This window comes from Mesorhizobium sp. P2_A12 (assembly GCF_056405075.1).
On the sequence record NZ_JBFUCU010000029.1, the window covers coordinates 1 to 45,367 of the forward strand.

Annotated in this window: 51 protein-coding genes and 1 pseudogene; 19 read left to right on the forward strand and 33 right to left on the reverse strand. The window is 58.6% G+C overall.

Annotated elements, in window-relative coordinates; all coding sequences use genetic code 11:
* The 3 genes from AC1DZU_RS32565 to AC1DZU_RS32575 all read left to right on the forward strand — a co-directional run.
* A partial coding sequence (locus tag AC1DZU_RS32565; protein WP_477291146.1) for an ABC transporter permease occupies positions 1-1,701 on the forward strand: 1,701 nt, incomplete at its 5' end.
* On the forward strand, positions 1,685-2,908 hold the full coding sequence (locus tag AC1DZU_RS32570; RefSeq protein WP_477291147.1) for a PAN domain-containing protein: 1,224 nt from the start codon (positions 1,685-1,687) through the stop codon (positions 2,906-2,908). The genes AC1DZU_RS32565 and AC1DZU_RS32570, both read left to right, overlap by 17 nt.
* 47 nt (positions 2,909-2,955) lie before the next feature.
* A complete protein-coding gene (locus AC1DZU_RS32575) occupies positions 2,956-3,531 on the forward strand; it encodes a thermonuclease family protein (protein ID WP_477291149.1) in 576 nt (191 codons plus the stop codon).
* A 1-nt stretch (position 3,532) separates the two neighbouring features.
* On the opposite strand, the gene AC1DZU_RS32580 is transcribed toward AC1DZU_RS32575, so the two are convergent.
* The gene (locus AC1DZU_RS32580) at positions 3,533-3,886 is read right to left on the reverse strand and encodes a YdcA family protein (protein WP_477291151.1); all 354 of its coding nucleotides are present in this window, start codon (positions 3,884-3,886) and stop codon (positions 3,533-3,535) included.
* 123 nt (positions 3,887-4,009) lie between these two features.
* Between AC1DZU_RS32580 and AC1DZU_RS32585 the strand changes: the two genes are divergently transcribed.
* The 4 genes from AC1DZU_RS32585 to AC1DZU_RS32600 all read left to right on the forward strand — a co-directional run bounded on the left by AC1DZU_RS32585 (position 4,010) and on the right by AC1DZU_RS32600 (position 6,029).
* On the forward strand, positions 4,010-4,453 hold the full coding sequence (locus AC1DZU_RS32585; protein WP_287302488.1) for a hypothetical protein: 444 nt from the start codon (positions 4,010-4,012) through the stop codon (positions 4,451-4,453).
* Positions 4,454-4,502: 49 nt separating this feature from the next.
* The gene (locus AC1DZU_RS32590; RefSeq protein WP_477291154.1) at positions 4,503-4,709 is read left to right on the forward strand and encodes a hypothetical protein; all 207 of its coding nucleotides are present in this window, start codon (positions 4,503-4,505) and stop codon (positions 4,707-4,709) included.
* A gap of 48 nt (positions 4,710-4,757) precedes the next feature.
* On the forward strand, positions 4,758-5,048 hold the full coding sequence (locus tag AC1DZU_RS32595; RefSeq protein ID WP_477291240.1) for a hypothetical protein: 291 nt from the start codon (positions 4,758-4,760) through the stop codon (positions 5,046-5,048).
* Positions 5,049-5,384: 336 nt separating this feature from the next.
* On the forward strand, positions 5,385-6,029 hold the full coding sequence (locus AC1DZU_RS32600; protein WP_477291156.1) for a peroxiredoxin-like family protein: 645 nt from the start codon (positions 5,385-5,387) through the stop codon (positions 6,027-6,029).
* 504 nt (positions 6,030-6,533) lie between these two features.
* Here AC1DZU_RS32600 and AC1DZU_RS32605 read toward each other — a convergent pair.
* Positions 6,534-6,755, reverse strand: a complete 222-nt coding sequence (locus AC1DZU_RS32605) for a hypothetical protein (protein WP_477291158.1) — start codon at positions 6,753-6,755, stop codon at positions 6,534-6,536.
* 514 nt (positions 6,756-7,269) lie between these two features.
* Here AC1DZU_RS32605 and AC1DZU_RS32610 point away from each other — a divergent pair.
* The gene (locus AC1DZU_RS32610; RefSeq protein ID WP_477291160.1) at positions 7,270-7,473 is read left to right on the forward strand and encodes a hypothetical protein; all 204 of its coding nucleotides are present in this window, start codon (positions 7,270-7,272) and stop codon (positions 7,471-7,473) included.
* A gap of 434 nt (positions 7,474-7,907) precedes the next feature.
* On the opposite strand, the gene AC1DZU_RS32615 is transcribed toward AC1DZU_RS32610, so the two are convergent.
* The 3 genes and pseudogenes from AC1DZU_RS32615 to AC1DZU_RS32625 all read right to left on the reverse strand — a co-directional run bounded on the left by AC1DZU_RS32615 (position 7,908) and on the right by AC1DZU_RS32625 (position 10,523).
* Positions 7,908-8,129: a hypothetical protein gene (locus AC1DZU_RS32615; protein ID WP_477291162.1), complete on the reverse strand. Its 222-nt coding sequence runs from the start codon at positions 8,127-8,129 to the stop codon at positions 7,908-7,910.
* A 1,127-nt stretch (positions 8,130-9,256) separates the two neighbouring features.
* Positions 9,257-9,478 carry a DUF768 domain-containing protein gene (locus AC1DZU_RS32620; protein ID WP_477291164.1) on the reverse strand — a complete coding sequence of 74 codons (222 nt, stop codon included), beginning with the start codon at positions 9,476-9,478 and terminating at the stop codon, positions 9,257-9,259.
* Positions 9,479-9,666: 188 nt separating this feature from the next.
* Positions 9,667-10,523 (reverse strand): annotated as a pseudogene (locus AC1DZU_RS32625) (ATP-dependent DNA ligase).
* Positions 10,524-10,600: 77 nt separating this feature from the next.
* Between AC1DZU_RS32625 and AC1DZU_RS32630 the strand changes: the two are divergent.
* The 4 genes from AC1DZU_RS32630 (at position 10,601) to AC1DZU_RS32645 (ending at position 13,334) form a co-directional block, all read left to right on the forward strand.
* Positions 10,601-10,876 carry a hypothetical protein gene (locus AC1DZU_RS32630; protein ID WP_477291166.1) on the forward strand — a complete coding sequence of 92 codons (276 nt, stop codon included), beginning with the start codon at positions 10,601-10,603 and terminating at the stop codon, positions 10,874-10,876.
* A gap of 41 nt (positions 10,877-10,917) precedes the next feature.
* A complete protein-coding gene (locus AC1DZU_RS32635; RefSeq protein WP_477291168.1) occupies positions 10,918-11,856 on the forward strand; it encodes a hypothetical protein in 939 nt (312 codons plus the stop codon).
* A 102-nt stretch (positions 11,857-11,958) separates the two neighbouring features.
* Complete coding sequence (locus AC1DZU_RS32640; RefSeq protein ID WP_477291170.1) at positions 11,959-12,816, forward strand: thermonuclease family protein; 858 nt, start codon at positions 11,959-11,961, stop codon at positions 12,814-12,816.
* Positions 12,817-13,034: 218 nt separating this feature from the next.
* Complete coding sequence (locus AC1DZU_RS32645; protein ID WP_477291172.1) at positions 13,035-13,334, forward strand: XRE family transcriptional regulator; 300 nt, start codon at positions 13,035-13,037, stop codon at positions 13,332-13,334.
* Between the two features lie 236 nt (positions 13,335-13,570).
* Here the strand turns inward: AC1DZU_RS32645 and AC1DZU_RS32650 are convergent, their stop codons facing one another.
* Positions 13,571-14,530 (reverse strand): universal stress protein, encoded by a 960-nt coding sequence (locus AC1DZU_RS32650; RefSeq protein WP_477291174.1) that lies wholly within the window; start codon positions 14,528-14,530, stop codon positions 13,571-13,573.
* A 345-nt stretch (positions 14,531-14,875) separates the two neighbouring features.
* Between AC1DZU_RS32650 and rnk the strand changes: the two genes are divergently transcribed.
* The 4 genes from rnk (at position 14,876) to AC1DZU_RS32670 (ending at position 18,877) form a co-directional block, all read left to right on the forward strand.
* On the forward strand, positions 14,876-15,340 hold the full coding sequence (gene rnk, locus AC1DZU_RS32655) for a nucleoside diphosphate kinase regulator (RefSeq protein WP_477291176.1): 465 nt from the start codon (positions 14,876-14,878) through the stop codon (positions 15,338-15,340).
* 162 nt (positions 15,341-15,502) lie between these two features.
* Complete coding sequence (locus AC1DZU_RS32660; RefSeq protein WP_477291178.1) at positions 15,503-16,066, forward strand: GreA/GreB family elongation factor; 564 nt, start codon at positions 15,503-15,505, stop codon at positions 16,064-16,066.
* Between the two features lie 535 nt (positions 16,067-16,601).
* Entirely contained in the window at positions 16,602-18,197 is a 1,596-nt protein-coding gene (gene ctaD, locus AC1DZU_RS32665) for a cytochrome c oxidase subunit I (protein WP_477291180.1), read from the forward strand.
* A gap of 59 nt (positions 18,198-18,256) precedes the next feature.
* The gene (locus AC1DZU_RS32670; protein ID WP_477291182.1) at positions 18,257-18,877 is read left to right on the forward strand and encodes a Tim44/TimA family putative adaptor protein; all 621 of its coding nucleotides are present in this window, start codon (positions 18,257-18,259) and stop codon (positions 18,875-18,877) included.
* Positions 18,878-18,998: 121 nt separating this feature from the next.
* Here the strand turns inward: AC1DZU_RS32670 and AC1DZU_RS32675 are convergent, their stop codons facing one another.
* The 10 genes from AC1DZU_RS32675 to AC1DZU_RS32720 all read right to left on the reverse strand — a co-directional run bounded on the left by AC1DZU_RS32675 (position 18,999) and on the right by AC1DZU_RS32720 (position 26,716).
* On the reverse strand, positions 18,999-19,820 hold the full coding sequence (locus AC1DZU_RS32675; protein ID WP_477291184.1) for a universal stress protein: 822 nt from the start codon (positions 19,818-19,820) through the stop codon (positions 18,999-19,001).
* A gap of 193 nt (positions 19,821-20,013) precedes the next feature.
* Positions 20,014-20,310, reverse strand: coding sequence for a hypothetical protein (locus AC1DZU_RS32680; RefSeq protein ID WP_477291186.1), 297 nt, complete (start codon positions 20,308-20,310; stop codon positions 20,014-20,016).
* Between the two features lie 88 nt (positions 20,311-20,398).
* The gene (locus tag AC1DZU_RS32685) at positions 20,399-21,934 is read right to left on the reverse strand and encodes an FAD-dependent oxidoreductase (RefSeq protein ID WP_477291188.1); all 1,536 of its coding nucleotides are present in this window, start codon (positions 21,932-21,934) and stop codon (positions 20,399-20,401) included.
* Positions 21,935-22,197: 263 nt separating this feature from the next.
* A complete protein-coding gene (fsa, locus tag AC1DZU_RS32690) occupies positions 22,198-22,854 on the reverse strand; it encodes a fructose-6-phosphate aldolase (RefSeq protein WP_477291190.1) in 657 nt (218 codons plus the stop codon).
* A 147-nt stretch (positions 22,855-23,001) separates the two neighbouring features.
* Complete coding sequence (locus AC1DZU_RS32695; protein WP_477291192.1) at positions 23,002-23,373, reverse strand: DUF488 domain-containing protein; 372 nt, start codon at positions 23,371-23,373, stop codon at positions 23,002-23,004.
* Entirely contained in the window at positions 23,370-23,591 is a 222-nt protein-coding gene (locus AC1DZU_RS32700) for a hypothetical protein (protein WP_477291194.1), read from the reverse strand. Before AC1DZU_RS32700 ends, AC1DZU_RS32695 begins: the two co-directional genes overlap by 4 nt.
* 53 nt (positions 23,592-23,644) lie before the next feature.
* Positions 23,645-24,040, reverse strand: a complete 396-nt coding sequence (locus AC1DZU_RS32705; protein ID WP_477291196.1) for a c-type cytochrome — start codon at positions 24,038-24,040, stop codon at positions 23,645-23,647.
* Positions 24,041-24,158: 118 nt separating this feature from the next.
* Positions 24,159-25,928 carry a GMC family oxidoreductase gene (locus AC1DZU_RS32710; RefSeq protein WP_477291198.1) on the reverse strand — a complete coding sequence of 590 codons (1,770 nt, stop codon included), beginning with the start codon at positions 25,926-25,928 and terminating at the stop codon, positions 24,159-24,161.
* A 27-nt stretch (positions 25,929-25,955) separates the two neighbouring features.
* Entirely contained in the window at positions 25,956-26,594 is a 639-nt protein-coding gene (locus AC1DZU_RS32715; protein ID WP_477291200.1) for a gluconate 2-dehydrogenase subunit 3 family protein, read from the reverse strand.
* The gene (locus AC1DZU_RS32720; protein WP_477291202.1) at positions 26,558-26,716 is read right to left on the reverse strand and encodes a twin-arginine translocation signal domain-containing protein; all 159 of its coding nucleotides are present in this window, start codon (positions 26,714-26,716) and stop codon (positions 26,558-26,560) included. The genes AC1DZU_RS32715 and AC1DZU_RS32720 overlap by 37 nt, the downstream gene beginning before the upstream one ends.
* 187 nt (positions 26,717-26,903) lie before the next feature.
* On the opposite strand from AC1DZU_RS32720, the gene AC1DZU_RS32725 reads away from it, so the two are divergent.
* Complete coding sequence (locus tag AC1DZU_RS32725) at positions 26,904-27,755, forward strand: LysR family transcriptional regulator (protein ID WP_477291204.1); 852 nt, start codon at positions 26,904-26,906, stop codon at positions 27,753-27,755.
* Between the two features lie 17 nt (positions 27,756-27,772).
* Here AC1DZU_RS32725 and AC1DZU_RS32730 read toward each other — a convergent pair whose 3' ends face one another.
* The 3 genes from AC1DZU_RS32730 to AC1DZU_RS32740 form a co-directional block, all read right to left on the reverse strand.
* Positions 27,773-28,597 (reverse strand): two-component system sensor histidine kinase NtrB, encoded by an 825-nt coding sequence (locus AC1DZU_RS32730; protein WP_477291206.1) that lies wholly within the window; start codon positions 28,595-28,597, stop codon positions 27,773-27,775.
* 111 nt (positions 28,598-28,708) lie between these two features.
* Entirely contained in the window at positions 28,709-29,233 is a 525-nt protein-coding gene (locus AC1DZU_RS32735; protein WP_477291208.1) for a plastocyanin/azurin family copper-binding protein, read from the reverse strand.
* The gene (locus AC1DZU_RS32740) at positions 29,230-29,643 is read right to left on the reverse strand and encodes a DUF5602 domain-containing protein (RefSeq protein ID WP_477291210.1); all 414 of its coding nucleotides are present in this window, start codon (positions 29,641-29,643) and stop codon (positions 29,230-29,232) included. The genes AC1DZU_RS32735 and AC1DZU_RS32740 overlap by 4 nt, the downstream gene beginning before the upstream one ends.
* 430 nt (positions 29,644-30,073) lie before the next feature.
* On the opposite strand from AC1DZU_RS32740, the gene AC1DZU_RS32745 reads away from it, so the two are divergent.
* Positions 30,074-30,595, forward strand: coding sequence for a PTS sugar transporter subunit IIA (locus tag AC1DZU_RS32745; RefSeq protein WP_477291212.1), 522 nt, complete (start codon positions 30,074-30,076; stop codon positions 30,593-30,595).
* 640 nt (positions 30,596-31,235) lie between these two features.
* On the opposite strand, the gene eutC is transcribed toward AC1DZU_RS32745, so the two are convergent.
* The 12 genes from eutC to AC1DZU_RS32805 form a co-directional block, all read right to left on the reverse strand.
* Complete coding sequence (gene eutC, locus AC1DZU_RS32750) at positions 31,236-32,228, reverse strand: ectoine utilization protein EutC (RefSeq protein WP_477291242.1); 993 nt, start codon at positions 32,226-32,228, stop codon at positions 31,236-31,238.
* A 2-nt stretch (positions 32,229-32,230) separates the two neighbouring features.
* Positions 32,231-33,205 carry a hydroxyectoine utilization dehydratase EutB gene (gene eutB, locus AC1DZU_RS32755; protein WP_477291214.1) on the reverse strand — a complete coding sequence of 325 codons (975 nt, stop codon included), beginning with the start codon at positions 33,203-33,205 and terminating at the stop codon, positions 32,231-32,233.
* 147 nt (positions 33,206-33,352) lie between these two features.
* Positions 33,353-34,825 carry an NAD-dependent succinate-semialdehyde dehydrogenase gene (locus tag AC1DZU_RS32760; protein WP_477291244.1) on the reverse strand — a complete coding sequence of 491 codons (1,473 nt, stop codon included), beginning with the start codon at positions 34,823-34,825 and terminating at the stop codon, positions 33,353-33,355.
* A 16-nt stretch (positions 34,826-34,841) separates the two neighbouring features.
* A complete protein-coding gene (locus tag AC1DZU_RS32765) occupies positions 34,842-35,792 on the reverse strand; it encodes a 2-hydroxyacid dehydrogenase (RefSeq protein WP_477291216.1) in 951 nt (316 codons plus the stop codon).
* A gap of 6 nt (positions 35,793-35,798) precedes the next feature.
* On the reverse strand, positions 35,799-37,016 hold the full coding sequence (locus tag AC1DZU_RS32770) for an NAD(P)/FAD-dependent oxidoreductase (protein ID WP_477291218.1): 1,218 nt from the start codon (positions 37,014-37,016) through the stop codon (positions 35,799-35,801).
* A gap of 148 nt (positions 37,017-37,164) precedes the next feature.
* Positions 37,165-37,518: a cupin domain-containing protein gene (locus AC1DZU_RS32775; RefSeq protein WP_477291220.1), complete on the reverse strand. Its 354-nt coding sequence runs from the start codon at positions 37,516-37,518 to the stop codon at positions 37,165-37,167.
* A gap of 11 nt (positions 37,519-37,529) precedes the next feature.
* The gene (locus tag AC1DZU_RS32780; protein WP_477291222.1) at positions 37,530-38,222 is read right to left on the reverse strand and encodes an ABC transporter permease; all 693 of its coding nucleotides are present in this window, start codon (positions 38,220-38,222) and stop codon (positions 37,530-37,532) included.
* A gap of 1 nt (position 38,223) precedes the next feature.
* On the reverse strand, positions 38,224-38,934 hold the full coding sequence (locus AC1DZU_RS32785) for an ABC transporter permease subunit (protein ID WP_477291224.1): 711 nt from the start codon (positions 38,932-38,934) through the stop codon (positions 38,224-38,226).
* A gap of 58 nt (positions 38,935-38,992) precedes the next feature.
* The gene (locus tag AC1DZU_RS32790; RefSeq protein ID WP_477291226.1) at positions 38,993-39,811 is read right to left on the reverse strand and encodes a transporter substrate-binding domain-containing protein; all 819 of its coding nucleotides are present in this window, start codon (positions 39,809-39,811) and stop codon (positions 38,993-38,995) included.
* Positions 39,812-39,855: 44 nt separating this feature from the next.
* The gene (locus tag AC1DZU_RS32795; protein ID WP_477291228.1) at positions 39,856-40,656 is read right to left on the reverse strand and encodes an amino acid ABC transporter ATP-binding protein; all 801 of its coding nucleotides are present in this window, start codon (positions 40,654-40,656) and stop codon (positions 39,856-39,858) included.
* A 1-nt stretch (position 40,657) separates the two neighbouring features.
* Complete coding sequence (locus AC1DZU_RS32800; RefSeq protein WP_477291230.1) at positions 40,658-42,058, reverse strand: aminotransferase; 1,401 nt, start codon at positions 42,056-42,058, stop codon at positions 40,658-40,660.
* A gap of 12 nt (positions 42,059-42,070) precedes the next feature.
* Entirely contained in the window at positions 42,071-43,558 is a 1,488-nt protein-coding gene (locus tag AC1DZU_RS32805) for an NAD-dependent succinate-semialdehyde dehydrogenase (RefSeq protein WP_477291232.1), read from the reverse strand.
* 133 nt (positions 43,559-43,691) lie between these two features.
* Between AC1DZU_RS32805 and AC1DZU_RS32810 the strand changes: the two genes are divergently transcribed.
* Positions 43,692-44,168, forward strand: coding sequence for an Lrp/AsnC family transcriptional regulator (locus AC1DZU_RS32810; RefSeq protein ID WP_477291234.1), 477 nt, complete (start codon positions 43,692-43,694; stop codon positions 44,166-44,168).
* 321 nt (positions 44,169-44,489) lie between these two features.
* Here AC1DZU_RS32810 and AC1DZU_RS32815 read toward each other — a convergent pair whose 3' ends face one another.
* Both AC1DZU_RS32815 and AC1DZU_RS32820 read right to left on the reverse strand, forming a co-directional pair.
* Positions 44,490-44,894, reverse strand: a complete 405-nt coding sequence (locus AC1DZU_RS32815) for a hypothetical protein (protein WP_477291236.1) — start codon at positions 44,892-44,894, stop codon at positions 44,490-44,492.
* On the reverse strand, positions 44,891-45,367 hold a 477-nt coding region (locus AC1DZU_RS32820; protein WP_477291238.1), incomplete at its 5' end, for a recombinase zinc ribbon domain-containing protein. The genes AC1DZU_RS32815 and AC1DZU_RS32820, both read right to left, overlap by 4 nt.

The window sequence follows — 45,367 nt, forward strand, 5'->3', positions numbered from 1 at the left end:
CAAGATGGGCTGGGCAAAGGGTGGGGATTGTACATGCACACGGCAATGAGCCAGAAACTGGCGAGCTATGGCCAGTGGACGTATCGCGGTGCGTGGGCACTTGAAATCGTTGCGGCGATCATCGGTCTAACAACCGGCGTCGCTCTGAGCTACCGCGGCTTTGTTGCCAATGAAGCGGCGGACTCAATGGACCTTGTCCTTGCAAGTGCCCCGTTCTTTATGATCGCGATTGCTGAGCTGACGAAAATCCCAATCGCCACGCTTCTGTTCGGCGCCTCGTGGATTTGGAAACCTGTTATCCTGACGTTTCTGCTCGTATTGGCCGGCATCACTTTTGAGACAGTCCTACTCGGATTGGAGCGTGCCAGCACAATGCGCGAAGTGCAGTATGCCAACTTCGCTAACCAAACTAAAGGACTTCAGCAAGAGCTCGAGAATCTCAAGGCTGCAGCCGAAAGCTTGCGAAACACTGACGACGAGGCAAAAGCCCGAAGCGATCTGGAGCAGCTCGGTGGGTTGGCTGACACCGAGCGCGACAAATTGCGTGCACGGATAACAGAGGTTGACGAAGAGCTGCAGGCCGCAACCACCCTTTCACCAGCGGCAGCGCGAGCCAAAGAATATCTCGAAGAGAAACTAGCAGCGCTAAGCGCACTGGTGGAACGGCGCGATCGAGAGATCAAGGACGCCGTGGAGCAGTTCGAGCGACAGCGGGATAGCTACGTTGAGCGCATAAAGAGCGCACGCGAAACAGGCGACCTTGCATCAGTGCAGCGCAACGAAGAAGGGCTGAACAAACTGACTAACCCGCGGCCCAAAAAAGAGGCCGAATTCGCGCCGAAACTGGCTGAATTGGAGCCCGCAGTCGCCGCGGCCCGCGCTGAATATGAGAGGCTGCGAAAAGATAGTCCTCCGATGACCCCCGAAGACAAACAGCGCCTTGAGGCTAGGCGTAACGATCTGGAGAAACTCTACGACGGTACCGCTGCCGATTGGGATCGTAAACTTGACGAGGCACGTACTGGGCTAGCGGCCGCTCAAGAAGCCGCCACTCGCAAGTCAGAGACGCTCGCGAAGAACCAGCAGCGGCAAGAGGCCATCGCGACGGAACTGAGCCGCCTGGAAACAGAGCGCCTCCCGGTTGCTCGCAACGATCAGATCCGTAGGCTGGCAGCTCGCTGGTATGGGGTGAAGCCAGAAGACGTTACAGAACCCCAGGCCGGCACGGTTTCGACGATCTGGTTCGCCTCGCTAGCATTCATCGCCGCACTAGCGGGGCCGATCACGGCGATGGTCGCGCTGGCCCTACAACGCATCGGCGCACAGGCCGAGGTTCAGAGTGATAGCAAACTCTCGCGTTTGCTACGCCGAATGCTCCTACGCTGGCGATGGCGCCGTGTCCGGAAAGTACCCGTGCAGGTGCCGTTCGACAGAGAAGTCGAAAAGCGTATCGAGGTTCCCGTCGAAGTCGAGAAGGTCGTCAAAGAAATCCTCTATGTCCCCATCCTTACTGACGACCCGGAAGCGTTGCGCCGGGCATTGGATCAGGAACTGCCCCCCGAAGTAGTCGATCTAGTGAGGGTTTCTGCAAAAGGGCAACACGACCGCATAGAGAAAGCCCTGGAAGGTGACCTGCAATTAGATTTTGACGAGCCGGCAACGGGGGCGAAGCGGGGTAGTAGACGTGCTCGTACGACATAACACCAAGCTGCTCGAACAAGCGATCGATCTGCAGATCAAACGGTCGGCCATTCCAACTTTGCAGGCAGAAGCAGCTGCGCACGACAAGATCGCTCGTGCCAATGCGTTTCGGCGGATGGCTACCGGCGCTGCCATCGCCGTGGCCGCAGTTGGGATCGGTCTAGGTGTGTGGCTGGTCTTTGATCGCGACCCAACAATGATCCAACCGGAGCCGCCGGTCGCCCAAAACCAACCGTCAAACCCGAACGAGAACCAGCCAAAAGAGACGAAGAAATCAGAGGATAGAATTCAGGGTGGCGAGACAGTCGCCGAGGAGGGAAAGACAGACAAGCAGAAGTCGCCGCCAATCGAGCAGCAGACGCCGCCGCCCACAGACCCAGCCAATCCAGATACGTTCGATTTCGTAAAGTTCGCCAATCGCCAAGTGACTTACGCTGGCAGCACTTGGCGGCTCGAGTCCGGTCATCATTTTGAGAGTGAGAAAAATCCAACCTGGGACACAGCTTGGTGCTACACGCGGAAGCTGGCAAACACCGGGGTCGAGGTTCAGGTAAGCCTTGTCAGCAGACCCTCACCTACATCGACGCCGCAGGCACCGGTGTCGTCGAGTGAGACACTCGCATCGGTGGGCCTTGACGACAAGTCGGCGCTTGAACTCGCCAGCCGTTGTCTCTGGCTCGACGAGGCCAGTTTCGCGCCAGGCGATTTCGACATGGGCCCTGAGCGGAAGGAAGCAGCGGCCGCGGCCGAAGAACTCTCCGTGCAGGACGGATGGGACGCGATCGGAAACGATCTGCCGGGTATGCCTGCTTGGAATGTCTCGCTTGAACAGTGTCAGGCCCAATGCGAAGCAGATCGCCGCTGCTTAGCACTCACCTACGATAAGAAGCACTCCGCCTGTTTCATGAAAAATAATGGATCGATTCTGGTTAGGAGTCCTGATGCAGTGATGGCGGCGAAGGGAGCCATCAAGGCTAATCTCCAGTACTCTAGCCTCGTTTTCGCCAAGGACACAGTCGTCGTTGGGGGCGCTTACGCGAATGTACGGAGCAACTATGCCGACTGCGTATTGGCCTGCGCCGCTGATCAGAGATGTCTAGGCTTCAATTTTGACGGTCCGAACAAGATGTGCGCCGTGCTCGACACCGTGACATCATCGTCTCCCTTCAAGGGCGTGGTGTCGGGCGTTAAAGCCACCCGCAGTTGAATGGCATCGGCCCGAAAACTGTGCAGAGAACGGAGCCATGACCGACAGTGACTCGAACACCCGTCACCGAAGACCTTGAAAGTGCCGCCAATCGCATTGCGGACATGTCGTGTGGGGACCTACAGATTATCCTTCGACACGCGGCATTGATGCTCTTGTCCGCCTCCCTGCTCGTTGTCGCCCAGCCAGCCACGGCTAAACCGATGGTTGGCGTTCCGTCTGTGGTTGATGGTGACACGATCGAAATCCATGGGCAGCGAATTCGCCTCAACGGTATCGACGCGCCCGAAAGCGCTCAACTCTGCCTGGACGCGGGCAGAAGGAACTACCGCTGCGGGCAAAAGGCGTCCCTCGCCCTTGCGGATTTTCTAAAAGCTCATCATCCGACTTCGTGCATTGAGGTCGACCGCGATCAGTTTAGGCGCATGGTGGCCGTCTGCACGGCCGGAGGTGTCGATATTGGCGAGTGGATGGTTCGGAAGGGCTACGCGGTTGACTGGCCGAAATACAGCGACGGGTTCTATGTCCGGGCTCAAAATGAAGCTAGGGCAGCAAAACGCGGCATGTGGGCCGGGTCGTTCGAAAGGCCTTGGGAATGGCGAAAGCAGATGACGGTCCAATAGGCTACTTGCGCAAATAGCTCTTGGCCCCACCATCGGTGATGCAAAAGTGCCCGCCACGAGGTCCGGTACAGTAGTGCCCCGCCCGGCAGGAGCATTCGGCCTGATTGTCTGTCGGCGTCATGTCTGCGTCTTCGTTGTCCATCAAGCCAAGCGGCTGGCTGGAGCCGCCATTGTCGGCAGAGCAATTCCTTTTGCTGGCACTCACCGAGCCATCATTGCAAACGAACGTGCGGCCTTGGCAGTGTGCGATACCACCCTTGTGGCCGCTGCAAGGGGTATTCGACGCTTGAGACGGTTGAACCGGCAATACCGAAAGGCTCGCGCCGAAGAGCAGCAATGCAAGGAATTTCCCCATTTTTTCCAACCCTTCATTCTCGGCGAAAATATTGGACTATTAGATTTTATCGGTTGCTGCCGAAGCGCGCCCTTGCGAGGGCGAACCTTTTGCAGTTCACTGCGCGCTGGGGGAACAAATTCTATGCGCAAGCGATATATATTCGCAGCTCTCGCTATTGCTGGCTGCCAGTCCACTCCGGCTTATATCGTCTTCAAGCCTGGCGTCGATCTCAATACAACGCAGACAGCGAAAGACGAGTGCAAGATTGCGTCTTTCAAAGAGATTCCCCAGTCGATAGCGACCGACTACCATCCAGGCTACAACAACCCTGGGACAGTCCAGTGCAATACCATCGGGACAATCGTCTCCTGCAACACGATCGGCGCGGTAAACATCCCAGGATCAACGACGACATATGACGTCAACCAAGACCTCAGGGACCGCTACATGGTCCGGTGCCTGGAAAGCAAAGGCTTTGGCGTCAAGCTTGCAAAGACGTGCTCCACCAAATCGGAGGAAGCGAAAGCTCTTGCTGACCGAGCGGCCGGGCAGTTCCCGACATGCGCTGTTGCTTCCGGGCAGTAGGCTAAACGCCTGGTAGCGGTTGGCAAGGCCTAAAAATGGGGCATTCGTTATGAGCGCACGCTGGATCTACACCCAAGAGGGTCAAGCTGCCTTTTATCAAGAGGGCGACAGCGTTTACACCGTAAACGGGGCATACGCCTACTGGGTCGATAGTGGTTGGTGGTATCGAGTTCCAGACGGACAGGCGTCCTACTACGTCGCCGATACTTGGGTTTACACGCCGAACGGCAAGGCCTCATTCTACTACGACAGCTGAGCGGTGCTCTACATCAGCCCGCACCGCTTCGATGGGGGCGCTTCGATCATGACCCGAATATCAATCGCAGAAGAGCTTGAGAGCGCCGCTGACCGTATCGCGGATGTCTCGCGGGCGGATTTGCAGATCATCCTTCGCCGCGCTGCATTGATGCTCCGGAACGTCGCTGGAGTGCCGCTAGAGCCGGCAACAGACGATGCACTGAAATCCATAGCCGCCGAGATGAATATCGGCCAGTCGGATCTCATTCAGATCGTACTGCGGGAGTGGCTGGAAACGAATGCGTATCTGCCGGTCAGAATGATCGATGAGGAAAGCCAGACGGACGGGAGCGCTTAAGCCAAGGCTTCCCCGATCACACGATAGGTTCTGGCGGGCCGCCTGCTAGATTGTTCGGGCGGCTGAAGCCCGGCCTCTTCGCACGGATGAGACGACCCACTGTTTACCCGCGGCGCTCGTGGCGGTCTCGCGAAACGAGCGACCCGCAGATGCTCTTTTCGTGTTATGATGGCGTTTTATGATGGCGTTGCAACGCGTAATCTCGACCTTGGCAATGTGGCAGAGGCCGAACGGTATTTTGCCCTGGCGCAGGAAGTTCTGCGCCCCCAGCACGGCTCAACTACGAGCGCTGGGTGCGCTGCCTTTTCTTGATTGGTCCGGGCGAGGAGGTTGTCCATGTCCACGAGTAGTGTCGACCGCCCGCTGCAGCCGGGCGACCGGGCGCCGAATATCGTGCTCGATGCGATCTCCCGCGACGGCAAGATCGCGCTCACTGATTTTCGCGGTCGAAGCCCGTTGTTGATCGGTTTGTTTCGAGGCCTGCACTGTGCGTTCTGTCGGCGCAATGTCGCGGCAATGGCGCAACTCGAGCCGGCCCTGCGTGAGAGAGGCGTCGAATGCCTGGCGGTGGTTAATACGCCGGTCGAGAGGGCGCGGCTCTATTTCCGTTACCACCCGGCACCCGATCTTCTCGCCGCGTCGGACCCCGAGCGGGCCTCACACCGTGCTTTCGGCTTGCGCGAGGTCGGGATGGACGAGGTCATGGGGATCCGGATCCATCTCCCGGGCGAGTTGCCCGAGCCTATGGACCCCATGGCAATGGACGAGTTCCTCAACAAGAAGGAGGGATATGAAATTACGGAAGCCGATCAGCGGATGATGACTTCCGCTAAGGAGTTGCTTGTCGGTCAGTTCCTCATCGACCGAGGGGGCATTGTACGCTGGAGCTTCACCGAAGGTCTGGAGGATGGCCCCGATATTACGTTCAAGACACCGAACCCCGAGGAACTGATGTCGGCAGCTTCACAAGTTGCACATTAATCGGCGGCGGAAATAGGCTGCTGGAACTGACCCTCACCCCGGCTTTTTTGTCTGGGGAGGGGCCGTGGCCGCTGACGAAAGCGCGGCCGCTCCCCCGACGCTCCCCGCGACCGGTCCAGCGTCGGCAAGACGCCAGCATTAAACAGGGTTTGCGGCCGATCACCCTAACCTTAGCTGGGGTATGTTGCCCCTAAATAGCCGTCCAGGCGAGACGTCGCGCGATCGGAGTTGCCAAGCTCGGTCCGCTGGCTCGAGCGGCCTCGCGTAACTTCGGCGGCACGTCATGCAGTCGACCGATAGCCCCGATCCGGCCTGCAATTTCTCGCCGAGCGTGTTCTCTACAAATGGATATTTCATGGTCATTGGAAATGGCGATCTCCGTTGAAAGGGTCGCCGCAACGGAGGATTATATTCCTGACGCTTCTCGGTTGCCAATAGCCCGACGAAGGAAAAGCCAGCTTTGACTGGGGTCAGCAGCGGTTTGCTTGGCCGGCCCCGCGCCCCTTAATTGTGGTTGTCCAACAAGAGGGCGAGCTTTCTGGTCGCGGCGCTTTCTACAATCAGCTCCTCCAGCCACCCATCGCCGGGACAAGTTGTGGGCGCGCGACGTCTAACGACGCGTAGCGCCTCTGATATCGAAACTGGCGTGGTTTTCGCGTGATCATCCAGGTAACGGCCGACTTCAATCACGGCATCTGCATCGACGTTAGGCGGCAATTCTCGCATGGCACCCCTCCCTGCAGCGAACCTTCTGTCTCGGCCCTAATTGAAAAAGCCCGCCGCTCCATTTGCGAAGCGGCGAGGCCCCAATTGCCCCCTGCCGAGTGCGCACCTGATTGAGCTACGAGCGCGAACATCTTGGTAGGCTAAGGGAGCAAGTGTCGTTTGATCAACTTGGAGATTGGGGTAAGCGGCACCTGCAATGGAAGTAGGGCCGCGCATGTCGCATCCACATTACCAAGTTAGCAGTAATGCTTGGTCGGCCTACAGTCTTCCCCAGCCGGCGACACCGATTGCCGCCGGTAGGCCCGGTGGCCGCCGCCCCAGCCCCACGTCAACCGCCGCTGGGCCGCTTAAGAGAAAGCTCGACCTATCGGAGCCCCGCCAGAGCGCGTTTCGGCTGGCCGCCAGCGTTACCAGCCGCAGCCAGGGCGCTCTGTGAGGTCGCTGTCTCGCATATTAGCATCCTCTTGACGGCCAGATGCGCTGCTCCAGAATCCTATCTGACGAGGAAATTCTCATGGCTTCGACCGCAGCGTTCATCTGGTATCTAGTAATCGCCGGTCCGCAAGGCGGAATGGTTGTCATGCCGAGCACCTTCGACACCCGTGAAAAGTGTGCAGCCGCTATCGCCGAATATCAGAAGCAACCAACGCCAGCCGGTTGGTCGATGCAGTGCTTCCCGAGCGCCTCATTTAATCCCGATAACGGGTCGGCTGAGTAAAGCAGCATCGCAGCGGTGGGCTTACACAAGTGATTTGGTATGGGAAACAGGGCGTCGTTGAAAAGACGCCATTTGATGCCGAGAAGGCTGCGAGGGACCACGTCTTTGCGAGCATCCCCGCTCGGAAGCGGGATGACGGTATCGTAGCGGTGGAAATACGCAAAGACGACGGCACGGTTGCTTTAGTCGAGCAGGGGGCAACTAACGTGCTTCACTCTAAATTAGCAGAAGCGCATAAGGTTTCCAGCTGGCGGCGATGTTCCTCGCGAGCACATCCCGCCGGTTAGGCGCCCGGCGCCCTAGCCCGCACCCCAACAACAGGGGTGCCGGGCCGCTCCATCCAAACCCCCGCTGCCGAAAGGAACGGCGCATCCTTGCCGGTGATATCCCTGACCGTCTTCAACAAGGCCTCAAGCCTTTCGGTTCCGAGCGTCTTATCTTGCTGTCCGATCGAGCAGAACAGCGAGGCCGCGAGACGCAGCCATCTCGATCACAAGTTCCTCGATCTCAAAGTCGGCAAGCGAGGTCGTCTGAGCTCCGCGGATTTGCTCCACCGAATCCGCGAGCGAGACCGACGCGAGTTTTGCATGGTCGTCGAGCATCCGCCCAATGGCCAGCACCACGTCGGCATCGATATTGCGTGGCAGCGTGTGCATTACTCCACCTCCCACCGGCCGGCTAGCCAAGGATCATTCCAGCGAGCAGCACCGTAATGAGAAGTGACAACGGAACGGCCAGAAGACCATACATCTCAATAGTTTTTGTGTTTGGCCGCTTGCCCATCTTCGTCGCCTCGCGTCTTTGGCGTTGTCATTTTGACGCTAACGGGCAGCCGTTGGAAGCGATTCGGCACGAGGTCGTTCGTATAGCCCTCCTGTGCTGTATATTAGCAACACCTTGACGACCTGAAGCCCCACCAGCGCGCGTTCCGGGTGGCCGCTCTCCTACACCGCCGAAGCGTCTCGCCCGCCCATGCGCCTGCCTGTGGCCAGCGCCATGCATTGATGGTACAGCCACAGCGCGCGAAGGCGTTAGCGTCTCGAGGCCATCCAAAAGGCTGTATTCCAACAACTCTAGCGAGAGCGATACACTCATTACTCGGCGCCGTTTCCCTCACCAAAGCGCTGCCGGTAAGCCTGGCGCCGCTCTGGTTTGTTCAGTATCAAAAAGCAGGGCGCCGGGCCGCGCTTCACTTTACATTGGCAGAAGCGCATAAACGCTTCCAGTCGGCGGCGATGTTCCTCGCAAGCACATCCTGCCGGTAGGCCCGGTGTCCTTCGCCCCACCCAACAAAGGGTGCCGGGCCGCTACAAAGCCCTCATTGCCGAAAGTCCCGCCGCCCCATTTGCGAAGCGACGGGACCTTCCCCACCCCACACATGTCAATGCAATTGCGGTGCCAGACCTATCGACCCATTATGGGGCGCATGGGCCTTTGCGTTCGAAAGTCGGCTTCCAGTCGCGATTGCGCTTCGCTTGGATGCCCTCGTAGTCAGGAATGACTGTGAAGAACACCGGGCGCCGGACACCCCCTGCGGCCTTGCAATCCGAACAGCCAAGCGCCCAACCAGATCCCAGTGCATCGAGCCGTGATCAGGCCCGAGCCTGTCACTCAGCGCAGGGATATCGAGCCTTGTCGACTTGCAGCACATCGGGTGCCCCATACATGGTTTCTCGGGCGGCAAGGGTGTCGGCGAGGGTCTTGGACATGGCGATCTCCGTTTGAAAGGGGTCGCCGCAACGAAGGATTATATTCCTGATCTCGCTGGCGCCGGCAAGCGGGTTCAGTCCGCCACGCCAGCGTCGTGGTGCACGATTGCATCCTGGATCGAATTGTAGATGCTAACGGTCTCTTCCTCGATCTCCGTGCTACCTATGCCGATCGCCTTGGCGTCTGCAAATAGCTTCTGGGTCAATTCTGCGACTGAGATGATGTCGGCGCCGACCGTCTCGGGGACGTTGTTGGCAATCCATTTGTGCAGGAAGTTTACGCCGCGTGTGCTCATCTCGCCATAAAGCTGACTGGCGGCATTAGGTTCCCGTCACCTTTAAGAACCCGCCGCTCCATTCACGGCAGCGGCGGGCCGTCCCTAGGGATCACAGGGACTTGGCGGGGAAATGTTGGCTGCCCATGCTGACCAAACAACTATTAGAATGCTCTGATGTTCCATTCCTCGCGTGGCGTAGGTAGGTGCTAGGCATCATACTCCCGAAAGTCGTGCAATGAGGCATGGCGCAGGTCTTCCTCGCCGCGTAGGTGCTTCACACGGCCGATGATGCCCGGCTTGGCCCATTGCGTGGCTGGCCGCTTCATGCCCTTCGGCGCGGCGCCTACGCGCTCCTGGACACGCTCCCAAAGCCGTTCGCGCATCTCCCGGTTCAAGGTGATGAAAGCCGAGCCGACATAGCGCCCGGTGCCGCGCTCCGCCATTAGGGCGAAAGCTGGCTTGCCGGCTTCCCGTTCGACGCCGAGCAATTCATATTCGTCAATCGAGTAGCACTTGGCCTTCAGCCAGTTGGTTGACGGGCCGCTGCGATGTCCTTGCGCTTTGACACCATGCCTTTAAGCCCGGCTTGGTCGACGAGGTGAAAGACCGCTGCGCCGGTGCCCGGCAGCGCTTCGCTGAATTGGATGCGACCGCCTTCCGGGATCATCTCGGCCAGGATCTCGCGGCGGTCCTCTAAGGGCATGTCTCGCAAGTCGAGGCCGTTTAGGTGGAGAAGATCGAAGGCGACAAAATAGAGAGCGTGCTGGCGCCTGGTGATCGCCTTCCGCAACTCTCCGAAGTCCGACCGGCCGGCGTCGTTGAGCACGATGACCTCGCCGTCGATGATGGCGCTTTCGACACCAAGCGCAGCGCCGGCCGCTGCGAGGTCACGATATTTCGACGTCCAGTCGAGACCGCGCCGGGCGTAGATCCGCGTGCCGTCGTCGTCGATGATCAACTGCGACCGGTAGCCGTCGAACTTGACTTCGTGAATCCAACCTTCGCCTTCGGGAGGCCGATCGACAAGGGTCGGCATCAAGGGCGCGACGAATTTCAAACGCATGCACGGAACTCTCACAAGCCGCGATTCAATTAGCATGCGCTGAAATAGTTCCGGAACATTTTAGATGAATTGAATGTTTGATCGTGATGACAAAGCCAAGCGAACTCGGCCTGCCCATCCCGGCCCGCGTCAATGGTGGTGAGCCGGAGGATGAGCGGAAGAACTTCTACCCTGCCCAACCTGCAACCAGTTGGTCGATATGCGAGATCTTCGGCAAATCATTTGGCATGAGAGGCCCCGACACAAACCGCTCGATCTGGGGCGATAAACGCAAAAGGCCCGCCACGGAGGAAGCGGTAGCAGCCGAAGCCTACAACTTTCGAGCCGCTTGCGCGTACTTGCTGTTGAGCTAATGTTCGAAATGGAGGTTGATCAAAAGGGAGGGGTGCTACCGATGGATACCAATTGGTATATTAGAAAAAACAACCAAGTCTATGGACCGTCATCAAAGAGCGAGATTGAAGCCTTGCTCCGAACAAACTCCATTCTAAGGACTGACGAGACATCGCAAAGTCCGGCTGGGCCTTGGAAACGCATCTCAGATCATGAAGATTTTGAAGTTCAAGCCGTGCCCATCTCACTTCTTGTGAACCCTGGGGCCGGGAACAGCAAATCAGATCAGGTGCATGCTGAGGAAATTTCGGCCAATCCTCCTCGCCAAGGCACACTCAGCCGGGATCAGCGGGAACGTTATATCTCTGTTGTAAGTGGGAATGGACAAGCTTTAGTCGGGCTTATTGTCTTCGTCGTTTGCATCGTCTTGTTGGCATACTTTATAGGCGGTCCGGAAAAGGCTAAATCGGTACACGTCATTTTGGCAATAGCAGCAGGAATTGCTGCGGCGGTAGCATGGAAGCGTATTCGACGTGGCATGTTTGATCGTCGCGGCCCTGAAGCTGACGAAACGTTGTCAGAAGTATATCTAACTAGTAAGGCGCGAAATCAGGTATTTAACGTCCTTTTTTGGATTATTATTGCGGCTGTATTTATTGGTATACAGATTGACAAAAGAACCGGCGGAACGATTAAGGGATATTTAAGCGCACTGGATAACCAGCCCGGATGCTCCATTCTAAGCAAAAGCGCTGATCCAGATTCGTTTCTCGTCGAGAACGAGGCTGACTATGGCTATACGGTATCCGCACGCATACAGAACTTAGGCGATGCAGGGAACCTGACGATTTCAGCTGTTCTGTCATCGTCTGAGGGCGAATGGACACGAACGCAGACCATAAGTCTCGCGGCAAAGGATACAAGAGATTTAAAGTTCGGATTTCACGAGCCAACAATTAATTCAACTAATGTAGTGTACAGTGTAAGCTGCAAGCCATGACATTCGAAGGTAAAAAAGCCCGCCACCTTTCGGCGGTGGCTAGGCTAGGAGTCGCTAGACTCTGGCCCGCAACGGAAGCATTCTCCTGTCGGGAGAAGGGGCGTGGGCAAGGTCTACCGTCACCCTGGCAATCGGTCTAACCAGTGGCGCAAGCACACTGGTGCGAAGCGCTATCGCTGGCGCAGCCTCGCCGGCGTGCCGATGCGGCTCGTTTTCGTGACCGTGGCAGCGATTGCCGCCTACGCGACGCAGTTCGTCATGGAACACGGCGCCGGCCTTCAAGGGACGATATCGAGTTGGACGGAACCGCTCCCCGGCCCGATGGATGGTCGCGCCTCTGTCATCGATGGCGACACGGTCGAGATCGCCGGCCAGCGTATCCGTTTCAATGGTATAGACGCTCCTGAGAGCCGGCAGTATTGCGATGACACTAAGGGCTTCGAATATCCCTGCGGGCGCCGCGCTGCCCAAGCGTTGGACGAGTTCCTAGCGGCATCGCGACCACTGCATTGCAGTTTTGTCGATCGCGATCGGTATGGCAGGCTTGTCGGCGATTGCTATCGAGCCGATCGTCAAAGCGTTCAGCAATGGCTTGTGGAGCAAGGGCTCGCCCTAGACTGGCCTCGCTATTCCAAGGGCGCATTTGCAACTGAGCAGGCCTCCGCCAAGGCGGCTAATCGCGGCGTTTGGCAAGGCCGCTTTGATCAGCCCTGGGATTGGCGAGCAGCGAACGCCGACAAAGTCGAGACAGTGGCCGAGCAGTCAACCGGCTTCTTCGGCCTGCTTGGGAGCGGCTGCACCATCAAGGGAAACATCAGCGTGAACTCTGGTGAGCACATCTACCATGTGCCCGGCCAAGAGTATTACGACCAGACGGTGATCACCCCAAGTAAAGGCGAGCGGTGGTTTTGCTCAGAAGCCGAGGCGCGCGCCGCGGGGTGGCGGAAAGCGCGCCGATGACGCTCTTCCCTCTGAGCCGCCAGATATGACGAACAGAGGAAAAGCCGCTAGGTCCTGAAGAAAAAGCGTCAGACGGAACAGCGCAAGAGCCTCAATAAAAGCTTGAAGTTCGATTAAAAAGCTCACCGGCGAAGGCGATACGCCCGATGCGCACGAAGCGCCTTGGTTGTTGACCAGCAGTCACCTTCGCGCCCAACACCGGTTTAAGGAGATTTGGGATGATCACTGGTGCTCAATGCCGCGCTGCTCGCGCGCTGGTCGAATGGACCCGAGAAAAGCTCTCGAGTAATTCAGGCGTGGATGCGTTGGTCATCGAGGAATTCGAGCGTCGGATCGCCCTCCCCGACAACGACGTCTGTAACAGACTCCAAGTCGCGCTCGAAGCCGCCGGCGCCTTTTTCATTGGCGAGAACGGCGGGGGTATCGGGGTTCGCCTGAAACTCAACCGCTCGGAAGTCAGGCGGATCAGCGTTCTCGAGAATGAGGGGGGCATCGTTGGGACGGATGCCGTTCCATAGATTCTGGAGGGTCTCCCACGGTACCGCACGAGGCGATGTAATCGAAATCAGCGAGTCCGCAGCTACTTATACGTCCAATTGAGCAGTCTTCCCGCAGTCTGGCTCGTTTGGCGGAAACTCATGGCCCGCGCAGCGCTTTGCCGCGACCGCATAGAGGGCAACGATGGCGTCCCGCCATTCGAGGCGACCGCGGAAATCCCAAGACGAACTACGACAATAATTCAGGTACGCCTTGATCAACTTTGGGCAGGTGGTACCGCAAAGACATCCACGTCGACCGATCGCAGAACGCTTTCTGTCACGCTTCCCAGAAGTACTTTGATGAAGCCCGAACGGCCATGTGTTCCGATTACCAGAACATCGGGCGCCACCTCGTTAATCGCCCCCATGATCGCTTCGACCGGGCCGCCTTCCCTGATATGCAATGACCAGTTGTCGACGCCAAAATCGTTGGCTTCCAGAAACGCGACCAGTTGCCTCCCCACCTGCAAACGTTCTGTCGCCACGTAGCGCGCTAGCTCGTCCTTGCCTATTCCAGCATTTGACATTTTTCCCTTGGCGAAGGCTTCGAACCCATGGACCAGCGAAAGACTGGCGTCGCCTATCAGCCCAGTTTCCCTCGCCGTGCCAATTGCGTGCGCGGACGGCTCGGACATATCCACGGCGGCCATCACTTTTTTGTAGGAATGTTCTACCTCTCCATTCACCATGAGCACTGGGAAAGGTCCGGTCCGGATCACACGTTCGATCGTCGTTCCGACAAAAACATCGCGGAGCAACTGCTTGCGGTGCGCACCCATGACAATCAGATCGACCGCGCGCGCTTCGGCTGCATTCAAAATGCCGTCGAACGGATTCCCGGCTACAACTGCAGAATCGCATTGGAGTCCCTCCAACTTGGCGATCGAGGCCACTTGTTCTGTAAGATATCGCTTCGCCTCGCGGCTTTCGCGCCCGACTATGGCTGAGGGTTGATCGTCGTCGACGACATGGACGAGCGTGAGTTCTGCGCCAACATCCCGGGCCAGGAGGCCGGCCCGCCGCAATGCCCGTTGTGAGCGGGTGGAAAAATCTGTCGCCGCAAGGATTTTCATGACAGTCCCGTGTTCCTCGTCCGTGCGATCACAACCGCCTTCCTTCGGAAGATTTTTGGTGGTGATCGAGTGGACGATGATCTCGTTTGTCCGGCGAGTCATCCTAGGCGACGGCTCCGCAATGCTGCAAGAGGCTGCAGATATCCTGAACGGCAGGTCTTGCGGCTGAGCCTGCCATCATCCACCTTGACTTCAAGAATTGCTTCACCAACTATACCTATATGAATACCGCAGCCAAAATCCGTTGTGATTTTCTTTTCCGGGTTTGCCCCATCGCGGGATCGTAACCCCCGGCTCGGCTGCCCGTGCCCCGAGCCGAGGGGCAACACCTAAATCGATATGTGATGATCCGCAGGGCTCCCAGGGCTTTGTGAATCCGGTCATTTCCGAATTGCCAGTTCCGCCACCTTTGATGGCAACTGAGCCAACTAGAATATGAGTATCCAAATGCAGAACAACACGAAAACCCGGCGTAAGCCAAACATCCGCATCTCGCAGACGGACCACGCACGTTTATCGGCGCTCGCGAGCACCGTTGCCGCACGAAATCCGGAGGCTTCCGATGAACTGCTCGCCGAACTCGAGCGCGCGCGCATCGTCGCCGATGGTTGGGTCTCCGCCGGCACCGTCCGGATGGGTTCGACTGTGACGTTCAAGCCCGACACCGGCGATCGGAAAACGATCACGCTGGTTTTTCCTGGCGACGCGGACATCTCTGAAGGCAAGGTTTCAATCCTCACGCCGATTGGCACAGCCCTGATCGGCCTCTCGGCTGGACAGTCGATCATGTGGACCGCCCGAGACGGGCGCCGGCACGAATTGTTCGTCCTTGCCGTGAACCAGCCCGCCCCGGAAAGCGATGGAGCCGAGCGAATCGCACCAGCGTCTCCGGCGATTGCGGCGAGTGTCTAGACGTGGGCATCTCCGTGCGTCTCCTCAATCATGCGGGCAGCCTGATCGCAGGAGTCTAACCCCTGCGCCGGCCTATTTGAGTCCGGCACAGGGGTAATTCTTCACACCCGATCAATTTCCTGACGCTGGATCCCCTTGCACGGGGCCGGCTGGAGACGCACCATGCCCAATATCGACAGCTGTCAACTGACGACTAAGGACTACACCATTCTGGAAGTGATGCGGGAGCGCCACCCGGCCCGCACCCAAACACTGTTGACTATCCTCCACCGGAAGATCTCGAGCGCACTCGTCATGTTTCGGGAAGACATCCCGCCAACCGTCGTGACGCTCAGCAGCCGCGTGGCTTACCGGGTTAACGATGGCCCCGCCGAAACGCGCATCCTCACACATGGCGAGATGCGTGGTTTGGTAGGCATGCTGTTGCCAATCACCAATCCGCGCGGTCTGGCACTGCTTGGTCTTGCCGAAGGTCAATCCATGACCATTCCGAGTGCGGAAGGCAGCCCTGAAACGCTGACTGTCCACGAAGTGGTCTATCAGCCGGAAGCAGCAAGGCGCGAAAGATTGAAGTTGCCTTTGGGGGCGGAACCGGGTTCGTCGCAACTGGGCAGGCCTTTTCTCCGCGTCGTCCATCGGTCTGATAAGTTGCAGGACAACGCCGAGAACAAAGTCATGGCGGCCTTCGACACTGGGTTCGACGACCCGGGGCCGTCTGCCGCCTGAGAGCTCGACCATCCCGAGGATTGTGAAACTGGCCCGGCGCGGCTCTCCGAGCACATCATGCACCTGCCTTGCGGAGGGCATAAGCTGGTTCAGGCCGCCAAGAAACTTCGCCGACAGCTAAGTCGGCGAAGTTGTGAAAACTCTGGTCTCGCGCGCCCCTGCGCGCAGGGTTCGCTCATGCGCGCTGTGGCGTCCGAGCTCTTCCTCAAATGTGCGAACCCGAGCGCCTACCGCGTAGCCAGTTGGCAGCCCTCAGAAAGCTGCCGGAATGCACGATTCCGAAGAACGTACGGCCGCGGTCAAGGTCCAACATGGTTTGCCAGTTCAGTGCAATAAACTTGCATCAATGCGGCATTTAATTGCGTTTGCCTTCCTGTTTTATGCAGCGCAACGTGTTCATAGCCAGGCGGCTTTCCGTCACTGCCGAATAAATGAACGCAGGCGAGGCCTGATCCCCTTGCGACCGCGGGTTCGCAAGTTGTTGTCCGCCGTTGAGCCCGCCCGGTCTGCCAGCAGAAGGAGCAGGAAGCACATCATGTCCATTCCAGCCACAGTCTTGGATGATCGCAAACCCAGGTTCCTCCTCAGGTGGCTCTTCTCGACCAATCACAAGGATATCGGGACACTCTACCTGCTGTTCTCGATCATGGCCGGCGTTCTCGGCACCGCGCTTTCGGTGTTGATCCGCATGGAGTTGCAGGAACCAGGCTTTCAGATATTTGGCGATCCGGGGGTCTACAACGTTGTCGTCAGTTCCCATGGGCTGGTCATGATCTTTTTCGTCCTTATGCCGGCGCTGATTGGTGGCTTCGGCAATTGGATGGCGCCGATCATGATCGGCGCGCCCGATATGGCTTTTCCGCGCTTGAACAATATCTCGTTCTGGCTGCTTGTGATGTCGTTTGTCCTCTTCATCGCCTCGATGTTCGTTCCAGGAGCGCCAGGTGCGCTCGGTCATGGCGGCGGGTGGACGCTCTATCCGCCCTACTCGACGGACGGCCAGCCGGGGCCTGCTGTCGACCTCGTCATACTGTCGATCCACCTGTCGGGCGCCTCGTCGATCCTCGGTGCGATCAATTTCATCACCACCATCTTCAACATGCGCGCACCCGGCATGACGTTGCACAAGATGCCTCTGTTCGCCTGGTCGATGCTGGTCACGGCCTTCATGCTTCTCATGTCACTGCCGGTGCTCGCCGGTGCCGTCACCATGCTTTTGACCGATCGCAATTTCGGGACGACCTTCTTCGCGCCTTCCGGCGGCGGTGATCCGATCCTCTACCAACATCTGTTCTGGTTCTTCGGCCATCCCGAAGTCTACATCATGATCCTGCCTGGGTTCGGGATCATCAGCCATGTCATCGCGACCTTCGCCAAGAAGCCGATCTTCGGCTATCTCGGCATGGCCTATGCAATGGTGGCAATCGGCACGATCGGCTTCGTCGTTTGGGCGCATCATATGTATACCACGGGCCTGTCCCTAGACACCCAGCGCTACTTCGCCTTCGCCTCGATGGTGATCGGCGTTCCAACCGGCATAAAGGTGTTTTCGTGGCTGGCAACCATGTGGGGAGGATCGATCGAGTTCAAGACTCCCATGCTCTGGGCTCTCGGCTTCGTCCTGCTCTTCACCATCGGCGGCGTCACCGGGATCGTGGTTGCCAGCCCCGGTCTCGACCGCTCGTTGCACGACACCTACTATGTGATTGCCCACTTCCACTATGTCCTGTCGTTAGGCGCGGTCTTCGCCATCTTCGCCGGCTTTTATTACTGGTTCCCGAAGATGACCGGCTATATGTACAGCGAAACGATGGGCAAGCTCCATTTCTGGCTGATGTTCATTGGCGTCAACCTGGTCTTTTTCCCGCAGCATTTTCTTGGAATGGCCGGCATGCCGCGACGCTATGCCGACTACCCCGACGCTTTCGCCGGCTGGAATTTCATCTCGTCGATCGGGGCCTACATTTCAACGGCCGGACTTGTCGTCTTCTTCATCGCGGTCGCGGAGGCCTTCACCCGCAAGCGTCAAGCTGGCGCCAATCCCTGGGGCGAAGGGGCGACCACGCTCGAATGGCTGCTGCCGTCGCCGCCGCCCTTCCATCAGTGGGAAAAGCTGCCGCGTATTCTCTAACACTCGCCTCCTTCCAAATCGCCGTCTCTGTCACTTCGACATTTTGTCGGGAGAACGTCATGAACGAGACCACAGATCCGAACAACCAGATCCTGATCGTGGTGATTATCGCATTTTATTGGGCATTGTTGGGCAGTTGGAGCCAACTTCTGCCGCGCTCGGGCGACGATAAGACCAAACGGGACGATGCGCCGACAGAGCAACGAGCCGGCAGTAGCGAAAACATTTCTTCTGCGGACGCGCCCTTGGATGTCATTCGAGAGATCGACCCGAATTTCGACCTCGCAGCTTTTCTGGCCGGCGCCAAGACGGCTTATGAAGTTATCCTGCAGGCCTATGCTGACGGTGACGTCCAAACGTTGAAGCGCCTTGTCGGGCCCGAAGTGCTTGATACCTTCGAACGAGCGATTGCCGAGCGCAGGGATCGAAAGGAGATGCTACAGCTCACCTTCATCGGCACGAGCGAAGCAAAGGTCGTCGACGCTCTCGAGCAGGAGGGTACCGCGGAGATTGCCGCTCGCTTCGTTTCCGACTTGGTCAGCGTTACACGCTCGGCCAACGATGCGATCATCGCCGGCGATCCCCAGCAGATCGTTGAGGTGATCGATACGTGGACGTTCGCCTGTGACATCCAGTCAACGAAGCGCAATTGGATGCTGATCGCCACGGCGGGCGAGTAACAAGTCTGTGCTCCCGATGCTGCTGCTTGGCAGCCCCGCTACAGTTGGCGGGCGGTCAACCCGGAGCGCACGCGGATTTCTCAGCTTTTGACAATGCGCATCCACTATTTGTGTATCACGCTCAATTCGACATGACCCGGTTCAGTCGATCATTTTCAAGCAGCGAGCGGGTAGCACCGCCGAAGATCCACTCTCTGAATCTGCTGTGTCCGTAGGCGCCGGATATGATCAGATCCGCATGCATTGCGTCGGCCACATCGGCGATCGTTCCGCCATCGTGTTGTTCCGGAAAAACGTCCGCCTTCGCCTTTACGCCGTGAAAGGAAAGTAAGGCAACAACATCGTCCAGGCCGTTCCAGGTTTCATCGGTTGCATCATTGTCGATCGTAATGACACGAACCTCCTGAGCCATTTGCAAAAAGGGCATAGCATCAGTAATCGCACGCCTGGCTTCACGCGTGTCCTTCCATCCGACAAGAACCTTGTTGATGCGCAAATTTTCCTGGTTGGTCGAGGCGACAAAGACGGGCCGCCCTGCCTGAAGGATCAGGTTACCGAGGTCGGTGGAACGATGAACGTTGCCAGAAGACGCGCCCTCAGGCGACGCCGTGACGATGAGATCGGCCACGCGGGCCGAGTCGATCAGCAATCGGGTCGGATTGCCCACAGCCCCACGCCATTCCGTATCAACCGTTGCGCCAGCAAGGCCTTCGAATTCTGCGCGGAGGTCCTCAATTCGTCGCTCGATGTTCTTCCGCTGGTGCATCATGCTCTCGCCTTCAAAGGCCACTCCTCCTTCCATTACGACAGGCGTTGGAACGTCGGCCGCCGAGAGACCTATCAGGCGCGCATCGAAGCGCTGGGCCAGATCGACACCAAGCTTGATAACAGGAGCAACCATCCCGTCGATGTCGAGATTGAGAACGATTGACTTGTAGCCCATTGGGCCTTCCTTCCATTGGGTTGGACATGATGCCTGCTCGGCAAAGGGGTACGTCAAGAGCCGCGAAACGCAGCTTCACAATGCGGCAATCCTCAAGCCGGAGGTCTGCCGCGCAACGTTTCAAATAACTTGATGACGAACGATCATTGTCACGGGAAGTGCGCCAGCCGGCATGATCGTGAAGGCACCCGCCCTACTCGAATACAATCCGAGCGGTACCTTTTTTTGCGATCAACATTCTCCGAGCATCTTGAATCCGCTCAGCCTGTAGTTTGGAATAGGGGCCCATAGGCCGGGTCGCTTCGTCGCCGCGACGGACCTGGCAATACCACTGGCCACTGTCCGAGAAGATTTCAACCGAGGTCGGCGTCTCATCGGACGCTTCCCCGGCAACCTCCTTGTCGAACTCGACGATCTTCGAATAATGCTGAGCGGGCGCGACCGTGTCCAAACCATTGGTGGTGCTAAGTTCCTGTTGCATTGTGGACATAATTCGAACTCCTTTCGGTCACGACGACGTTCCGCTCCACCATTTCTGATTGCGCCTTTCTCCGGATTGCGGTGCCGGAGGCGCATTGCTAGGTCGCCATTTGGTGCTCCATTTCCACCTCGGCCTCCAGACTTTCGACGTCGCGGAAGATCGAAGCAACGGCCAGCGTACGTCCTTCGCGCTTGAAGCGGAGCAGGCAATCCTTGGCTGTGATGTCTCCATCAACCGCGATCTCATCCCATTGCCCGGCATGGCCGACATAGTTGATGGGCACATCGTAATGCTGACTCCAGAAGAACGGCACGGCCGCGAATTTCTCCCGATGGCCGAGCATGTTCAGCGCCGCTATTTGCCCTTGCCTCTCTGCAACCACCCAATGCTCGACTCGAATGTTCTCGCCACCGTGAGGATCTGGCCACCGCGCAATGTCGCCGGCCGCGAATATCCCTAGCTCGCTCGTTTCCAGAAAGGCGTCCACAACAACGCCGTGGTCAACGACCAGTCCCGCCTTTTCGGCAAGTCCGGTCCGCGGCCGCACGCCGATGCCGACCACGACGACGTCCGCCGTCAGCGAATTGCCGCTGCTGAGTTTCACCTTGCTGCCATCGATGCTGCTCGCGGTGTCCTCGAGATGGAATACAACGCCATTTTCCTCATGGAGGGCGCGGATGAAGTCGCCCATCTGCGGGCCCAGGACCCGCTCCATGGGCCGTTTCCCCGGCGCCACGACATGGACTTCGATATCGCGCGAGCGCAGAGCAGCGGCAACTTCCAGGCCTATGAAACTGGCGCCAATCACGACGGCGCGGCGGGCGGTCGTGGCTCGCTCGATGATCGCCTTGCAATCTGCGAACGAGCGCAGCGTGTGAACATGTGGCTGGTCGGCGCCTGGTATGGCCAAGCGAACCGGTTCGGCGCCGGTAGCAAGCAGCAGCTTGTGGTAAGGGATCCTTCCTTCATCAACGAGGACGACCTCGCGGGAACGCAGGTCGACGTCAACGGCCTTCACATTGAGACGCAGGTCGATATTGTTTTTTGAATAGAACTTCTCGTCGCGGAGCCGAATCCAATCTTCCGGGGCCTTTCCGGCGAGGTAGTCCTTGGAGAGGTTGGGCCGGTCGACGGGCGGCGCATGGTCGTCGCTGATCATAACGATGCCGCCCTGGTACTGCTCTCGCCGCAGCATTTCGGCCGCTGCGAAACCCGCTGCGCCGCCACCGACAATGACGATTTTCTTGGGGATCTGCCCGGAGCCTCCGGAGCGCGATTTCAGAGCCGTCCGTTTGAATTTCTCGCCGACGAATATCCGGCCATCCCGCTGTTCGACTGCCCAGCAGGCCAGAGGATTGAAGGCAGGAGCGCGCAACGCTTCGCCCGTCCGCAGATCGAAACACGCATGATGCCAAGGACACCGGACGGTATCCTCCACGACAAGACCGTCAACGAGCGGCCCGCCGTAATGTGTACATGTCGCGCCGATGGCGAAGACCTCGGCCCCGCGGCGCACCAACAACACCTGATTGTCGCCACGGTGGCCGAGGAGCTTTCCGCCATCGGGAAGGTCGGACAGCGCGATCCCCTGGCCCAGATCCGGTCCGTTTAATTTGGTATCACCTTCAGCCATTTTCTTCTCCCTTGGCGAGCCGGTGTCAAATCGCTCGTACGGCGAAGCGGCAATCCCCGCTTCTTCGGGATACCTTCTACCTGGCTAGTGCGCCTTCAGATTCTCAGCACCATCTGCGCCAAACATCCGACTACGTCACGCATTGGGCCGAGTGGTTTTCACGCTGCAGTTTCCCGCCATCTCCACTATCATGCAAACGAATTTAATCGGTAGTTGAGTGCAATTTTTATGATGGCTGCCCTCGGCAATTCCACTGCGGACAGTTACAGGATCGCTTGCCCCGTCTTACCCCAATCGGCGAGAAACGACTCGAGGCCCCTGTCGGTGAGTGGGTGTTTGGCGAGGTTTCTGAGCACCGCCGGTGGCACGGTCGCGATATCGGCGCCTGCGATCGCCGCCTGTTTGACATGGAGAGGCGTACGAATTGAAGACGCGAGGATTTCCGTCGTGAAGGATTTGTCGTTGTCGTAGATCTTGCGGATTTCCCGGACCACCTCCATGCCGTCCAGACCAAGATCGTCTAGCCTGCCGACGAACGGCGAAATGAAGGTCGCTCCTGCCTTGGCTGCGAGCAACGCCTGATTGGCTGAAAAGCACAGCGTGACGTTGACCTTGTGTCCGAGCTGACTGAGTGCCCGGCAAGCCCTGAATCCATCCCAGGTGGATGGCACCTTAACGGCCACATTGGCGGCAATGCTGGCCAAACGCACTCCCTCGGCGATCATGCCGTCGAAGTGGATCGCTGTGACTTCTGCCGAAACCGGGCCTTCGATTGTCTGGCAAATCTCCTTGATCACATCCCAGATCGGTCGGCCGGTCTTTGCGATAAGGGACGGGTTCGTGGTCACCCCGTCGAGAAAACCGGCAGCAGCAAGCTCGCGAATTTCAGAAATATCGGCAGTATCGATAAAGAACTTCATTGTCTTTCTCCGCAACGTGAACCCGTCCATCGATGATTTGATGGGGTTTCCTTAGTTTGGTTCCGGAAAGATGATTTGCTCTCGCTGTTGTGATCACACGCCCTATGTCTTTAAAGGCAATGACAGTGCAGGAGCGACGTGACGTCTCTATCGATGTCTCAGCAAAATATCTCTAAGGACGACAGCATCGTTGTGGGCCTCGTCATGAGCCGAGTAGACGAGTGTGACGTCGCCCTGCCGTATCATGTCGCGCAGTCGGTCGAGCTCATGGCGATGCTCATGGATTTCCGCCGCATATCGCCGGCGGAATTCCTCCCAGCGGGCTGGATCATGTCCGAACCATTTCCGAAGTTCGGTGCTTGGGGCGAGTTCCTTCATCCAACGGTCGATGGCGGCTTCGGTCTTCTTGACCCCGCGCGGCCAAAGCCGGTCAACCAACACTCGCTTGCCATCGTCGGCAGCAGGGCTCTCATATGCCCGTTTTAATTTTACTCTCTCGTTGACGATTTTTTCGCTCATCGACGTCGTGTCCTGTCCGTCTCCGTGTCGTTGACAACATCTAGAAGGCCGGAGAATTCGTTTCTAAGGATTGCCTCGTCGGCTGCATCCGACACAAATACGAAAATGTCGCCGCGATATCGCTCGATCCAATGATGGCCGGCGCCATGGCTGCGCAGGTAGTCACCGATCTGATGGATCGTGGAGTACCCCAAACCCTTGTGCAGGAGAAATTTCATCGAGGTTGTGCTCTGCGGCCGGGCCAGGTGATCCACCTGTCTCAGGGGCCGACCTAATGGCCCTGCGCGTTGAATTGCTTCAGATAGGCGATCACGTCGGCGATGTCCTGGTCCTTGCTGAGACCGGCAAACGTCATCTTTGTGCCGGGCACCAGTTTGCGCGGCCCGTGCAGATAGGTAGCCAGCGTTGCTTCATCCCAAGTCAGACCCGAATTCTTGTTCGCCGCAGAATAACTGTAATCCGGATACACACCGGCCGCTCGGCCGACGACTCCGTTCAAGACTGGACCTACTCCGTTCTTTGCGTCAGGGCCGACCGTGTGGCAGGCCATGCACCTCTTGAAGACAACGGCGCCGGCGTCGGCGTTACCGGGGGATGAGTCCTGCGCATGGGCCGAACCGACTGCAGTGAGAATAGCGGTCACCAATACAAGCAAAGTCGATTTCATGTTTGTTTCTTCCAATGAGCGGCGGCGGGGTTCCAACCCGCCCACCGGCAATGTCGGGATTCGAAACACACACGCCTGCCGGATCCGAACCGCGCATCCGGATCCGGCAGACGTTGCCTCAGGAGGGAACCAGTGGGCCGGGGTTCTTCAAATATTGGTTCTTGATCGCGTCCACCGCCCAGTAGGCAAGAGCGCCTACCGGTCCGGTCGGGTTCTTCCCGGCGTTCTGGGGAAACACGCAAGCGCCCGTGACGAATACGTTCGGAACATCCCAGACCTGAAGGTACTTGTTTAGAACGCTGGTACTGGGGTCGGCACCGAAGACTGCGCCGCCTGTGTTGTGCGTGCTCTGATAAGGCACGATCGAATAGGGCACGGGTGGCACGTTTCGATCGATCTTGGTCGCACCCATCTCCTTCGCGAGGGTGACGCAGATGTCGGCCTGAGCGTTCATCTGCTTTATCTCGTTGTCTTGGAAATTGAATGTCATCCTCATAAGCGGACGTCCAAAAACGTCGGTGTACGTCGGATCAAGGCTCAGATAGTTCTGCCGGTAGGCCATCACGGCGCCTTGATTGCCGACGCTGGCCGCGTGGTCATAATTGTCGACCACGGCCCTCTTCCACTCGGAGCCCCAACGCGGCGTGCCACGGGGTGTGGGATGCGACTGGATAGGTCGAGCGCCCGAGTTGCTGCAACTGATGCCGCCGCCACCGATGTAGCCGGCCTTGACGAAATCGTAGTTGTCGCCGTTGAAATCATCCATGCAGGTGCCGAGCGCGCCGGCGCCCATGAAACGATTCAGGATGGTCTTCTTGTCGAAGAAGGCGGTAGCTCCGCCACCGCACTGATAGGCATAGTTGCGTCCGACCACGCCCTTCCCCGTTGCCGGGTCATAGGGCTCCCCAATCCCCGAATGCAGCAGCAGGTTGACGTTGCCGAGCGCGTAGGCCGACAGGATGATGAGGTCGGCAGGCTGTTCGAATTCGCGCCCGCGTGCGTCGAGATAGGTGACGCTGACCGCCTTCTTGCGGGTCGAATCCAGATTGACTTTCAGCACGATCGAGTTGGTGCGCAGCTCGAAATTCGGGTTCTTCACCGCCAGCGGAATGACGGTGAAATGCGGGCTCGCCTTGGCATTGGCCTCGCAGCCGAAACGTTCGCAGAAGCCACAATAGTGACACTGGCCGAAGGCCACGCCATCGGGATTGACGTAATCCCGCGACGCATTTGACGACGGGTTGGGGAACGGGTGGTAGCCGAGATTGCGGGCCGCCTTCTCGAACATCACCATGCTCTGCGCGGCAATCATCGGCGGATTGGGGTACTCGTCCTTTCGCGATCCCTCGAAGATATTGCCGCCATCGATCTTCCGGCCGTTGATATTGCCGGCCTTGCCGGAAGTGCCGCAGGTTTTTTCGAACTTGTCGTAATAGGGTTCGAGATCGTCATAGGTGATCGGCCAGTCCTGCAGGTGCATATCCGAAGGGATGATCTTTTCGCCGTATTTGTCGACCGTCCGGGTGCGCGCCTGATGATCCCATTCGAGCCAGCGCCAGGTCACGCCGTTCCAGTGCACGCCGGCGCCGCCGACGCCCTGGCCGGGCAGGAACGAGCCAAGTTGACGCATTGGCAGCGCCGTTTGCGATTCACTGTTGCGGAATGTGATGGTTTCCCGCCGCACGTTCTGCATGAGGTCGTGGCGGGCGGCGTAACGCAGCTCATCATGGATCTGCGGGTCGATGAAGTCCGGATTGGTGTCACGCGGGCCTCCCCGCTCCAGGGCGACGATCTTCAGCTTGGTCGATGCAAGCTCCTTGGCAATGATACCGCCTGTCCAACCAAGACCGACAATCAGGACATCGACCGCGTTGAGTTTGGTGGCCATGTTATAGTCTCCTTCTTCTTCCGTCGACTAAATGAGGTCCTGTATGCCCCTCGGATCGGCTGCATAGGGCTTGTTCCGAAACGGTTCGATCTTGTCCATGTACATGGCGTCGACGCCTGGGAAGCCGATCATCTTCCAGGCCGCCCTGTCCTTGTTTCCGCCATACATCGGGTCGGCGAAATAGCCCTCGATCGTGAGCTGCAGCAGAAGCCCGAAGAAGGTTGCAGTCGGCACAGTTGGAAGCTCGACCTTCTTGCCGTCGAGTTCGGCCATCACCGCGGCACGACCTTTCGCCGAAAGGCCGTTGAAGGTGCTCTTGTGGTTTTTCTGCACGTAGGCACTGACGTCAGCGATGCCGGCCCGGATCAATTCCGATGGCGTCATCGGCAGTTGATAGCCCTGCTCTGGCGTACCCTCGCCAAACGGTCCTTCCAGATACAGACGGTCGCCCTTGCCGTATCCGCCGGCCATCTGCCGGTCGATGTAGGTCGCAACGCCGAGCTCCTTGGCGCCGGGGCCGGTTGAATCGCTTGGAATGAGCGTGTCGACCGCCGCCTCGATGAAGGCGGATTCGTCGACATTGAAGAATTCGTAGCCCGAGTCCCCAGCATGCGATTTCGCGGCGTCGGCTACCTGATGGTGCGGTTTGCCTGTCGCCGGGGCCACCACTTCGTCCGCCGATGCGGACCACCGAGCGGTAGTGTACTCGCTGCCGCGCCAGCCGCACCGAACAGCTTCAGAAAGTCACGGCGCCCCACATCTCCTTGGCTCTTTTCTCTCGTCGACATGATCTCTCCTGTGACGCTGCAGGCAAAACGATGTGTGAGGTTGGAGAGAGCTCGCGCCCCCTCCAACCGGCGCTGCGCAGCATCCAGCGCTAGGCCTGGTGGAATTCTTCGAGCCTAGTGCTTGAGCGAAGTATCTAGCAAACGAAATTGATTGACATTTAAACGCAATTTTTATGCTATATGTTTTATGGACATTGAGCTCGCCCGCACGTTTATCGAGATCGTTTCGACTGGGAGTTTCATTCGGGCATCGGAGCGCTTGAATGTCGCCCAAACGACCGTTAGCGCACGAATCCGCAACCTCGAGCAGCAACTGGGCCGCACGCTTTTTGTTCGCCACAAAGGCGGAGCTTCGCTCACCCCGGCCGGTGAGCAATTTCTGCGCCACGCCCCGATGTTCGTCCAACTATGGCAACGCACCCTTCACCAGGTTGCCGTGCCCCCGGGACGCCGAGCAGTTCTGACGGTCGGCAGCGAAGTCAGCCTTGCGCAACCGCTTCTGCTCGATTGGGTCCGATGGATGCGCGGCTCGCTTCAAGATATTGCACTCCGCGTACACGTCGATGTGCCGCAGGATCTGATCAATCAGGTCGCGTCGGGAATGGTCGACTTAGCTATCATGTACGCGCCCCCGCACAGACCGGGTTTGAAGATCGATCTGCTTCTGGAGGAAAAACTGGTCCTCGTGACTACCAATTCCGAAGCGCGCCTGCTGGACGAGTCCGATTATGTTTATATGGATTGGGGACCGGATTTTGGACTTCACCACGGGATGAATTTCCCGACTGCTGCGCCGGATCTCTCTTTCGATCTCGGTCCGCTCGCGTTGAACTATGTTCTTGCGACAGGCGGCTCCGGATATTTCAGAATGAGCTCAGTTCAGCCTCACATAGCGGCCGGCCGGCTGCACCTTGTGCCTGAAATGCCGCAGTTCTCCTATCCGGTCTATGCGGTGCAATCCGCAAGTGCGGACGAGAGCGTAGTAGGTCCTGCCCTGGCAGGATTGCATGCCGTCGCGAGCGCCGACATCGAATTGTAGGAGTTCTTGTTGAGCCTCTAAATGTCCGCTTGGATTGACGGGAACAAAAGGTCGACCGTTGTTCCAGTCCCTTGTTCGCTCCTTATGCGGATCCGACCATCAGCCATCTGCGCCAATGCCTGCACTTGCAACATCCCTATCCCGGTGCCCTTCTCACCCTTCGTCGTGAAGAAAGGATCGAACACCTTCCGCAAGACTTCCGGAGCCATGCCGCAACCATGGTCTTTGACGCGAACGCATGCGTAGATTCCCGGCCCGGGCGGGTCAGGCGTCGTGGTCGTCTGCACCAATCGCTCAGTGATGACGAGGATCTCCCCGCCACTTGGCATTGCATCTCGTGCGTTCATGACGAGATTAAGCACTGCAGCGTCGAACAGCGCCGGATCGATCAAGCAGTCCGGGATGTCGGAACCAAGCTCCAGCTTGACGCGGACATCGGGTCCGGCGCCATACCTCAGGAAAGGCTCGAAAGACCTGAGGAACTCATTCAAATTGCCAGCGGGGGTATCGAGTTCCTGATGCTTTGCAAAGGCAAGTAGCTGTGACGCTAGGTCAATCCCTCGATCGATTCCTTCCCGCGCTGCCGCAATGTAGGCTCGCACGCTTTCGGGTTCGTCGGCTCTTCTCGCGGCAGACCTCAAGCCGGATTCGATTACTGCCAGGAGGTTTCTGAAATCATGGGCGATACCACCGGTCATCTCACCCAGGGCGGCAAGCCGATGTGTGGCACGCTCACGTTGCTGGGCAGCGGACCGAGCACTGAGACGCTTTTCCGCCACCTGAGAGCGCGCGTCGCGCTTCGCTCGCGGTTTATTATCGTATGGAAACGCGCGGTCTGCCATGATGGTCCGTCCCAATCGATCACTGACGACAAGCAGGAAACTCGCGCCCCCATCGCATCGTCGTATTTGGGTTCTCCTTGTCGCTGGTCGTCATGCCTCTTAGACGCATATCTAGGGGTGGCGGACGATCCCTTTTGTCATGATGTCTTCGACCATCGGAAACGCCTTGAGGGCCACCCCTGGGAGGTCTCCATTCGTGCCGACCAGTTCAGTCCAGCCATGCATTTCGGGTTCGCCGACAATGATGCGGCCGACCATTCCAGCATGCTCATGCGGAATGCAAAAATAGTCATAGACCCCCTGTTCAGTGAAGGTGATTGAAAAGCTCTCGTCGGGCAGGAGATAGTCGGAATCCCAAGATTTTGCGGCCTTGGGCATGCGCAGCGGTCGCTCGAAGTTTGCCGGATTGTAGGCCGTCGTCGTGTGGGAATTGCCGGGATTGAGGTTGATCCAGCGGATCGTCTGTCCTGGTTTGATCAGAATGCCTATCGGGTCGAACCAAACGTGTGACCCGTCTTCGTTCCCTTGCATCTTGATTTCAACAATCTCGCCGCCCCACACGGCCAGAGACGAGAGGGAAAGGGCGGCAGCGAGCCCGCCGCCCGCGCCCAGGATCTCACGACGCGTCAGTGTCATTTGGCGACCCGAGCCTCGTCAGCCGCCGAAACATGCCACAGCACGACGTGGACATGCGGCTCTGCTACTCCCGGATGGCCGGCATTGTAGTAGACGTCGACATGGTCGACATTGCCGCCAGGTGAAGCGAGGTCGTCAAAACGTTTGTCCGGATTGAGGTCTTTGATCGGCAGCATATAAATCGTGCTGACAAGCTTGCCGTCGTGATCATAGGCAAGGAATGGGCCGGCAGGCAATGTCGTCGGATCGACGAACAACTGGCCCATGCCCGGCAGGAAGTCGGGCAGCTTCACAAGCTTGCTGACCTGTTCGTAAGGAGCCGCCGGCGGGGCTTTGGTGACCTCATCCGCCGCCATGGCGCAAAACGAACCGCCGGTTGTCAGGGCAACTGCGAGTACGAGTTTTTTCATCACGGTATCTCCTTGTGAACTAAAAACCGCGATGGCCGAAGATCTGGAAGACGGTCTAGAAATCCGATTTTCACTTGTTGGCACGGCCTGTTCGCGTCCGACCAGCAAGCAGGAGACTGTTCTGGTCGTCAAACGAAATTAGCTAGCATTTCAGTGCATTATTTCTGCTACTAGGCGCGCACCTGTTGTGCTTGATTTCGAAAAATATTTCACTACCTCCGTATTGCTATGAATATTTTCAACCTCGATTTCCGGCGGGAGCCGAAACGCCTCAAAACGGGCCATTAGCCGGACGCGAGAAGCCCTGGCTTCGCGTCCGGGACAGCCAAGATCTCCACACCTTAGTCCACTGTGAACCCTGCCCTGTTTAACCAGTGCGGCTGAACGCTCATTTGCGATCGAGTTTGGATCGACATGGAGGTTGACCCGGATGATCTCCCCCATCTTGCGAGAAGAAGACATTTCGCTTGACCTTGTGACCAAGGGAAAGCAATCAGCCTTGTCAAAAATTGCGATCAGGATCGCGCGGAGAACTGGGCTTGACGAGCAGATGGTTCTGCGTGGTCTTTTCGACCGCGAGGATCTCGGCTCGACGGGCATCGGTCGTGGCGTCGCGATCCCCCACGCTCTACTTGGCACAATCTCTTCGCCTGTCGCGTCTTTGACACGCTTGGCTCAGCCTATCGATTTCGACGGCCCCGACGACGATCCCGTCGATCTCATTTACACTTTACTCTGGCCGCGCTCTGCCACCGCTGCCTTCCTCCCTGCCCTTTCCCAGATTTGCCGGCCGCTTCGGGCATCTCAGGTTCGGGAGCGACTCCGACAGGCACGGTCATCCGATGAGGCGTTGGCGATTCTCGAAACTGAGCAGCTTCCGGGAACTTCCACCAATCATACTTCCCGCGTCCGGCCTGGCGTTGTGATGTCTAGGCAGTTCAGCAATGCCTAGATTCCATTGACGAGGCGCGGTTATTGAGGGCTATCGAATCCGGTGGAGAAGGTTGGTTTCCAGTGTCCTTCCCTCTACCACCTTCAAAGTCCGAACAATTCTCTCCTCTGTTGGCCAGCGCTCTGAAGCCCAGCGTTTGCGAGGTGTGTGGCCAAAAGCTGGGGAGTGCAGCGAGGCCTATTCGACCAAAATCGCTCTCCGGATGGCCGTCATTCTCCGAAGCTGGGGAGTAGCCCCAAAAATCCCAAGGTTCTGACAACAGCAATATCAATGCCTTAGCGCCGGCCTTGCTGGGGGCGGTTTTGTGGTTCGCTCGCCTGCCAAAAGGACCACAACTACGCCATCGCTCGCTAGGTTCGGCTTGCGCCTAAAGCGATCGTCCGCCGCCAGTTCTCGAATGACCGCAGTGGGGCCGAAAGCGGACCGACATCTTTCGGTCAGCTTTTTTGAAAAGCAGTCGTTCCGCTCACGCCCGCTGGCGCTGGCCTTGACGATCTACAGCCAACTTAGACTAAGAACGACATTTGGCTTGATGTTGCTCTGCTAATTTCCGATGGGCGTTGTTAGCTCCCGATAATGGGCAGCAGCAGGCCGTCGGTTAGCGTCTCCTCGAGTGGAACGCGTCAATCAACAACGGCTGTCAATGCTCGGCGGCCTTTGTTTCTGTCAGTTGACGTGACCGCGCGAATGCTAAGTTAGCGATAGCGGTGTCTTGAATCCCCGTTCCGGTGAGATCTGCGATCGTGATCTGGTCGGCACTTGTCCGCCCCGCCACCTCACCGGCTATGATCTGACCGAGCTCGACGAAGGGCGCGCGTTCGTCGACGACACCCGCTTTGATGGCGTGATGGAGTTCGCCGAGGCGTCTCGTTTGTGCCAAGCTATCGGCCACATACATGTCGGCAATGGCGATCACCTGAGGCTCAATCTCATTCTTGTGCTCGGCATCTGAGCCCATTGCTGTGATGTGCTGTCCGGGTGCAAGCCAGCGCGACAAAATAATGGGGCTTTCAGCTGGTGTCGTCGTGACGATGACATGCGCGCCTGCAACAGCCTCGTCCGGAGTCGGGCAAGCGACGACTTCGACCCCCAACTCGTCAGACAGTTCTTGAGCCACGAGGCGAGCCTTGGCTGCCACGCGTGCCCATATGCGAGCCGAACGAATCGGGCGGACCAACATAAGTGCTTGCAACTGAAGACGGGCTTGCTGCCCCGCGCCCAAAATGGCTGCAATTGAAGCGTCTTCGCGCGCGAGGTACTTGGCAGCGACCGCCCCGGCAGCGGCCGTGCGAAGATCGGTCAGGTAACCGTTATCCAGCAGCAGCGCCTGTACCACACCAGTCGTGCTGGAGAGCAATATCATCAAGCCGTTTGTGCTCGCCAAGCCGATTTCAGGATTGCCGAAGAAGCCCGGACTGATCTTGATGGCGAAGCCGTCCAGACCTGGCACATACGCTGTCTTGACGTCGACTTCGCCGCGATGTTCGGGAATATCAAGCCGTAGGATGGGCGGCATGACAACCTTTCCCGTGGCCAAGGTGCGAAATGCCTCCTCCACGCAGCGGACGATGTCGAGATCTAACTTCACCAAGCCCCTCAGTTGGGGCTCGGTCAAGATCTGCGGTTTTGTGATATTCATTTAGGGCCCGTTTCGTCTGTTATGATACGGCGATGCAGTTGCATATCTATGTTGCGGCCTGACAGAACGGTCACGGTGGGACCTCGGAGGCTGCTGACCTTGTTCGCCAATAAAGCTGCTATCCCAACGGCACCAGCGCCTTCGACAATCTCGCGCTCTTGCAGGTAGGCGTGTCGGATACCGGCGGCGATCTCGGCCTCGCTCAAAAGAATGACGTCGTCCAGGAGATCTCCGCACATGGCAAAGGTCAGCCTGTTGTGAAGACCAATGCCGCCACCAAGGGAATCGGCGAGGCTCTCGAATTCCTCCACTTGGATAGGGTGACCGGCATCCAGACTGGCTTTCATCGCCGCGCCACGCTCCACCGTGACCCCAATAACGCGCGCTTCAGGCCGCTTGGATTTGATCGCGCATGCCACGCCCGAGGCGAGGCCACCACCGGAAAGCTGAATTAGTACGGTAGCGACATCCGGCAGTGCATCAATAATTTCCAACCCCAACGTCCCTTGGCCGGCGATGATCGCTGGATGGTCGAAGGGTGGAATTGGACAAAGACCCTCGCTCAAGACCAGCCGATCGGCCTCTTCCTGCGCCTCATCTTGTGACCGTCCTACAATATGGACATCGGCGCCAAGGCGGCGAATCTCGACAATCTTGTTGTCAGGCACCAAGCTTGACATGCATATCGTGGCCTTCACGCCACACGCTTTCGCGGCGAATGACAAAGCTCTGCCATGATTACCTGTAGAAGCAGCAACGACGCCTCGCGCGCGCTCGTCGTCGGTCAATAGAAGAAGCGCGTTGAAGGCCCCTCGCAGTTTGAAGCTTCCCGTGGCCTGATGATGTTCGAGCTTGAGGTGAACGGGCACACCGCAGAATTCCGATAGCGAAGGCGATGATACGAGCGGGGTCGGACGAATGCTGCCGCTGATCCGATCGCTGGCCCTTTCGATGTGTTCTAAATCAACCATTCAATCGTACCTTGATCGACATCGATGCAACGAAGGCGCCTGCGCTATTTGAGAGGCCCATAGGCCAAAGCTCCTCGATGATTTTTTTCGAGGGCTGCCCGGGCGTGCTACCTGGCCGCCCCAGCCCCGACCCGCAGATCGACCTCCCTACCAGGTAACCGCGATGTACTTCGTCTCGCAGAACTCGAGAATCCCAACGTGGGCGCCCTCGCGGCCGAGCCCGCTCTGCTTCGTTCCGCCGAATGGCGCTGCGGGATCAGACACGAGACCGCGATTCAGCCCGACCATGCCGCTGTCCATCTGTTCCGACACGCGCATGCCGCGCGCCAGATCTCGGGTGTAGACATACGATATGAGACCGTATTCCGTGGCATTGGCCAGCTCGATAACCTCGTCTTCGGTATCGAAAGTTGTGAGGGCGGCAATCGGACCGAAAATCTCCTCAGCTGAAATCCTCGAATCTGGCGAGACGCCGGTCAACACCGTTGGAGCGAAGAAGTATCCTTGACGCTCGAGCGGTCCGCCGCCGACAAGCACCTTGGCGCCTCTCGTCGTGGCGTCGGTTACCAAGGCGGTGAGCCGCTCGACGGCCTTCCTGTTGATCAACGGACCGCATTGCGATTTGGGATCGTATCCGGCCCCGACCTTCATCGACTTCATGCGCTCGACGAGCCCGACGGAAAATGCTTCGGCAATTCCGGCCTGGACGTAGAAGCGGTTCGCCGCCGTACAGGCTTCTCCGCCGTTGCGCATCTTCGCCACCATTGCGCCCTCGATGGCCGCATCCAGGTCGGCATCGTCGAAGATGATGAAGGGCGCGTTTCCGCCGAGTTCCATAGAGCACGACACGACGGTTCCAGCTGCCTCGCGCAGGAGTGTCCTGCCGACCTCGGTGGAACCGGTGAAGGAGAGCTTGCGCACGCGGGGATCGTTCAGCATGGCCCTGACGACTGGTCCGGACTGTGAGGTGGTGACCACATTGACCACGCCGTCGGGCACTCCGGCTTGCTTGTAAAGGTTGGCCAGCACGAGCGCGGTCAGCGGCGTCTCCGTTGCAGGCTTCAAGACGCATGTGCAGCCCGCCGCCAGCGCCGGCCCGATCTTGCGGGTTGCCATGGCAGCCGGGAAATTCCAGGGAGTGACGAGAACAGCGACCCCGATCGGCTGATGCTGAACGATGATCTTGTTTGCGCCGCCCGGCGCTGTCGAGATCTCGCCATTGAGACGAACGGCCTCCTCCGCGAACCAGCGAAAGAACTCCGCAGCGTAGACCACCTCGCCCTGCGCGTCGTTCAAGGTCTTGCCGTTTTCACGACTGATGAGCTCGGCCAACATATCCTTGTTTTCGATCATCAGCTCGAAGCAGCGGCGCAGGATCTCTGAACGCTTGCGTGGAGCTGTGGCCGCCCAGCCCTTCGCTGCTCTGTGGGCGCTCGCAATCGCCTCCATCGCGTCTTCGACAGTCGCATCCGCAACGGACACGATCACGCCTCCGTTCGATGGATCAATGACGTCTATGTTCTTTCGCTCCGTGCCGCCTCTCCACTGTCCGTCAATGAACAAGCCGGTGGGCAGTGAAGCGACGTCCAGAGGCGTAGATAGTTTTGCAGCAACGTTCATGTCTGCCAGCCTTTCGTTATCTTTGATCGGAAGAAATGGATCCGGAAAGTTCTGCAAGATCCACCAGTCCCGTTGGATGAGCGCCGACGAGAAGACGCTTTACGTTCTGCACGGTCGTTAGCGCCGCGCTTTCCGCCTGCGTGCTTGCCGCGACATGCGGTGTGATAATCACGCGCGGATGCACCCATAGAGGATGCTCTGGCGGCAGCGGCTCGGGATCGGTCACGTCAAGGAACGCGCCCGACATCCTGCCGCTATCCAACGACGACAGCAGCGCGTCGGCGTCGAGCTGACGTCCCCTGCCGGCGTGGACGAGGCAGGCGCCGCGCGGAAGGGCGCCAAACAGGTCGTCGTTCAGAATTCCGATCGTATTCCCGGTTAGCGGCAGCAAGCAGACGAGTATGTCCGTCCCTGCAAGCATCTCCCGCAACCCGGCTTCGCCCTTGTGGCAAGTCACGCCGTCTATGGATCGCTGCGTCCGGCTCCATCCCGAGAGGTGGAAACCGAAGGGCTGGAGCCCGCGAAGTGCGGCTTCACCCAGCACGCCCATGCCCAGCACGGACACCCTTCGGCCGACGGCCTGCGGATGTTGCTCGAGCTCCTTCCAGACCCTACGCCGCTGCTGATCGATGTAGAGATGCAGGTTTCGATGGAGCGAGAGAACAGCCATAGCGATATATTCGACGACCATCCTGGTGATGCCCTCATCTACCATGCGAACGAGCTTCACACCTGGCGGAATGGAACTCTTGGCGAACTGGTCGACGCCCGCGCCGATGCAGAACACAGCCTGAAGGTTGGGATAGCGCCGAAGGTTTTTCGGCATGTTCCAGGTCATGATGAAGCGGATTTCGTCGTCGCCGATGGCGTCCGGGTCCATGCAGAACCGAACGTTCGGCAGGTGCTTTGAGAACACATCGGCAAACACGGCCGCTCGGGTCGCATCACAGAGGAACAGGAATGCCATGCCGCCTCACGCATCCTTGCGACGGCGCAGCGTCTTCCGGTCATGGCGCTCATACATCCAGTACACGAGCGGAATGAACCATGGACGTCCGCGGTAAAACGGTACGGCCTTGGGAGCCTGATCGAAGTCGAAAGCAGAGCGCGGCTGCTCGGCGTCTTCGAGGATCTTGAGCGCCGCCTTCTTGCCAAGCCACCGCGCCCACACGATGCCGGAACCGCAATAGCCAGTCGCGTAAATGGTGTTGCCGCGTGAAAAGATACGCGGGATCATATCCCGGTGCATGGCGACATTCCCAAACCAGCTGTGGGTGATGTCGATATTTTTCAGTTCCGGGAAAAGTCTGGCGAGTTCCGCCCGCAGATTGACAGTCGGCGTAAGCGGATCGCCCGCGGTCGTGCCGTCGCGTCCGCCAAACAGGATACGAGACCCGTCGGGCGACGGGCGGTAGTAGTAGCTCAGCTTGCGCATGTCGCCATACATCATGCGGGTGGGCATCAGCCGGTCCATGACCTGCTTGTCTAGCGGTTCTGTGGCTATGATCCGGCTGCGAACCGGCACCAAGCGGCGGCGTAACCATGGATCGAACCCGTCGGTGTATCCGTCGGTGCATACAAGGAGTTTCTTCGCCAGGACGTCGCCGCGCTCGGTGGTGACCCGCACGCCAGCGGCATCGCTGGTGGAACCCAGGACCGCGGTGTTCTCGTGAAGAACGGCATCGGTCTCGCGCGCGACCCGGATCATGCCGGCGAGCAACTTCGCGGGCTGAAGGCCGCCGATGTCCATACGGACCATGCCACCAACATAGAGGTCGGTTCCGATATACTGCCGCACGTCCGATCTTTTGATGGCGAAGGTCTCGATGCCAAGGCTGTCGTGGAGAAAGCCCGCATGACGCCGGAGCTCTTCTGTCTCTTCGGCGGTCATCGCCCCTTCGAATAAGCCGGATAGCGTGAAGTTGGCGTCAATACTCTCCGCGGTGAGAAACCTCCAAAGGTCCTGCCGCGCGGTCTGGCCTTCCAGGAGGATGCCGTTCGCCCTATCCAAACCGAAGCGACCGATCAATTCCTTGCGGCTAGGCCTGATGCTACCGCTTGCCATGCCACCGTTACGGTTGGAGGCCGCCTGCCCGAGCGACTGGCGATCGAAAAGCTGGACGTGCTTGCCTGCCCGCGACAACTCGATCGCGGCGGAGAGACCCGTATAACCGCCGCCGACGATCGCCACGTCGCAGCTCCGATCGAGTTCGCGCCTAGGCAAAGGCGGAAAGGCACAATCGTCCCACCAGTATGGCGTCGATTTGATCGTTGTGGAAAGCGTCTGTGTCATGAACCGGTACTGCTGCTGGGTTGCAAGGGAAAAGCTGGGGAGCCGACTAGTCGCGACTAACCCAAAGCTTGCGCGTGGTTTCGATGACCTTCCAGACGCCGGTGAAACCCGGATGCATGACAAAGGCGTCGCCGGCCGTGATGCGACGCGGCTCCTTCCCGTCCTCTGTCAGTTCGGATACGCCTGACAGGATAAGGCAGACCTCGAAAGTCTTGCCCTTTATCGAACGATAGGCTCCAGGCGTCGCCTCCCACACGCCGGACTGAACCACTCCGTCGGCGGTCTGTGCGATGTCCCAGCTAAGAAAGCGCGGATCGCCTTCGATCAGCCTGTCTGGAGCAGGCTTGCCTTCGCGGGGTTTGGGCAGGTTGTTCTGGTCGAAGAAAGTGAGATTAGACATGGTCGTGCCTTTCAGGACTGGTTCAAGCCGGGGATGGCTAAACGGCGTTCAAGAAGTTTCATCGCCGTCAGCGCAATGACGCCGATCACGAGGTAGAAGGCGGCAGTTATGACGAAGATATCCATCACTGCGAACGTTTCGCTCATCAGGCGCTTGGCGTAGCCGGTGATCTCGAGGACCGTGATCGCGGAAGCCAAGCTCGATTCCTTGACAATGATGGCCACCTCGCTGCTGTAGGCGGGAAGTGCCTGTCGCAGCGCCAGCGGGAACTTGATACGAAGGAAAATGTGCCATGGCTTCATGCCGCAAGCTTCGGCGGCTTCGATCAAGCCCTTGGGTAGCGAGTTGAAAGCCGATCGGAATGTCTCTGCGGTGTAAGCGCCGGAGTTCAGCACGACTGTGAGGATAGCTGCATGAAGCCCATCGCCGATCATCCACCACAGAACCGGGTTGTGGCGTATGAAACTTATTTGGGCCAAGCCGTAGTAGATCACGAAGATCTGCACCAGCATTGGCGTGCCACGAAATATCGCGCAATAGGCGTCGCAAAAACCGCGAAGCACCCGGTTTTTCGATCCGCGCGCAAGGCCGACCAGGACTCCCAGCGGCAGACCAAGAACGATGCCGAAGACTGCGATGAGAAGCGTGATCTTGACGCCCTCAAGCAGAAACGGGAACGCATACGTTATGATGCCCAAATCCATGTCACATCCCTCCGAAGCCGCGGTTGAGGACCCGTTCGATCCTCGAGAATGCGGTTTGGCTGGCGAGCGTCATGGCGAAGAAAAGGGCTGCGGCAATGCAGTAGAAAAACAGCGGCGACCGCGTAATGCCGGCGGCGATCGCCGCGGTCCGCATCAGTTCCTGCAGGCCGACGACGGAGATCAACGACGTATCCTTGATCGTCATCTGCCACACATTGTTGATGCCGCCGAGTGCGAGCCGCAAGGCGAGCGGAAAGGTAATGCGAAAGAATGTGACCATTCGCGGAAGTGCCAAGGAGCGGGCGGCTTCGAGCATGCCGAGGGGCACGGCTTGGAGGGCGCCGCGGATCACCTCGATTGAGTAGGCACAGGATATCGAGGCAATCGCAATGACGCCGACAATCATGGGATAGGCATTCTCGGCGGCTTGCTGATAGCCGAACGTCCCCGCGACGGTTCTCACACAGTCCAAGGAGCCGTAGAACAGCAGATAAATCACCAGCAGTCCCGGAATTCCGCGGATCAGGATGCTGTAAGCATCCACCATCTGTGAGACGACTATGACCTTCTGCCAGCGCAAGATGGCCAGTGGCGTCGCCACCACGAAACCTAACAGCATGCCGAGCAGCCCGATCGCAATTGTCACTGCACTGCCGCGCAGGAGAGCCAGCGCCCAGCCATGCTCCACCATCAGCACCCAAAAATCCTGCATAGAAGCCTCCTATCCGCCTGCCTTGTGCAATGCCAAGGCAGGCGCCACTATCGAAGGATCACTGTTTGCAGGGAATGGTGTAGTCGTCCTGGAACCACTGCATGGATGCTTTCTTGACCGTGCCGTCGTTGATCATCTTGCACAGGGCCACGTCGATCTTTGCCTTGAGATCGGTGTTGCCTTTGCGCATCCCGACGCCCATGCCGCGGCCGAGGACTTCCGGATCGTCCATGGAAATTATCCTGACATCGATTTTTGCGAAGTTCGCGCCGTCAGGCGTAGCTAGGAAGTCGACCCAGGTTGGCGAATCTCCGAAAGCCACGTCGATGCGACCGCTAGCGAGATCGGCAGTCAACTGGGTAACAGCATCGTAGGTCTTCAGATCGACGCCCGTCATCCGCTTCTCTATGAATCTAGCGTAGGTAGTGCCAGTGGCGACACCGACGGTCTTGCCGGGGATCGCCTTCTTGATGTCATCAAGAGTTTTCAGGCCGGCCAGCGGCGAATCCTTCGCAACGACGAAGTAGAGAGGTGTCGTTGCATAAGGGATCGAATAGTCGATCTTTTTCTCCCGCTCGGCTGTAATGCCAAGACCTGATATGATGACGTCAAATCGGTCGCTGTCCATTGAGGGTACAAGCGAACTGAACGTCTGAACGACGAACTTACATTGGACCTTCAGTTCGGCGCAGATGCCATTGGCAATGTCGGCGTCGAAGCCGGTGACGTTGCCGCTCGGATCGGCCATGCTGAACTTCGGTGCATCACCTTCGGTGCCGATTCGCAAAACACCTTCCTCGGCCGAGGCCATGGTCGCCGCCCCGGCGACCAGCAGGCCGGATGCGAATGCGGACTTGATAAGCTTGCTGATGTTCATCTCAGTTCCCCTTGGTTGGTTCTTGATTGTCCCAGCGCCTGTCTTCAGGCATTGGCCGGCATAACGCTCGAAAGAAACCGCTTCACCGCTTCGCTCGCGGGGTTTCGAAACAGTTCTTCCGGCGTGTCATCCTGCTCGAGGCGGCCCTTTTGCAGGAATAGCATTCGGTTCGACAGTTCCCTTGCGAACCGCATTTCGTGCGTCACGAGTAGGATTGTCGCACCTTCCTCGGCGAGCTTGCGTATGATCTTCAAGACCTCTCCGACCAGTTCCGGATCGAGCGCGGAGGTCGGTTCATCACACAGCATCAGTTTCGGGCGCATCGCCAGGACGCGCGCGAAAGCGACACGCTGTTGCTGGCCGCCCGAAAGCTGTTGCGGGTAGCGGTCGCGGAAGGTTTCCATGCCGACCTTCGCCAACGCCCACAGCGCAGTCTCTTCTGCCTCCTTCCGAGACTGCTTGAGCACGTAAACGAGCGCCTCGGTCACGTTGCCGAGAACGGTGCGATGCGGCCAGAGATTGAAGTTTTGGAATACCATTCCGACGTGGCGTCGAAGCCTTCTGACAGCGGCTGCGTTGACAATCTTCGGCTCTCCGCGCGCTTCAGTGGTTACCGAGATGGCCTCTCCCATGAATTCAATCTGCCCTGAAGTCGGCATCTCCAAAAAATTAATGCAGCGAAGAGCGGTGCTTTTCCCGCACCCCGACGATCCGATCAGCGAGACGACCTCGCCCTGCCTTACGGTGAAGCTAACTCCGTCCAGCACCTTGGTGGAGCCGAACACCTTTGCGAGATCTTTGACCTTCAGGACTTCGGCCGCGCGTGAGATCTTGCGATGCAACATGCTAACCGGCCACCGCGCCTTGCGCATCCATGTCTACGAGCACGCTATCAACAGCCGCCTTGGCAATGCCGACCATCTCATCGATCTCGGCCTCCGTCATGACCAGCGGGGGGGCAAACCCCAGAATGTCCCCATGCGGCATGGCACGGGCAATGAGGCCTCGGTCGCGGGCTGCCTGCGAGATGCGTGCACCGACCTTCAAGCCCGGATCGAAGCTGGCCTTTGTTCCGCGGTCGGCGACGAACTCCAAGGCTGCCAGCATGCCTATGCCCCGAACCTCGCCAACGATAGGATTCTGTGCGAATTCCGCCTTCAACCGGGCAAGAAGATAAGCACCTTTCCTGGCGGACTGACCGGCCAGGTCCTCACGTTCGACGATGTCGAGGACGGCGTTCGCCGCAGCAGCGCTGATGGGATGTCCGGAATAGGTATAGCCGTGCGAGAAGGCGCCGACGCGCGGCGTTGCATCCTCCATGACCTCGTAGACTTTCTGTGACACGATAGACGCCGAAAGAGGCGCATAACCCGATGTCAGGCCCTTGGCGACGGTTACCAGGTCGGGCTCGATGCCGTAGAGGTCCGACCCGAACATGGCGCCGGTGCGCCCGAAGCCGCAGATCACCTCGTCGGCGATCAACAGGACATCGTATTTGCGAAGCACAGCCTGGATCTTCGGCCAGTACCCGATCGGCGGCGGCGTGATGCCGCCGGTGCCCAGCACCGGTTCGGCGATAAACGCGCCCACGGTATCCGGGCCTTCTCTCAGGATGAGCGCCTCGAGTTCATCGGCGCGCCGCGCCGAAAAGTCCTCCTCGGTTTCTCCCGGATGCGCACCGCGATAGAAATGCGGGACGCCAGTGCGAAGAATGCCGGAGACCGGCAGATCCATGTGGTCGTGATAGAAACTCATTCCTGTCATCGAGCCGGAAACCACGGAACATCCATGATATCCGCGCTCGCGCGCGATTATCTTCTTCTTCCGCGTTTTGCCCCTCAGGTTGTTGTAGTACCAGACGATCTTCGCTTGGGTCTCGTTGGCGTCCGATCCTGACAGTCCATAGAAGACTTTTGACATCCTGCCAGGCGCCATCCGGACCAGCCGGTCCGAAAGTCGCGCGAGTTCTTCAGTCGTGTGTGCAGCATAGGAATGATAATACGCGAGTTTGTAGGCCTGTCGCGCGATCGCCTCGGCAACCTCGGTACGGCCATAGCCGATGTTGACGCAGTAAAGGCCGGCAAAGCCATCGATATATTCCCGGCCGGTGGCGTCTTGAATCCTGACGCCCTTTCCCGTCTCGACAATCGTCGGATCGACGTTGCCGGATGCATAATCCTTCAAATAGGTGAAGGGATGAAGCACCGTCCTGCGGTCCATCGCCGCGATTTCAGCAATATTTACCATCTTCGTTCGCCCTTACGCGGCCAAGCCGCCGAAGCAGACATATTTAAGTTCCATAAATTCCTGCAGCCCGTGGCGCGATCCTTCCCGCCCGAGCCCCGACTGCTTCCACCCGCCGAAGGGGATGGGCGCACCGGTAAACGACGCCGTGTTGATCCCGACCATGCCGTATTCGAGCGCATCCGAAAGGCGCATCGCCCGCTTCAGGTCCCGGGTATAGACATAGGCGGCCAGGCCCATCTCGCTGGCGTTGGCCGCGGTGCGCACGTCGTCCTCATCGACGAAGCGCAGGACGGGCGCGACCGGACCGAAAGTCTCTTCCGAGATAATAAGCATGTCGTGGCGGACATCGATCAGAAGAGCGGGCGCGACGAAGTTTCCGGCCTCCGGGCCGGGGATCGAACCTGTCAGCAGCCGGGCGCCTTTACTGACCGCGTCTGCGATGTGGGCGCGGCACTTCTCGACGACGGTCGTCTTCGTCATCGGCCCGATGTCGACCCCATGCTGGAAACCGGAGCCCACGCGCAGCGCTTCGATCCGAGTCTTCAGCCTTCCCACAAAGACATCATGGACGCCTTCTTGGACAAAGATCCGGTTGGCAGCAAGGCAGTCTTGGCCCGAGGTAGTGAACTTGGCAGCGACGCAGCCCTCCACCGCCTCGTCCAGGTCGGCATCATCGAACACGATGAAGGGTGCGTGCCCGCCGAGTTCCATGGAAACCTTCTTGATCGTCGCCGCGGCCTTGGCAAGCAGAAGCCTGCCGACCTCGGTCGAACCTGTAAAGGAGAAGGCTCGCACACGCTCATCGGCGAGCAGGCTGTCCGTCAGACGCTTGGGATCGCCGGTCACCACCTGAAAGACACCCCGCGGCAGACCGGCGCGATGCGCCAGCTCCGCCAAGGCGAGGGCCGAGAGCGGCGTTTCAACGGCCGGCTTGACGATGACCGGGCAGCCCGCTGCAAGGGCGGCGGCTGCCTTCCGGGCGATCATGGCGCTCGGAAAATTCCAGGGCGTCACAGCGGCGCTGACGCCGACCGGATGCATGGAGACGAACAGACGGCTTGAGGGCTTGTGCCCGGGTATCGTCTCGCCGTAGGCACGCTCGCCTTCGGCGGCAAACCATTCGATGAAGCCGACGCCATAAAGAATCTCGGCCTCGGCTTCGGCTAGAGGCTTGCCCTGCTCGGCGGTCAGGATAATGGAAAGGTCATGGCTATGGCGTCTGATCAGTTCCGCCCAAGACAAGAGTATTTTTCCGCGATCGCGGGCGAGCCTGTCGCGCCAACCGCCAAAGGCAGTATCGGCGGCATCGATCGCCCGGTTCACGAGCGCCGCGTCACAATCTCCGACATAGGCTATGACATCGCCGGTTGCCGGATCGGTAACCGCGGTAACGCTGCGATGCGCTTGCCATTCGCCGTCGACATAGGACCCTTCACGCAGCAACTCTGTATCGCTGAGACCAGCGAGGGCCTGCCGTGCCGTCATTATCGTGTTCAACATGTCGGCCCCGTGCCGTTGCTATTTCAACGAAGCCTAATGGAGCAGGTGCGCAGATTTTATGATGAAGCGGTTGTACAGACGCAGGATTCCTGTCTTATTTTAGCAAGATCAAAGAAATTATGCGGGAAGACTAATGCGGCTAGATCGACTCGACGCGCGTCTGCTGAGCATCGTGCAGGCGCACAATCGCCATACGAGCGAAGAACTCGGTGAGATGGTCGGCCTTTCCGCCACCGCGGTGCAGAGGCGCGTCAAGCGCTTGCGAGACGAGGGGGTGATCGAGGCCGACATCTCCGTCGTGAAGCCGAAGGCCATCGGCCGGCCAATCGCCATGCTGGTTTCGGTGTCCTTGGAACGCGAGCGGGTGGATATTGTAGACCGCTTCAAGCAGTCCATCCGCCAGACGCCGGAGGTGATGAACGGATACTATGTGACCGGGGATGCGGACTTCGTGCTAATCGTTACGGCTAAGAGCATGGAAGATTACGAGAGTTTTACCCGTAAGTTCTTTTATGAGAACCCCGATATTAAAGGGTTCAAGACCATGGTGATCATGGACCGCGTCAAGGTCGGCTTCTCAGTGCCGATCGACGCTGCTGATTTCTCATGATCTCTGATGATAGGTGCCGTTGGCTTTAGAAGAATTGTGATGGATAGGAGTCGCATGTTGGAGCGGCCGCTAGCCGCTGGCGCGATTTGAGGCCTCATTTAGGTGCAGCTTGCACTATCTAGGCCAGTTAAAAACTACCCAGATTCCTAGTTCCTAACAAATGGCAACTTTCAGGCGCGAAGCTTTCTGGGCATTGGCATGGCAATGTCGGCTTTTGGTGAGTAGACGGGACCGCAAGAATGACTGCCATGAGGCGCAAAGCGGTCATCCGAATCGCACGGCCGGCGGAAGACGCATTGGGTCAAAACCAGACCTTCCCAACTAGCAGGCATTGCGCCGTTGGCGCTCCCACTCAACGGGAAACCCGCGTACCAACGGCTGCAATTGCATCGTGGGAGGCTGTCGCCCGTCGAGGATTGCCTCAACCAGGTCCGGCGCCAAGAGCGTCAGTCGAAGCATGTGGGAGACAAACGATCGGTCGAGTTTCTCAGCCGCAGCGAGTTCGCTGATCGTCGCGTGTTGACCTGATTCCAGCTTGTGCTGCCAGTGGAATGCTTGGACAAGGGCTCGCAGCAGCGCGTTGTCGATGCGCGGTCGCGACGGTGCCCAAGCCTCTGCTCCAGCCGGGGAGACAACAAGTTTGCGACCGCCACGCTTGCGGATCGCCATCGGAATGGAGACGGTCAGCAAGGTGCCGTCGCCGCTGATCTCGCAGTTGTTCTTCATGCTGCCCTGTCCAGGCTTGGTCGTTGCCGAAGTTCGGCGATGACGCTGGCTATGCCCTCGGTGCGAAGGCGGATGGTAATGCCGTCTGGATCGACGTCGATGCGCTCGACCAGCAGCTGAATGATGCGCGCCTGCTCGGCGGGAAAGAGCTCCTCCCAAAGAGCATCGAACTGAACCAGGGCGTCGCGCACCTCGGTCTCGCTGATCTCGTCGCCGAGGTCGCGCACGGCTGCCCAGACCTTCACAATCATCTCTGGGGAGCGCAGCAGGACACGGACCTGATCGATCACTGCGGCCTCGATCTCGCCGGCAGGAAGGCGTCGTACCGAGCAGGTTTCCGGTCCAAGCTTCTGTACGCTGGTGGTGACGTAGTAACGGTAGAGACGACCCTTCTTCCTCGTGTGTGCCGGTGTCATGGCATAACCATTGGGCGCGAAGATCAGGCCTCTGAGCAATGCGGGCGTTTGCCCGCG

Bases quoted from the DNA above. Each gene is read 5' to 3' on its own strand.
- AC1DZU_RS32680 (WP_477291186.1), bottom strand. From the start codon at position 20,310: ATGTCCACAATGCAACAGGAACTTAGCACCACCAATGGTTTGGACACG.
- AC1DZU_RS32805 (WP_477291232.1), bottom strand. From the start codon at position 43,558: ATGTTGAACACGATAATGACGGCACGGCAGGCCCTCGCTGGTCTCAGC.
- AC1DZU_RS32735 (WP_477291208.1), bottom strand. From the start codon at position 29,233: ATGACACTGACGCGTCGTGAGATCCTGGGCGCGGGCGGCGGGCTCGCT.
- AC1DZU_RS32580 (WP_477291151.1), bottom strand. From the start codon at position 3,886: ATGGGGAAATTCCTTGCATTGCTGCTCTTCGGCGCGAGCCTTTCGGTA.
- AC1DZU_RS32745 (WP_477291212.1), top strand. From the start codon at position 30,074: ATGATCTCCCCCATCTTGCGAGAAGAAGACATTTCGCTTGACCTTGTG.
- AC1DZU_RS32675 (WP_477291184.1), bottom strand. From the start codon at position 19,820: ATGGGCTACAAGTCAATCGTTCTCAATCTCGACATCGACGGGATGGTT.
- fsa (WP_477291190.1), bottom strand. From the start codon at position 22,854: ATGAAGTTCTTTATCGATACTGCCGATATTTCTGAAATTCGCGAGCTT.
- AC1DZU_RS32775 (WP_477291220.1), bottom strand. From the start codon at position 37,518: ATGTCTAATCTCACTTTCTTCGACCAGAACAACCTGCCCAAACCCCGC.
- AC1DZU_RS32720 (WP_477291202.1), bottom strand. From the start codon at position 26,716: ATGTCGACGAGAGAAAAGAGCCAAGGAGATGTGGGGCGCCGTGACTTT.
- AC1DZU_RS32670 (WP_477291182.1), top strand. From the start codon at position 18,257: ATGAACGAGACCACAGATCCGAACAACCAGATCCTGATCGTGGTGATT.
- AC1DZU_RS32815 (WP_477291236.1), bottom strand. From the start codon at position 44,894: ATGAAGAACAACTGCGAGATCAGCGGCGACGGCACCTTGCTGACCGTC.
- AC1DZU_RS32785 (WP_477291224.1), bottom strand. From the start codon at position 38,934: ATGCAGGATTTTTGGGTGCTGATGGTGGAGCATGGCTGGGCGCTGGCT.
- AC1DZU_RS32590 (WP_477291154.1), top strand. From the start codon at position 4,503: ATGAGCGCACGCTGGATCTACACCCAAGAGGGTCAAGCTGCCTTTTAT.
- AC1DZU_RS32725 (WP_477291204.1), top strand. From the start codon at position 26,904: ATGGACATTGAGCTCGCCCGCACGTTTATCGAGATCGTTTCGACTGGG.
- AC1DZU_RS32620 (WP_477291164.1), bottom strand. From the start codon at position 9,478: ATGAGCACACGCGGCGTAAACTTCCTGCACAAATGGATTGCCAACAAC.
- AC1DZU_RS32695 (WP_477291192.1), bottom strand. From the start codon at position 23,373: ATGAGCGAAAAAATCGTCAACGAGAGAGTAAAATTAAAACGGGCATAT.
- AC1DZU_RS32650 (WP_477291174.1), bottom strand. From the start codon at position 14,530: ATGACTCGCCGGACAAACGAGATCATCGTCCACTCGATCACCACCAAA.
- AC1DZU_RS32645 (WP_477291172.1), top strand. From the start codon at position 13,035: ATGATCACTGGTGCTCAATGCCGCGCTGCTCGCGCGCTGGTCGAATGG.
- AC1DZU_RS32660 (WP_477291178.1), top strand. From the start codon at position 15,503: ATGCCCAATATCGACAGCTGTCAACTGACGACTAAGGACTACACCATT.
- AC1DZU_RS32605 (WP_477291158.1), bottom strand. From the start codon at position 6,755: ATGCGAGAATTGCCGCCTAACGTCGATGCAGATGCCGTGATTGAAGTC.
- AC1DZU_RS32615 (WP_477291162.1), bottom strand. From the start codon at position 8,129: ATGCACACGCTGCCACGCAATATCGATGCCGACGTGGTGCTGGCCATT.
- AC1DZU_RS32780 (WP_477291222.1), bottom strand. From the start codon at position 38,222: ATGGATTTGGGCATCATAACGTATGCGTTCCCGTTTCTGCTTGAGGGC.
- AC1DZU_RS32765 (WP_477291216.1), bottom strand. From the start codon at position 35,792: ATGGCATTCCTGTTCCTCTGTGATGCGACCCGAGCGGCCGTGTTTGCC.
- eutB (WP_477291214.1), bottom strand. From the start codon at position 33,205: ATGGTTGATTTAGAACACATCGAAAGGGCCAGCGATCGGATCAGCGGC.
- AC1DZU_RS32760 (WP_477291244.1), bottom strand. From the start codon at position 34,825: ATGAACGTTGCTGCAAAACTATCTACGCCTCTGGACGTCGCTTCACTG.
- AC1DZU_RS32800 (WP_477291230.1), bottom strand. From the start codon at position 42,058: ATGGTAAATATTGCTGAAATCGCGGCGATGGACCGCAGGACGGTGCTT.
- ctaD (WP_477291180.1), top strand. From the start codon at position 16,602: ATGTCCATTCCAGCCACAGTCTTGGATGATCGCAAACCCAGGTTCCTC.
- AC1DZU_RS32635 (WP_477291168.1), top strand. From the start codon at position 10,918: ATGGATACCAATTGGTATATTAGAAAAAACAACCAAGTCTATGGACCG.
- AC1DZU_RS32705 (WP_477291196.1), bottom strand. From the start codon at position 24,040: ATGAAATCGACTTTGCTTGTATTGGTGACCGCTATTCTCACTGCAGTC.
- rnk (WP_477291176.1), top strand. From the start codon at position 14,876: ATGCAGAACAACACGAAAACCCGGCGTAAGCCAAACATCCGCATCTCG.
- AC1DZU_RS32710 (WP_477291198.1), bottom strand. From the start codon at position 25,928: ATGGCCACCAAACTCAACGCGGTCGATGTCCTGATTGTCGGTCTTGGT.
- AC1DZU_RS32740 (WP_477291210.1), bottom strand. From the start codon at position 29,643: ATGAAAAAACTCGTACTCGCAGTTGCCCTGACAACCGGCGGTTCGTTT.
- AC1DZU_RS32790 (WP_477291226.1), bottom strand. From the start codon at position 39,811: ATGAACATCAGCAAGCTTATCAAGTCCGCATTCGCATCCGGCCTGCTG.
- AC1DZU_RS32795 (WP_477291228.1), bottom strand. From the start codon at position 40,656: ATGTTGCATCGCAAGATCTCACGCGCGGCCGAAGTCCTGAAGGTCAAA.
- AC1DZU_RS32700 (WP_477291194.1), bottom strand. From the start codon at position 23,591: ATGAAATTTCTCCTGCACAAGGGTTTGGGGTACTCCACGATCCATCAG.
- AC1DZU_RS32810 (WP_477291234.1), top strand. From the start codon at position 43,692: ATGCGGCTAGATCGACTCGACGCGCGTCTGCTGAGCATCGTGCAGGCG.
- AC1DZU_RS32595 (WP_477291240.1), top strand. From the start codon at position 4,758: ATGACCCGAATATCAATCGCAGAAGAGCTTGAGAGCGCCGCTGACCGT.
- AC1DZU_RS32730 (WP_477291206.1), bottom strand. From the start codon at position 28,597: ATGGCAGACCGCGCGTTTCCATACGATAATAAACCGCGAGCGAAGCGC.
- AC1DZU_RS32610 (WP_477291160.1), top strand. From the start codon at position 7,270: ATGGCTTCGACCGCAGCGTTCATCTGGTATCTAGTAATCGCCGGTCCG.
- AC1DZU_RS32600 (WP_477291156.1), top strand. From the start codon at position 5,385: ATGTCCACGAGTAGTGTCGACCGCCCGCTGCAGCCGGGCGACCGGGCG.
- AC1DZU_RS32585 (WP_287302488.1), top strand. From the start codon at position 4,010: ATGCGCAAGCGATATATATTCGCAGCTCTCGCTATTGCTGGCTGCCAG.
- AC1DZU_RS32685 (WP_477291188.1), bottom strand. From the start codon at position 21,934: ATGGCTGAAGGTGATACCAAATTAAACGGACCGGATCTGGGCCAGGGG.